This window comes from Pseudomonas sp. D47 (genome assembly GCF_045447305.1).
Lineage (GTDB): Bacteria > Pseudomonadota > Gammaproteobacteria > Pseudomonadales > Pseudomonadaceae > Aquipseudomonas.
Genome location: NZ_JBJGXU010000020.1, coordinates 55,541 through 95,977, shown reverse-complemented (window position 1 = coordinate 95,977; position 40,437 = coordinate 55,541). Strand labels below are relative to the sequence as shown.

The 40,437-nt window shown below is 60.5% G+C and carries 47 protein-coding genes and 1 pseudogene (1 of these 48 running past the window's edge); 25 read left to right on the top strand and 23 right to left on the bottom strand.

All coding sequences use genetic code 11. The features are described from left to right. Nucleotides 1-70: 70 nt before the first annotated feature. The 3 genes from ACI77I_RS15800 to ACI77I_RS15790 form a co-directional block, all read right to left on the bottom strand. On the bottom strand, nucleotides 71-373 hold the full coding sequence (locus ACI77I_RS15800; protein WP_406997929.1) for a DUF6124 family protein: 303 nt from the start codon (nucleotides 371-373) through the stop codon (nucleotides 71-73). A 474-nt stretch (nucleotides 374-847) separates the two neighbouring features. Continuing rightward, nucleotides 848-1,735 (bottom strand): YghX family hydrolase, encoded by an 888-nt coding sequence (gene yghX / locus ACI77I_RS15795; RefSeq protein ID WP_263273182.1) that lies wholly within the window; start codon nucleotides 1,733-1,735, stop codon nucleotides 848-850. 44 nt (nucleotides 1,736-1,779) lie between these two features. Continuing rightward, entirely contained in the window at nucleotides 1,780-2,274 is a 495-nt protein-coding gene (locus ACI77I_RS15790; RefSeq protein ID WP_406997928.1) for a PaaI family thioesterase, read from the bottom strand. Between the two features lie 135 nt (nucleotides 2,275-2,409). On the opposite strand from ACI77I_RS15790, the gene ACI77I_RS15785 reads away from it, so the two are divergent. Then, nucleotides 2,410-2,964: a YceI family protein gene (locus ACI77I_RS15785; RefSeq protein WP_406997927.1), complete on the top strand. Its 555-nt coding sequence runs from the start codon at nucleotides 2,410-2,412 to the stop codon at nucleotides 2,962-2,964. Here the strand turns inward: ACI77I_RS15785 and ACI77I_RS15780 are convergent. Beyond that, nucleotides 2,961-3,851 (bottom strand): DMT family transporter, encoded by an 891-nt coding sequence (locus ACI77I_RS15780; protein ID WP_406997926.1) that lies wholly within the window; start codon nucleotides 3,849-3,851, stop codon nucleotides 2,961-2,963. The genes ACI77I_RS15785 and ACI77I_RS15780 overlap by 4 nt on opposite strands. 89 nt (nucleotides 3,852-3,940) lie before the next feature. Here ACI77I_RS15780 and ACI77I_RS15775 point away from each other — a divergent pair, with 89 nt between their 5' ends. Continuing rightward, the gene (locus tag ACI77I_RS15775) at nucleotides 3,941-5,275 is read left to right on the top strand and encodes a PLP-dependent aminotransferase family protein (RefSeq protein ID WP_406997925.1); all 1,335 of its coding nucleotides are present in this window, start codon (nucleotides 3,941-3,943) and stop codon (nucleotides 5,273-5,275) included. Nucleotides 5,276-5,291: 16 nt separating this feature from the next. On the opposite strand, the gene ACI77I_RS15770 is transcribed toward ACI77I_RS15775, so the two are convergent. Continuing rightward, nucleotides 5,292-5,723 carry a nuclear transport factor 2 family protein gene (locus ACI77I_RS15770; RefSeq protein WP_083358615.1) on the bottom strand — a complete coding sequence of 144 codons (432 nt, stop codon included), beginning with the start codon at nucleotides 5,721-5,723 and terminating at the stop codon, nucleotides 5,292-5,294. 256 nt (nucleotides 5,724-5,979) lie between these two features. Between ACI77I_RS15770 and ACI77I_RS15765 the strand changes: the two genes are divergently transcribed. Genes ACI77I_RS15765 through ACI77I_RS15755 form a run of 3 tightly spaced genes read left to right on the top strand, consistent with a single transcriptional unit; the run spans nucleotide 5,980 to nucleotide 7,410 of the window. Next, on the top strand, nucleotides 5,980-6,198 hold the full coding sequence (locus ACI77I_RS15765) for a DUF6434 domain-containing protein (protein ID WP_094953564.1): 219 nt from the start codon (nucleotides 5,980-5,982) through the stop codon (nucleotides 6,196-6,198). Then, entirely contained in the window at nucleotides 6,195-6,665 is a 471-nt protein-coding gene (locus ACI77I_RS15760; protein ID WP_094953565.1) for a RidA family protein, read from the top strand. Before ACI77I_RS15765 ends, ACI77I_RS15760 begins: the two co-directional genes overlap by 4 nt. 7 nt (nucleotides 6,666-6,672) lie before the next feature. After that, nucleotides 6,673-7,410, top strand: coding sequence for a CPBP family intramembrane glutamic endopeptidase (locus tag ACI77I_RS15755; protein WP_406997924.1), 738 nt, complete (start codon nucleotides 6,673-6,675; stop codon nucleotides 7,408-7,410). A 279-nt stretch (nucleotides 7,411-7,689) separates the two neighbouring features. On the opposite strand, the gene ACI77I_RS15750 is transcribed toward ACI77I_RS15755, so the two are convergent. Beyond that, nucleotides 7,690-9,399, bottom strand: coding sequence for an amidase (locus tag ACI77I_RS15750; RefSeq protein WP_406997923.1), 1,710 nt, complete (start codon nucleotides 9,397-9,399; stop codon nucleotides 7,690-7,692). Between the two features lie 55 nt (nucleotides 9,400-9,454). Then, nucleotides 9,455-10,243, bottom strand: coding sequence for a helix-turn-helix domain-containing protein (locus tag ACI77I_RS15745; RefSeq protein ID WP_406997922.1), 789 nt, complete (start codon nucleotides 10,241-10,243; stop codon nucleotides 9,455-9,457). Between the two features lie 83 nt (nucleotides 10,244-10,326). On the opposite strand from ACI77I_RS15745, the gene ACI77I_RS15740 reads away from it, so the two are divergent. After that, complete coding sequence (locus ACI77I_RS15740) at nucleotides 10,327-10,632, top strand: DUF2834 domain-containing protein (protein WP_406997921.1); 306 nt, start codon at nucleotides 10,327-10,329, stop codon at nucleotides 10,630-10,632. Beyond that, nucleotides 10,625-11,047: an MAPEG family protein gene (locus ACI77I_RS15735; protein WP_094950156.1), complete on the top strand. Its 423-nt coding sequence runs from the start codon at nucleotides 10,625-10,627 to the stop codon at nucleotides 11,045-11,047. The genes ACI77I_RS15740 and ACI77I_RS15735 overlap by 8 nt, the downstream gene beginning before the upstream one ends. Nucleotides 11,048-11,171: 124 nt before the next feature. Here the strand turns inward: ACI77I_RS15735 and ACI77I_RS15730 are convergent, their stop codons facing one another. Continuing rightward, nucleotides 11,172-12,383: an MFS transporter gene (locus tag ACI77I_RS15730; protein WP_094950155.1), complete on the bottom strand. Its 1,212-nt coding sequence runs from the start codon at nucleotides 12,381-12,383 to the stop codon at nucleotides 11,172-11,174. A gap of 97 nt (nucleotides 12,384-12,480) precedes the next feature. Here ACI77I_RS15730 and ACI77I_RS15725 point away from each other — a divergent pair, with 97 nt between their 5' ends. The 4 genes and pseudogenes from ACI77I_RS15725 (at nucleotide 12,481) to ACI77I_RS15710 (ending at nucleotide 14,611) form a co-directional block, all read left to right on the top strand. Beyond that, nucleotides 12,481-13,302, top strand: a complete 822-nt coding sequence (locus tag ACI77I_RS15725) for an AraC family transcriptional regulator (RefSeq protein ID WP_406997920.1) — start codon at nucleotides 12,481-12,483, stop codon at nucleotides 13,300-13,302. A 152-nt stretch (nucleotides 13,303-13,454) separates the two neighbouring features. After that, nucleotides 13,455-13,820: a hypothetical protein gene (locus ACI77I_RS15720; RefSeq protein ID WP_094950153.1), complete on the top strand. Its 366-nt coding sequence runs from the start codon at nucleotides 13,455-13,457 to the stop codon at nucleotides 13,818-13,820. A 53-nt stretch (nucleotides 13,821-13,873) separates the two neighbouring features. Further along, a pseudogene (locus tag ACI77I_RS15715) lies at nucleotides 13,874-14,083 on the top strand (helix-turn-helix domain-containing protein); the annotation flags it as partial. Between the two features lie 159 nt (nucleotides 14,084-14,242). After that, nucleotides 14,243-14,611 (top strand): hypothetical protein, encoded by a 369-nt coding sequence (locus ACI77I_RS15710; protein WP_406997919.1) that lies wholly within the window; start codon nucleotides 14,243-14,245, stop codon nucleotides 14,609-14,611. 188 nt (nucleotides 14,612-14,799) lie between these two features. Here the strand turns inward: ACI77I_RS15710 and ACI77I_RS15705 are convergent, their stop codons facing one another. Further along, complete coding sequence (locus tag ACI77I_RS15705; protein WP_406997918.1) at nucleotides 14,800-15,306, bottom strand: GAF domain-containing protein; 507 nt, start codon at nucleotides 15,304-15,306, stop codon at nucleotides 14,800-14,802. Between the two features lie 52 nt (nucleotides 15,307-15,358). After that, nucleotides 15,359-16,861, bottom strand: a complete 1,503-nt coding sequence (gene proP / locus ACI77I_RS15700; protein WP_094950150.1) for a glycine betaine/L-proline transporter ProP — start codon at nucleotides 16,859-16,861, stop codon at nucleotides 15,359-15,361. 153 nt (nucleotides 16,862-17,014) lie between these two features. On the opposite strand from proP, the gene ACI77I_RS15695 reads away from it, so the two are divergent. Then, nucleotides 17,015-17,545 (top strand): GNAT family N-acetyltransferase, encoded by a 531-nt coding sequence (locus ACI77I_RS15695; protein WP_406997917.1) that lies wholly within the window; start codon nucleotides 17,015-17,017, stop codon nucleotides 17,543-17,545. A gap of 143 nt (nucleotides 17,546-17,688) precedes the next feature. Next, nucleotides 17,689-19,092, top strand: a complete 1,404-nt coding sequence (locus tag ACI77I_RS15690; protein ID WP_263273165.1) for an MFS transporter — start codon at nucleotides 17,689-17,691, stop codon at nucleotides 19,090-19,092. A 178-nt stretch (nucleotides 19,093-19,270) separates the two neighbouring features. Here ACI77I_RS15690 and ACI77I_RS15685 read toward each other — a convergent pair whose 3' ends face one another. Together ACI77I_RS15685 and ACI77I_RS15680 are read right to left on the bottom strand one after the other, a co-directional pair. After that, complete coding sequence (locus tag ACI77I_RS15685; protein WP_406997930.1) at nucleotides 19,271-20,146, bottom strand: alpha/beta fold hydrolase; 876 nt, start codon at nucleotides 20,144-20,146, stop codon at nucleotides 19,271-19,273. Beyond that, nucleotides 20,103-21,125 (bottom strand): EamA family transporter, encoded by a 1,023-nt coding sequence (locus ACI77I_RS15680; protein ID WP_263273164.1) that lies wholly within the window; start codon nucleotides 21,123-21,125, stop codon nucleotides 20,103-20,105. The genes ACI77I_RS15685 and ACI77I_RS15680 overlap by 44 nt, the downstream gene beginning before the upstream one ends. A 92-nt stretch (nucleotides 21,126-21,217) precedes the next feature. Between ACI77I_RS15680 and ACI77I_RS15675 the strand changes: the two genes are divergently transcribed. Continuing rightward, the gene (locus tag ACI77I_RS15675; RefSeq protein WP_406997916.1) at nucleotides 21,218-22,126 is read left to right on the top strand and encodes a LysR substrate-binding domain-containing protein; all 909 of its coding nucleotides are present in this window, start codon (nucleotides 21,218-21,220) and stop codon (nucleotides 22,124-22,126) included. 31 nt (nucleotides 22,127-22,157) lie between these two features. Here the strand turns inward: ACI77I_RS15675 and ACI77I_RS15670 are convergent, their stop codons facing one another. Together ACI77I_RS15670 and ACI77I_RS15665 are read right to left on the bottom strand one after the other, a co-directional pair. Next, complete coding sequence (locus ACI77I_RS15670; RefSeq protein ID WP_242150108.1) at nucleotides 22,158-23,450, bottom strand: sorbosone dehydrogenase family protein; 1,293 nt, start codon at nucleotides 23,448-23,450, stop codon at nucleotides 22,158-22,160. Next, a complete protein-coding gene (locus ACI77I_RS15665; RefSeq protein ID WP_094950144.1) occupies nucleotides 23,447-23,872 on the bottom strand; it encodes a DUF2231 domain-containing protein in 426 nt (141 codons plus the stop codon). The genes ACI77I_RS15670 and ACI77I_RS15665 overlap by 4 nt, the downstream gene beginning before the upstream one ends. Nucleotides 23,873-24,104: 232 nt before the next feature. On the opposite strand from ACI77I_RS15665, the gene uvsE reads away from it, so the two are divergent. The 3 genes from uvsE (at nucleotide 24,105) to ACI77I_RS15650 (ending at nucleotide 26,588) form a co-directional block, all read left to right on the top strand. Beyond that, the gene (gene uvsE, locus ACI77I_RS15660; protein ID WP_406997915.1) at nucleotides 24,105-25,133 is read left to right on the top strand and encodes a UV DNA damage repair endonuclease UvsE; all 1,029 of its coding nucleotides are present in this window, start codon (nucleotides 24,105-24,107) and stop codon (nucleotides 25,131-25,133) included. 208 nt (nucleotides 25,134-25,341) lie between these two features. Further along, on the top strand, nucleotides 25,342-25,821 hold the full coding sequence (locus tag ACI77I_RS15655) for an ATP-binding protein (RefSeq protein WP_083358595.1): 480 nt from the start codon (nucleotides 25,342-25,344) through the stop codon (nucleotides 25,819-25,821). After that, complete coding sequence (locus tag ACI77I_RS15650; protein WP_406997914.1) at nucleotides 25,818-26,588, top strand: nucleotidyltransferase domain-containing protein; 771 nt, start codon at nucleotides 25,818-25,820, stop codon at nucleotides 26,586-26,588. Before ACI77I_RS15655 ends, ACI77I_RS15650 begins: the two co-directional genes overlap by 4 nt. Nucleotides 26,589-26,681: 93 nt before the next feature. Here ACI77I_RS15650 and ACI77I_RS15645 read toward each other — a convergent pair whose 3' ends face one another. Then, complete coding sequence (locus tag ACI77I_RS15645; RefSeq protein WP_176462917.1) at nucleotides 26,682-26,837, bottom strand: hypothetical protein; 156 nt, start codon at nucleotides 26,835-26,837, stop codon at nucleotides 26,682-26,684. Between the two features lie 73 nt (nucleotides 26,838-26,910). On the opposite strand from ACI77I_RS15645, the gene ACI77I_RS15640 reads away from it, so the two are divergent. The 4 genes from ACI77I_RS15640 to ACI77I_RS15625 all read left to right on the top strand — a co-directional run bounded on the left by ACI77I_RS15640 (nucleotide 26,911) and on the right by ACI77I_RS15625 (nucleotide 28,541). Beyond that, nucleotides 26,911-27,060, top strand: coding sequence for an FAD-dependent monooxygenase (locus ACI77I_RS15640; protein ID WP_406997913.1), 150 nt, complete (start codon nucleotides 26,911-26,913; stop codon nucleotides 27,058-27,060). A 116-nt stretch (nucleotides 27,061-27,176) separates the two neighbouring features. Continuing rightward, nucleotides 27,177-27,608, top strand: coding sequence for an HIT family protein (locus ACI77I_RS15635; protein ID WP_406997912.1), 432 nt, complete (start codon nucleotides 27,177-27,179; stop codon nucleotides 27,606-27,608). Between the two features lie 20 nt (nucleotides 27,609-27,628). Then, a complete protein-coding gene (locus tag ACI77I_RS15630) occupies nucleotides 27,629-28,084 on the top strand; it encodes a bleomycin resistance protein (RefSeq protein ID WP_406997911.1) in 456 nt (151 codons plus the stop codon). Further along, nucleotides 28,077-28,541: an NUDIX hydrolase gene (locus ACI77I_RS15625; RefSeq protein WP_406997910.1), complete on the top strand. Its 465-nt coding sequence runs from the start codon at nucleotides 28,077-28,079 to the stop codon at nucleotides 28,539-28,541. The genes ACI77I_RS15630 and ACI77I_RS15625 overlap by 8 nt, the downstream gene beginning before the upstream one ends. Here ACI77I_RS15625 and ACI77I_RS15620 read toward each other — a convergent pair. Continuing rightward, nucleotides 28,496-29,593, bottom strand: coding sequence for an NAD(P)/FAD-dependent oxidoreductase (locus tag ACI77I_RS15620; RefSeq protein WP_406997909.1), 1,098 nt, complete (start codon nucleotides 29,591-29,593; stop codon nucleotides 28,496-28,498). The two genes, ACI77I_RS15625 and ACI77I_RS15620, sit on opposite strands and share 46 nt — an antisense overlap. Before the next feature lies 1 nt (nucleotide 29,594). Further along, a complete protein-coding gene (locus tag ACI77I_RS15615; RefSeq protein WP_406997908.1) occupies nucleotides 29,595-30,158 on the bottom strand; it encodes a cysteine hydrolase family protein in 564 nt (187 codons plus the stop codon). A 156-nt stretch (nucleotides 30,159-30,314) separates the two neighbouring features. On the opposite strand from ACI77I_RS15615, the gene ACI77I_RS15610 reads away from it, so the two are divergent. Next, nucleotides 30,315-30,752: a hypothetical protein gene (locus ACI77I_RS15610; RefSeq protein ID WP_263273145.1), complete on the top strand. Its 438-nt coding sequence runs from the start codon at nucleotides 30,315-30,317 to the stop codon at nucleotides 30,750-30,752. 30 nt (nucleotides 30,753-30,782) lie between these two features. Then, nucleotides 30,783-31,289, top strand: coding sequence for a GNAT family N-acetyltransferase (locus tag ACI77I_RS15605; protein ID WP_406997907.1), 507 nt, complete (start codon nucleotides 30,783-30,785; stop codon nucleotides 31,287-31,289). A 7-nt stretch (nucleotides 31,290-31,296) separates the two neighbouring features. Here the strand turns inward: ACI77I_RS15605 and ACI77I_RS15600 are convergent, their stop codons facing one another. The 3 genes from ACI77I_RS15600 to ACI77I_RS15590 all read right to left on the bottom strand — a co-directional run bounded on the left by ACI77I_RS15600 (nucleotide 31,297) and on the right by ACI77I_RS15590 (nucleotide 34,384). Beyond that, the gene (locus ACI77I_RS15600; protein WP_094950133.1) at nucleotides 31,297-32,610 is read right to left on the bottom strand and encodes an FAD-binding oxidoreductase; all 1,314 of its coding nucleotides are present in this window, start codon (nucleotides 32,608-32,610) and stop codon (nucleotides 31,297-31,299) included. Between the two features lie 306 nt (nucleotides 32,611-32,916). Beyond that, the gene (locus ACI77I_RS15595; protein ID WP_406997906.1) at nucleotides 32,917-33,723 is read right to left on the bottom strand and encodes a suppressor of fused domain protein; all 807 of its coding nucleotides are present in this window, start codon (nucleotides 33,721-33,723) and stop codon (nucleotides 32,917-32,919) included. 28 nt (nucleotides 33,724-33,751) lie between these two features. Next, nucleotides 33,752-34,384: a TetR family transcriptional regulator gene (locus tag ACI77I_RS15590; protein WP_094950131.1), complete on the bottom strand. Its 633-nt coding sequence runs from the start codon at nucleotides 34,382-34,384 to the stop codon at nucleotides 33,752-33,754. Nucleotides 34,385-34,510: 126 nt separating this feature from the next. On the opposite strand from ACI77I_RS15590, the gene ACI77I_RS15585 reads away from it, so the two are divergent. Continuing rightward, nucleotides 34,511-35,167 (top strand): O-methyltransferase, encoded by a 657-nt coding sequence (locus tag ACI77I_RS15585; protein ID WP_406997905.1) that lies wholly within the window; start codon nucleotides 34,511-34,513, stop codon nucleotides 35,165-35,167. A gap of 3 nt (nucleotides 35,168-35,170) precedes the next feature. Here ACI77I_RS15585 and ACI77I_RS15580 read toward each other — a convergent pair whose 3' ends face one another. Next, entirely contained in the window at nucleotides 35,171-35,791 is a 621-nt protein-coding gene (locus ACI77I_RS15580) for a LysE family translocator (RefSeq protein WP_094950129.1), read from the bottom strand. A 133-nt stretch (nucleotides 35,792-35,924) separates the two neighbouring features. On the opposite strand from ACI77I_RS15580, the gene ACI77I_RS15575 reads away from it, so the two are divergent. Further along, nucleotides 35,925-38,123, top strand: coding sequence for an OsmC domain/YcaO domain-containing protein (locus ACI77I_RS15575; RefSeq protein ID WP_242150070.1), 2,199 nt, complete (start codon nucleotides 35,925-35,927; stop codon nucleotides 38,121-38,123). A 153-nt stretch (nucleotides 38,124-38,276) separates the two neighbouring features. Here ACI77I_RS15575 and ACI77I_RS15570 read toward each other — a convergent pair whose 3' ends face one another. Next, nucleotides 38,277-39,443, bottom strand: a complete 1,167-nt coding sequence (locus ACI77I_RS15570; RefSeq protein ID WP_406997904.1) for a cystathionine gamma-synthase — start codon at nucleotides 39,441-39,443, stop codon at nucleotides 38,277-38,279. Beyond that, on the bottom strand, nucleotides 39,440-40,437 hold the 3' portion of the coding sequence (locus tag ACI77I_RS15565; protein ID WP_406997903.1) for a pyridoxal-phosphate dependent enzyme. Its footprint extends 379 nt past the window's final position; 998 of the gene's 1,377 nt are visible here — the last part of the coding sequence; the start codon falls outside the window, past its right edge; the stop codon is at nucleotides 39,440-39,442. Before ACI77I_RS15565 ends, ACI77I_RS15570 begins: the two co-directional genes overlap by 4 nt.

The following is a 40,437-nucleotide window of genomic DNA, read 5'->3' as shown; positions in this document are numbered from 1 at the left end:
GGCGGTTACCCCGCGCCCGCGCGCACGCCCGCTCCCACATTTTGGGTGGTGTTGTGTCAGGGGTAGTGGCTTATGCCTTGGGTTGCAGGCAATCCAGTGCGCGGTCGGCCAGTGTGCGGGCCATGTCGATCAGGTGTTCGGTGGCGCCGGCCAGGTGGCGTTGATCGCCGGTCAGGCCTTGGAGGGTGTCGGCGGCGGTGGCTGCAGCACAGCGCAGCAGGTCGCAGATTTGGGCGAGGGCGTCTTCGAAGCTGAGGTCTTGGTGCACGGTAAAGGACGGTGGTGAGGCGGGTTGCAGGGAGTGACTCAGGGCGCGCTCGAAGACTTCGCGGTCCGGGATGGCGTGGGGCGGGTCCGGGACAATTTTGCTCATGCATAAGCTTCTACTGAAAAGGGGAGCCATCCTGATGTCGTTTCCACACGACAAAGGGTGGCAGCTGTACGCAGGGTGGAAAACCAGGCAGTAGGACCCGGTCAGACCGAAGTCTGCCCACGAACAGCCGCCATATAGCTTTCTGAAGGCGAAAAGAAAACGCCGACATCGGTCTGATGGTGCTGGCGCTTTGCGCCTACTGATTCCCAGGTTTCCACACCCGATCGCTGATGTGCAGCGACAGAGCGAAGGCTAGCCAGTGGCGTGAGCAGGCGCAAGGCCGAAGGATTGTCTAGAAAACTTCCTGCAAATTAAAGGGATATGGATTGCTGGCCTTTAACAATGCATGTCGATCAACCAACACCGATCATATGTGGGAGCTGGCTTGCCTGCGATAGCGCCGGGCCGGCCAGCATATTTGTCACTGCAAGACCGCCATCGCAGGCAAGCCAGCTCCCACAGTTTAGATGGGGGCTAGGCCAGGTATTTGTGAAACCAGCCGAGGGTTCTTTCCCACGCCAGATTCGCCGCCGCCTCGTCATATCTCGGCGTCGAATCATTATGAAACCCATGGTTGGCGCCCTTGTAGATAAACGCCTCATAGGTCGTACCCGCCGCCTTCAACGCCTTTTCATAAGCAGGCCAGCCTTCATTGATCCGCGTATCCAACTCGCCGTAGTGCAGCATGATGGGCGCCTTGATGCGTGGCACGTCCTTGGCCTCCGGTTGACGCCCGTAGAACGACACCGCCGCGCCCAATTCGGGGTAGGCCACCGCTGCCGCATTGGTCACGCCGCCGCCGTAGCAGAAGCCGGTAATCCCGACTTTGCCGGTGCTGCTGTCGTGGTGCATCAGCCATTCGATGGCGGCGAAGAAGTCGTTCATGAGTTTTTCGGGGTCGACTTTCTGTTGCAGTTCCACGCCTTTTTCATCGTTGCCGGGGTAGCCGCCCACGGAGGTCAGGCCGTCCGGCGCCAGGGCGATGAAGCCGGCTTTGGCCAGGCGCCTTGCCACGTCTTCGATGTAGGGGTTCAGGCCACGGTTTTCGTGGACCACCACCACGGCCGGCAGTTTGCCGCTGGCTTTGGCCGGGCGCACCAGGTAGCCGCGCACTGTGCCGTTGCCTTTGGGCGAGGGGTAGGTGATGTAGTCGGCGATGATGTCGGGGTCGGTGAATTTGACTTGTTCGGCCAGCGCGTAGTTGGGGCTCAGGGCCGCCAGCAGCGCGGAGGCGGTGAGGCCGCCGAAGGTGAACAGCGCTGCGCGGTCTAGAAATTCGCGGCGGTTGAGCTTGCCGTGGGCGTAGCCGTCGTAGAGTTCCAGCAGTTCGGGGGCAAAGTCTTTCGCGGTGAGACGAGTCATCGGTGCATTCCTCGATTAGCGGTGCCAGTCAATGTAGACCAGGATCAGCGCACGCGGCCATGGGCGGAATCTGACAGTTGCCGGGTGTCGACGCGCACGAACACCGAGTCGCCGATGGCGGTGAGCACGTCTCCGGCGTACACCTCGCAGACCACGCGGCTTTTACGCCCCACTTCGCCCTCGACCCGCGCGCGCAGGCTCAGCGTTACGCCCATGGGCGTGGGTTTGATGAATTTGATGCCCAGGTTGCCGGTGACGCAGTCGATGCGCGGCAGGCTGCCGGGTTCGCGCTGCTCGGCGCGATAGTGGTAGGCCATGGCGGTCCAGTTGGAGTGGCAGTCCACCAGCATGGCGATCAGGCCGCCGTAGACCAGCTCGGGCCAGCCGCTGTATTTGGCCTCGGGCTGATGCTCGGCGATGACATGGACGCCATCGGCATCCCAGCGGCTCTTGATATGCAGGCCATGCGGGTTGCTGCCGCCGCAGCCGTAGCAAATGCCTTCGGGGGCGGTGGTGTCCTGCAGGGAAGGGGTGTGCATGCAAAGTCCTTATTGTTTCTTTTGGCGACTACTCTGTTTAGCAGGGCACGCACCGAAAGGGAATAAATCCATACCGTGGCGTGTTAGCTCAGCACGTTTGTCCTTTGTTTTGCGGCGTGTTCCATGAAGTGTCGAATGTCCCTGGTCGTCCTGCTGGCCCTCGTCTCTGGTTGGTTTGCCAGCGCCCAGGCGGTGGAATACAAAGACGTTAACCGTACGGCCAGCCAGATCAACTTTACCTTTCAGCAATTCGGGCAGCGGGTGTACGGCACCTTCAGCGACTTTGAGGGCACCCTGAGCTTCGATACGCAAAAGCCCGAAGCGGCGCGTGCGTTGCTCAAGATCCAGCTCGCCAGCATCGATGCCGGCAGCCAGGACGCCAATACCCAGTTGCAACAGGCCGCGTGGTTCGATACCGCGACCTATCCGGTCGGTGTGTATGAATCCAGCGGCGCCACGGCGCTGGGGGATAACCGCTACAAGATCACCGGCAACCTGACGATCAAGGGCATTACGCGGCCGGTGGATATCACGGTGTTGCTCAAGGAGCAAAGCGGCATCGGTGTGTTCGACGGTGAGTTCGTGCTCAAGCGCGCCGACTTCAAGATCGGCGAGGGCGAGTGGGCGGGCAACAGCGTTGTGTCCAACGACATCAACATCAAGTTCAAGATGGTCGCGCCGCAACGCTAGCGTGCGAACCTTTTTGCCCCGGCCACGCAGCCGATCACCGCAACGGTTACCAGCAGCATGCCCAGGCTGACCTGCTCATGCAGCAGGCCCGCCGCCAGCGCCAGGCCAAAGAACGGCTGCAGCAGTTGCAACTGGCCGACGGCGGCGATGCCACCCTGGGCCAGGCCGCGGTACCAGAACACAAAACCGATCAGCATGCTGAACAACGACACATAACCCAGGCTCAGCCAGGCTGGCAGGCTGATGCCGGTCAAGGTCGCGGGCGCCAGGATCACGCTCAACGGCGCCACCACCGGCAACGACACCACCAGCGCCCAGCAGATCACCTGCCAACCACCCAGGCTGCGCGACAACTTGGCGCCCTCGGCATACCCCAAACCGCACACCAGCACCGCCAATAACATCAGCACGTCACCGGCGGGCGCGGCGCTCAAGCCTTGGGCAACGGCATAGCCCATCACCAGCAGGCTGCCGAGGATTGAAAACAACCAGAACACCGGGCGCGGCCGCTCGCCGCCACGCAGCACGCCAAACACCGCCGTGGCCAGCGGCAGCAGGCCGATAAACACGATGGAGTGGGCAGACGTCACGTATTGCAGCGCCAGCGCTGTGAGCAATGGGAAGCCGATGACCACGCCGAACGCGACGATTGCCAGCGGCGCCCATTGGCCGCGCGCGGGGCGTTTCTCCCGGAATAGCCACAGCAGGCACAGCCCCAGCGCAGCGGCGAGGGTGGCGCGGATCATGGTCAGGAACAACGGGTTGAATTCCATCACCGCCAAACGTGTGGCCGGCAGCGAGCCGCTGAAAATCACCACGCCGATAAAGCCGTTGATCCAACCTTGGGTGCTGCTGTCGAGGGTGTTGAGGCGTGAGGTGCGTTCCATGAGGGCGTGCTCGAAAAGGATAAGTTGCGTTTGGCCATCCTAGGATTGAAGATTAAGACAATCAAAAAATTGTCATGGATACATCACCGATGCCACGCGCCCGCTACAAGTCGTTGGTCGACACCTACGCCGAGGACATCCGCAGCGGCGCACTGGCGCCCGGCACACGCTTGCCCACCCACCGGCAATTGGCCGCCGACCACGGCCTGGCGCTGGTCACCGCCAGCCGGGTGTACACCGAGCTTGAGGCCATGGGCCTGGTCAGTGGTGAAACCGGGCGGGGCACTTTTGTGCGTGAGATTTCGTTACCGCCGGGGCAGGGCAGTGGGCAGATGAGCGTCGCAACCGGCATGCTCGACCTCAACTTCAACTACCCGTCGTTGCCGGGCCAGGCCGATATGTTGCGCACGGCTTTGCGCCAACTGGCGCTGTCGGGCGACCTCGACGCCTTGCTGCGTTACCAGCCCCACGCTGGCCGCCTGCACGAGCGCGCGGTGGTGGCGCGGCACCTGTTGAGCCGGGGCCTGAGTGTTGAGGCCGAGCAGGTGCTGGTGGTCAGCGGCGCGCAGCATGGGCTGGCGGTGACCATGATGGCGTTGCTCAAGCCTGGGGATGTGGTCGCCGTCGATGCATTGACCTATTCAGGCTTCAAGGTGCTGGCCGAAACCCTGCACCTGGAAATCGTCGCCATCCCGGTCACTGCCGGCGGCCCGGACCTGGACGCACTGCAACGCCTGTGCAGCAAGCGCCCGGTGCGCGCGGTGCGCGCGGTGTACAGCATTCCGACCTTGCACAACCCGTTGGGCTGGGTGATGAGCCTGGCGCAGCGCGAGCAACTGGTCAGCATTGCCCGTCAGCACCACCTGATAATCATCGAGGACGCGGCCTACGCGTTTCTGGCCGCAGAGGCACCGCCGCCACTGGCGACCTTGGCGCCTGAGTGCACGGTGTACGTCGGCGGGTTTTCCAAGAGCGTCGCCACCGGCTTGCGCGTGGGGTTTGTTGCAGCGCCGGCGCCGTGGGTAAAGAAGCTGGAACGCACCATCATGGCCACCACTTGGAACGTGCCCGGGGTGATGAGCGCGCTGGCCGTGGCCTGGATCGAGGACGGCACCGTCGCGCAGTTGGAAGCGCAAAAACGCCAGGATGCCCAGGCGCGGCAGGCCTTGGCGGCGCAGGTGCTCAAAGGCGTGGAGTACATCAGCCACCCGTCATCGTATTTTCTGTGGTTGCCGCTGGGGGAGGACGCGCGGGCTGATCAGGTCGCCATGGTGTTGCAGCGCGAGGGTATTTGCGTGTCCACCGCCGAGCCGTTTACGGTGTCGGCGATCGTGCCGCATGCGTTGCGGTTGGCGCTGGGCTCGGTGGACATGGCGGCGCTGCGCGAGGCGCTGGTGACGGTGCGCGAAGTGGTGCGGTGGTGAGCCGCACCGATGGCGATCAGTACTTGTAAGCCTGGCGCCCGATCAGCAGCCATTGGCCTTTTTGCTTCTGCCAGACCTGGAAGTTGTCGATGTCGGTGGGCGTGTCTACGCCGCTGTTCACCGCCAGCGCGTGAAAGTGGTTGCGCACCAGGGCGGTGTCGCCGTCCAGGGTGATGGTCTGGTTCTGCATTTCGAGGGTCTTGAAGGCGCTGGTGTGGGTTTCAAGGTCCGCGATAAATTGCGCTTTGTTCTGCACCTTGCCGCTGGAGTGGCCGTAGGTGAGTTTGTCGGAGGTCAAGGCGTGCAGCTGCTTGAGGTCCAGGTGCAGCATGGCTTGGGTCAGTTGGTCGACCGCTTGGGCCACATCCTTCTCGGCGGGGGCAGGCGCAGCTGCGACGTAGCCGGTAAACAGGCACAGAAAACCGATCAGCACTTTGACGTTTGGCATGGGTGCTTCCTTATTGTTGTTAGGGGCGAACACGACAATTTAAGTTGTCGTACAACCATGCAATATTTCGAGCGGTGAAGGAAAGTGAAAATTTGAAATATTTGAAAGTGATGGGCTAAAAGGCATTTTAAGAGCCTGTTGCCCTTGTACGATATCCCAACACATTGGGTGGGTTTCAAGGACTGATCTTGCCGCTTCCTGCCCAAGTAGCACATCGCTATGCTACTGCCGAAACAACAATCGCCCGGTGAACACTATGGATTTTGACTGGCACAGCGACCCCATCACCCGCGCTACGCCCGTGACGCCACACTACAAAAATACCCAGAACGTACGCCGCTTCATGCTTTTACACTGTGGCCCCGCGTTCAAGTTCGACCGGCCATTCATGGCCTGGATTCGCAACGACATTCCCAAGACCCTGGGCGATGTGGTGGTTGAGTGGCAACGTCGAAACGAGGACTCACGCCCATGACACGCGACGAAAAATACCAGGCCGCTCAACAGCGCATTGGCTATCAGCTCAACGAATTCAAAATCGGCGGCAACTACACGCCGTGGGTGCGCGAGGGCAACCACTTGTACATCAGCGGCCAGATTCCCCGTGTGGGAGACACCATCGTGCTGCCGGGCAAAGTCGGCGACAGCCTGACCCTGGCCCAGGCGCAAATCGCCGCCGGTATCAGCGCGTTGCGTTGCCTGGGCTTGCTCAAGCAGGCGCTGGGTTCGCTGGACCAGATCAAGGCCATCCCGCGCATCAACGTGTATGTGCGCAGCGCTGAAGATTTTGATCAGCAAAGTGAAGTGGCCAACGGTGCCTCGGACCTGTTGCACGAGATTCTCGGCAGCGCCGGGGTACATACGCGTACGTCGCTGGGGGTGATGCAGTTGCCGAAGTCGGCGGCGGTGGAGATCGACATGATTGCCGTGGCTCACGGTTGACTCGCACATGATCACTCAGGGCTTGGTGGTACTGATCAACTACGCCACCTACGTAGCGCCTGGGCTGGTGTTGTTTGGCGTGTGGTTTGCGCTGACGCCCAGGGTGCTGACTGCGATGCGCATCCTGATCTTGTTGGCGGCGTTCGTGTTGATGCGTGATGCAATGACGCCGCTGGGCCTGTGGGCGCTCAGCCGCGAGGTGCAGATTGCATTCAGCGCCAATGCGTTCGTGCTGGCGGCACTGGGCGGGCTGTCGGTGTTGCTGATTATGCTGTTGGCACGCATCGCGCCGGAGTTGTGGCGGCTGGTGCGCTGGACCATCGGCAACCCGGTTGTTGGCCTGGGTGCAGGGCTGATAGTTGGCTGTTTGATCGGTGTGCCGCTGCGGGTTTACCAAGGCATCGAGGCCAGCGAGATCCATGGCTACTGGGTCTGGCTGCCGGGCATGGTGGTCTTGGCCTATGGCGCTAATGCATTGGAAGAGGTGCTGTTTCGCGGGTTCTTGCAGGGTTACCTGGAGCAACAACTGACACCATTGCGTGCGGCATTGATCAGCGGCGTAGCCTTTGCGGCCTGCCATGCATTCCTGGCACTGAGCGTGACCCAACTCGGCTGGCCGGTGTTGCTGTTCACCCTGATCGAAGGGTTGGCCTGCGCGCTGGTGCGCCTGCGCTATGGCGTACTGGCGGCGACCGCCACCCACGGCACGGCAATCTTGCTGATTGCCGTGCCGTGGGTGGCTTGAGTTGAAACACAGCAAAATCTGTGGGAGCTGGCTTGCCTGCGATAGCTGTCTTTCAGTGACAAATAGGCCAACTGATCCACCGCTATCGCAGGCAAGCCAGCTCCCACATTTGGACCGCGTTTAGCCTGCTACTGATCGCCGTGCCCTGCATCACTTGATTTGAAACACAGGCCAATGTGGGAGCGGGCTTGCTCGCGAAGGCGGTGTGTCAGCCAATACATCCGGTGACTGACCCAGCGCTTTCGCGAGCAAGCCAGCTCCCACATTTTTTGCCAGCGTCTATTCTGCTGCCAACGGCGGCGTGCGCGGTGGGATCTGGCGTTTGCTGCCGGTGGCTTCATACGCGCACGCAAACCGCAGCAGCGCCGAGTCGTCATAGGCACGCCCGGCGAAGGTCAGCCCCACCGGCATGCCGATGTCTGCCATCACGCCCATCGGCACGGTGACGGTGGGCACGCCCAGGTGGCGAATCGCGAGGTTGCCGTTGGCCACCCAGACGCCGTTGCTCCAGGCAATGTCGGCGCTGGCTTCGTTAACATCGGCATCCGCCGGGCCAACGTCGGCCACGGTGGGGAACAGCACCGCGTCCAGCCCCAGCGTGTCCATCCAGTCTTCCAGGTCGATGCGCCGGGTTTGCTCCAGGCCACGCAGGCCATCCGGCACGGTGCTGATCTCGTTCCACGGCGTGATGCCGCGCTCGGCCATGCGCACGTATTCGTCCATGCCGGCGGCCAGGTCGTCTTCACGGTTGGGCAGGGTGCCGGGGTCGTGTGGGAAGATTTTCGGCCCGTCCACGTCAGCCAGGCGGTTCAGGTGCGGGTCGTCGTTGGCGCGCAGGAAGTCATCGAACGCCCAGGCCGACAGCTCCCACAATTCGTCGTGCAGAAATTCCTTAGAGACCAGGCCGCGGGTAAATACGGTCGGCGCGCCAGGGCGGTCGCCTTCGCAGTTGGACACCAGCGGGAAATCCACCTCGATCACTTCAGCCCCAGCGGCTTCCAGCGCCTGGCGCGCGTCCTGCCACAGGTCGATGACGCTGGCGCGGGTGTTGATCTTTTGCCCAGTCGGCCCGCCGATCCCAGGCTTTTCGCTGGTGCCGGCGTCGGGGTCGGCGTTGATGTACATGCGCGGCACGCCGAAACGTTTGCCAGCGAGGGATTCACTGCTCACCGCCAGCTCCGCATAAGACGCCGGGCGCACCGAAGCCACGCTGGGGATTGGCACCCAGGGTTGCAGGCGCCACAGGTCGCCACGGGTGTCGGGGTCGTCGGCGACCACCACGTCGAGTACTTCGAGCAAGTCGGCCATGGTGCGCGCATACGGCACCACCACGTCCATGGTTGGCGTCAACGGCCAGTTACCGCGCACCGAAATCACCCCGCGCGACGGCGTGTAGGCACACAAGCCATTGTTGGACGCCGGGCCGCGCCCGCTTGACCAGGTTTCTTCGGCCAGGCCGAAGGCGGCGAAGCTGGCAGCCGTTGCCGTGCCCGCGCCGTTGGAGGAACCGGAGGCAAACGGTGCGGTGAGGTAGTCGGCGTTATACGGGCTTTCTGCGCGGCCATACACGCCGCGCTGCATCCCGCCGTTGGCCATCGGCGGCATATTGGTCTTGCCCAGGCAGATGGCGCCGCCGGCGCGCAGGCGTTCAATGGTGAAGGCGTCACGCTGCGCCACCAGTTTGGCGAAGGCCGGGCTGCCGGAAGCTGCCGTCAGGCCCTTGACCAAATAGCTGTCTTTGGCGGTGTAGGGAATACCGTCCAATGGCCCCAAGGTTTCGCCTTTGGCCCGACGTGCATCGCACGCCTGGGCTTCTTTGAGCGCCTCGGGATTGCGCACCACCACGGCATTCAAGGCGGTGGCGGTCTGCGCGCCGTCATAGGCCTCGATCCGCGCCAGGTAAGCCTGGACCAGTTCTACGGCAGTGGTCTGGCCGCTTTCAAGTGCCGCGCGCAGTTGGGCAATGGAAACTTCAGTAACTTGCATCACGTGTTTTTCGCCGCCTTCAAGTGGGAGGTATGGCGGCAGTCTACGTACAGATATTTCACAAAACCAGCGCGGCATAATCCGCATAGCCAGCGCGCATCACTTGCCACGTGGGCTCGTCAGCCGGAATCAGATGTTCGATACGCAGCGAGGTGAGCGTGATGTCCTGGGGCATGCCGAACGTGGTGAAGGTCGACAGGAAGTTCAGCTCGCCCCGGCTTGAGCGGATACGCGTCAACACCAGTGGCGGCATGTCGATGGGCAGTTCGGTACGGGGCGGCGCCGGCAAACTCGTCAGCAACGCCGCCAGTGCCGGGTTGCCCAGAGCCTCGCGCGTGGCGCGTTGCCAGGCGACGGTGCGGATCTCTTCGGCGTTGATCAGGTGATCACCCAGGCCGCCGGTTTGCAGCAGGGTTGTCAGCAGGTTTAGCTCGTTGGCCGCATTCGCTTTGATCCCCACCAGCTCAAATAAAACGCAGGTACTGGCATTGGTGGCGAGGACTTCCCACTGGCTGCCCAGCAGAATCGCCGGGGCGGGGTTGTTGGCGTGCAACACGTGGCTGACCGCTTCACGAATGGCGGCCATGGCCGGTGACGCGAGCGGTGTAGCGGTGTAGCGCGGCGCATAACCGGCGGCGAGGAACACGCGGTTGCATTGCTCCAGCGGGGCGTCCAGGGCCGTGAGCAACGCATGCAACGTGCCCGGGCTCGGCTTGGCGCGGCCGGTTTCGATGCAGCTGAGATGGCGCTGGGAAACACCCGTGATCAAGGCCAGGTCCAACTGGCTCAGCTGGGCGTGTCGGCGCAATTGGCGCAGGTGTTGGCCGGCAGTTGAAGGGTTATCCATGGCCAGATTATGACCTCCGAGGTCATTGCGAGAGGCGCAACCTTATCACTATGTTGAGCCTCGATCATTTCAAGGACGGCACCATGCACAGACCCTATTTCGCCTTGGCCGGTTTGCTGGGATTTTCGCTGTACACCCTGGTCACGATGCTCACGGCCGAGCAATCGCTGCTGGCGTTCGGGCGGGAACTGATGTCTCGGCCGGACACCGCGCAGGTGGTGATCGACCTGTATCTGATGGCGCTGCTGGCGTGTGTGTGGATGTACCGGGATGCGCGCGGGCGAGGGCGCTCGGTTGCCTGCCTGGTGCCGTATTTTTTGCTGACGGCAGTGTTTGTTTCGGTCGGGCCGTTGCTTTACATCGTCGTGAATGGGTACCGAGATGAATGAACTGCTGCCTATCTACGCAGGGTGCGTGCTAGTGCTGTGCCTGAAGATGTTTGCGATTTCTTGCTACCAGGGTTTCTTCCGAATTCGGGGGCTGGCGTTTACCAACCTTGAGGATGCAGCTTTTTTCAGCCGCTCAGCGCAACCGGAAGAACTGCCACACGTCAGCAGAGCGAAAAAGGCCTGGGCGAATGATCTGGAGAACATTCCGCTGTTTTTTGTGTTGGGCGGGTTGTGCGTGGCAGTGGGGAGTTCCAGTGTCGTCACGGTCTGGTTGTTCGGCGGGTTTACAGCGGCTCGTCTGGTACACACGGTGACGTATCTGGCAGGGCAGCAACCCTGGCGTACAGTAGCTTACGTTGTAGGTGTGATGTGCCTCTTCGGTCTCGGCGCCATGGTGGTTTCCAGGCTGATATAAAAAGCGCCATCGTTCGCATTCGATGTGGCGATTCGGGCAAGCCCGCTCGCCACAGGAAGCCCGCTTGCCACAATTAGCTGGGCGAGCCGGCCCCGGTGCGGTAACAGCGTCGGGGTTCGGCCGGTCAGACGCCTTTGGTCGAGGGCAGCAAAATCGTCAGGATGCCCGCCAACGGCAGGAACGAGCAGATTTTATAGACGTACTCGATGCCGTGGTTGTCGGCCAGCAAGCCGAGCAACGCGGCGCCAATGCCGCTGAAGCCAAACATCAGGCCGAAGAAGATACCCGCGATCATCCCCACATTGCCCGGCACCAGTTCCTGGGCAAAGACCACGATGGCCGAAAAGGCCGAGGCGATGATGAAGCCGATCACCACGCTGAGCACGGCGGTCCAGAACAGGTCAACGTAGGGCAGGGCCAGGGTGAAGGGCGCAGCGCCCAGGATCGAGAACCAGATGACTTTCTTGCGCCCGATCTTGTCGCCAATCGGGCCACCGGCAAAGGTGCCGACGGCCACCGCGCCGAGGAACAGGAACAGGTACATCTGCGAGCTGGCCACCGACAGGTGGAACTTCTCGATCAGGTAAAAGGTGAAGTAGCTGGTGAGGCTGGTCATGTAGAAGTATTTGGAGAACACCAGCAGCGCCAATACCACCAAGGCAAAGGTCACGCGGCCTTTTGACAAACCGTGGGTGGCCTTGCCGCCTTGCTTGAGTTTGAACAGGTTGAGGTGGTGGCGGTACCAACGGCTCAAGCCGTACAGCACCATGATCGCGAACACGGCGAACAGCCCGAACCAGGCGATATGAGTTTGGCCGTACGGAATGATGATCGCCGCCGCCAGCAATGGGCCGAAGGCGCTGCCGGTGTTGCCGCCGACCTGGAAGGTCGATTGTGCCAGGCCATAACGCCCGCCCGAGGCCAGGCGCGCCACGCGTGAGGTTTCCGGGTGGAAGGTCGACGAGCCGACACCGACCAGCGCCGCCGCCAACAGGATCAACGGGAAGGTGCCGACAAACGCCAGCAGCAGGATGCCGACCAACGTGCACACCATGCCCGCCGGCAACAGCCAGGGCTTGGGGTGGCGGTCGGTGTGGTAACCGATCCAGGGTTGCAGCAAGGACGCGGTCAGCTGGAAGGTGAGGGTGATCAGGCCGACTTGGGTAAAGCTCAGCCCGTAGTTGGCCTTGAGCATCGGGTAGATCGATGGCAACACGGCCTGGATCAGGTCATTGATCATGTGCGCCAGGGCGCAGGCGCCAAGGACGCGCATGACCAAGGGGCTTATTTGCGGCGTAGTGGTTGCTGTGGCGGGTGGCGCGGTCAGGCTCGACATGCAGGCATTCCATACAAGGCAGCGAACAGGGGCAGTGCGTACTTTAGCGCGCTGCCCGTTTCTAAATGTTGCGGCGTTTATGCTAGATTCGCAGAAAATGCCTGTCTCGCGTAATTCGGGCGCTAACCATCGCAAAAAGGGCGAAATCATCAAATCACTGGATGTATTTCTGCGGGAGATCGACGAAGGCGACTGGGCTGTGATCAGTTCCGCCACCGATTACCCCGAAAACTGGGTGATCCCCGAGCATAGCCACGAGAAGCATCAACTGCTCTACGCCGTCGAAGGCGTGATGGTGGTGTATTCGGCGCTGAACCAATGGACGGTGCCGCCCAATCGCGGCTTCTGGATGCCCTGCGGGCAAGTCCATTCACTGCGCTGCGTGGGCACCCTGAAGATGCGCAGCGTGTTTGTGCGCCCGGACCGCTTTCCCAATTTGCCCAGCGAACCCAAGACCGTGAGTGTGTCGCCATTGCTGAGCGAACTGATCAAGGCCTCGGTCAGCTTGAAGCCGCCGTACGCCGAGGATTCGCGCGACGCCCGAATCATGCACCTGATCCTCGACGAACTCGCCATCCTGCCGGCCTTGCCGCTGTCGCTGCCGCAGCCAGTCGACCTGCGCATCAATCGTATTTGCCAGGCGCTGCAACAGGAGCCGGGCGATGCCTCGACGGTGGCGGATTGGAGCGAGCGACTGGACCTGGATCAGAAAACCATCCAGCGCTTGTTTCGCAAGGAAACCGGCCTGACCTTCGGCCAATGGCGCCAACAAGCACGCTTGCTGCTGGCGCTGGAGCGCATTGCGGTAGGGGAGAAGATCATCGAGGTGGCCATCGAGTTGGGCTATGAAAGCCCAAGTGCCTTTACCAGCATGTTCAAGAAGCAGTTTGGCAAGACGCCGAGTCAGTTTTTTAAATAGTGCATCACGTGACGCTTTGTTATTGCGAATGCCTCTAAAGAACTGTGAATGTTGACAGTTGGCAATCGCGCAGTGAAAAAGTAATTTTGTCAGGCTCAAGCAAAATAGTGGGTGAGCGGCATTAAAGGATAATTCACAGTGAGGTGGCAGTGATGGCTGAAGATGATGAAATTAGTTTGGAAATTACATTAAATACAACCGAGCCTATGGAGATCTTTTACTCCCCCCGTGCGGGAAAAGAGGTGTCCATTAGAAAAATCAAAGCGGCCACGGTTGACTATAAAATTTCACCTAAAATAGGAATCTGCGTATCCCTGTGCGTCCGTGCGCTGGATGGTAGCGGCCTGAAGGAAAAGACGACATTCAGCGTTAAAAATGAAAGTCTATCTAAGATTGACATAGACGCGGGCGGGATGACTACGTTAAATCACGGTGAAAGCATGCAATTAACCTTCGGTCCTGATAAGTCGAGTTATTACGTAGGCCTTACCCCTCCCTACGATGACAGTCCTCATTGAATAATGCTGCGTTAAGAATAGAGCACGTCAACCCGCGGTTTGACGTGCCGCTCAAACCTAATCAGCGCTGGTTCCGCAAGGAAACCGGCCTGACGTTCGGCCAATGGTGCCAACAAGCACGCTTGCTGTTGGCGCTGCAGCGCATTGCGGTAGGGGAGAAGATCATCGAGGTGGCCATCGAGTTGGGCGATGAAAGCCCAAGCGCCTTTACCCGCATGTTCAAGAAGCAGTTTGGCAAGACGCCGAGTCAGGTGCTCGGGTAATTTGGAGCGCTTAAATACGCACTTTATTATTGCGAATGCTTATAAGGAACTGTAAGCATTGACAGTTGGCAATTGCGTCTTACATCCCCATCCTCGACCTTGTTGAAACACATCATTGTGTGAGCGATTTTCATTAAACTGCTAAATAGGGTGGCTGCGATGTTTAAGAATCAAGTCAAGTTAAAATTCACATTGACGACGGCGGGGTCTATACAGCTCTCTTGTGTGAACCTGTATGACAAAACCGAAGTGTTCGAAAGAAAGGTAAGGGGGGCGGTTTCCGATTACACGGTGACGGCTGAATTGGACGGTGCAGTGATCTTTAACGTTCGGGCAATAGACGGGAGTGATTTGAGTGTCAGCGAGACCATAGGGCTCACAAATGAAAGTGATTTTGAGCTTTTTATCACTTCCGAGGCGGAAGTGGAAACTGATTTGAAAAGTCGGCAAAAAGTGGATTTGGTGTTTGGTTCTGGTAGTGAGGGTTATGAAATCGTTATGCCGGAAGAATATAATAACTATCTATAGTCGGCTGAACTATACAGAGTTAATTAAGAAGAGCCTGCGTTGTCCACGCATCATGTTTGACTCTTCTTAATTGGATTTTCTTCACCGTGCATTTTTTCTGCGTGATCACGCCAATAAGCGTTTGCTGCGCGGAATGCAGGCAGATGGGGCAGACAACCAACTTCCGCCACAACTTTCGAACTCAGGTATCACTGATCAGCCGCCGTCAAATTAGCGTAGAAAATACAACCGATCAGCCGCGCAAACAGGCTCAGGGTTTCCGGCAGATTAGGGTCGTCAAACAGCATCGCCCGCGAATCCAGGGCGCACAGCGCGCCGAACAGGCGGCCATCGGGCAAGAAGATCGGCGCGCCGGCATAGCTTTCGATGGCGTATTGCTGGACCACCGGGCGTGCGGCAAACCGGCCGTTCTGGCTGATTTGCGGGATGAACAATGTTTGAGGGTCGATGCAGAACTCACTGCACAGCGTGGTTTCCAGGTCGAGTACGTCGTTGACATGAATGCCCATTTGCAGCGGGTCATAGGCCGAGCACACCACCCATTCCTGGTCGGTGAATTTGGCGATACCGGCAAAGCGCATGCCGGTCAGGCGGGTAACCAATTGCAGGACGCTGGTGGTGGCTTCGATTTCGGCGATGGCAGCGCGCTCATCGGCGCTGAGTAACGCGTGTGCTGCGGTGACGCTTGGAACCATGCTTAAGCACTCCAATGGCGTGGCGGCGCGGGCCGCCACGCAGGGGCAGGGGTTAATTAATCCGTGGATGCTGCTGCACCAGGTTCTGGCGCTTGGCTTCCAGCTCGGCAATTTGAGTGTCGATGTCTTCGATCTTCTGCTCGATATTGTCGTGGTGCTCTTGCAGGATTTCCTTGGCTTCGGCCATGTCCGAGGCCGCCGGTGCCGCGCCGCGCAGGGGCTTGTTGGCGGTTTCCTTCATGGTCAGGCCGGTGATCAGGCCGACCACCGCAAACACCATCAGGTAGTAGGCGGGCATGAACAAGTTGTTGGTGCTTTCCACCAGCCACGCCACGGCGGTTGGGGTGATACCGGCGATCAATACCGAGACGTTGAACGCACTGGCCAACGCGCTGTAACGCAAATGCGTGGGGAACATTGCGGGCAGGGTCGAGGCCATCACGCCGATGAAGAAGTTCAAGATCACCGCGAGGATCAGCAGGCCTGCGAAGATCAGGCCGATCTTGCCGCTGGTGATCAGCATGAACGCCGGAATCGACAGGAACAGCAAGCCGACACTGCCGGCGATGATGAAGGGCTTGCGGCCGATCTTGTCGCTGATAAAACCAATGAACGGCTGCACGAACAGCATGCCGACCATGATCGCGATGATGATCAGCACGCCGCTGTTTTCTTTGTAGTGCAGGTTGTGCGACAGGTAGCTGGGCATGTAGGTCAGCAGCATGTAGTACGTCACGTTAGTGGCCGCGACGATCCCGATGCAGGTCAGCAGGCTGCGCCAGTGTTGGGTGGCGACCTCTTTGAACGACACTTTGGGGCCGTGGGTCAGGCCTTGGAGGTCGCCTTGCTCGAGTTTGTCCATGTGCTGCTGGAAGGCTGGGGTTTCTTCCAGCGCGTGGCGCAGGTACAGGCCGATGAGGCCCAGGGGCAGGGCGAGGAAGAACGGCAGGCGCCAGCCCCAGGCTTCGAAGTCGGCTTCACCCAGGATGGTGGAAATCAGTACCACCACACCGGCGCCAAGCACGAAACCGGCGATGGAGCCGAAGTCCAACCAACTGCCAAGGAACCCGCGTTTACGGTCCGGCGCGTATTCGGCGACGAAGATCGAGGCGCCGGTGTACTCACCGCCTACCGAGAACCCTTGGGCCATTTTGCACAGCAGCAGCAGGATCGGTGCCCAGATGCCAATCGAGGCATACCCGGGAATCAGGCCGATGGCGAAGGTGCTCAAGGACATGATGACGATGGTGGCGGCGAGGACTTTCTGCCGCCCGTATTTGTCACCCAGGGCGCCGAAGAACAGGCCACCCAATGGGCGAATCAGGAACGGCACAGAGAAGGTGCCCAAGGCGGCGATCATTTGTACGCTGGGCGAGGCGTCGGGGAAGAACACTTTGCCAAGTACGTAGGCGACAAAGCCATAGACGCCAAAGTCGAACCATTCCATGGCGTTACCCAGTGCGGCGGCGGTGATTGCCTTGCGCACCTTGGCGTCGTCGACGATGGTGATGTCTTTCAATCCGATGGGTTTGACGCTTTTCTTACGTAATTTCATGCGAGCCACTCTAAAACTGAACAGGGGAGGTGCCATCGTTGCGATGGCACCGCTCTGTCAGTTCAGATACAACCAGACATGAAATAATTCACCTCTATTTGCTTTTTTTTGCAAATGAATTGAACTTCATGGCTTCAACAGGGAATTATCCGAATGCCTGTCACCGCCTCACGCCTGACCTACCGTAAGCCCGAACCCAGCGACGTGCAGCGATTGTTCGCGATCTTCGCCGACCCGCAGACCAACCTGTTCAATCCTGCGGGCCCGATGGCCAGCCTGGCCGACGCTCAACGCCTGCTCAATCACTGGTGCGAGCAGTGGGCCACCCAAGGCTACGGCTGGTGGGCGATTGCGCGCCGCGAGGCACCGGAGCACATCATTGGCTTTGGCGGCGTGGCACCCCTCAATTACCTGACCGAGCGGCGCATCAACCTGGGTTATCGCTTCGCCGTCGAGGCCTGGGGGCAGGGCTACGCCACTGAGCTGGGGCGTGATGCATTGGCGATGGCGTTCCAAACCCTCGGCTTGCCTGAGGTATTCGGGCTGGTGCGGCCTGATCACGCCGCCTCGATTCGTGTGTTGGAGAAGCTTGGCATGCAGCCCTTTGGCGCGCTCGACGATGTGCCGGGCCAGGCGCCGAGCCTGGTTTTTCGCCTGCGTCATCCTACAACCTCTGCTAGCTGAGTATTTTAGTACCCGCCTGACACCTAGATAAACCGCAATCTTTCAGATTGACAGCGTTCTGGGAGCTCGCTATAAAAGTCACGGTTGTACGACGACATATGACGTTGCGTATGTCCTATCTAACAAAAATAAAAAGTGATGCCATGAATTTGAATGAGCCCCTCAACGCCCATCGCGTCGGCACGGCCGTCGGCAACTATCGCTGGACTATCTGCGCGATGTTGTTCTTCGCCACCACCGTCAATTACCTCGACCGCCAGGTCCTCAGCCTTTTAGCGCCGCAGCTGTCGACACAATTTGGCTGGAGCAATACGGACTACGCCAACATTGCGGCGGTGTTCCAGTTTGTCTATGCGATTTCCATGCTGTTTGCCGGGCGGTTTGTCGACAAGATCGGCACCAAGGCCGCCTATGTGGTGGCGATCTGTATCTGGTCCACCGGCGCGATCATGCATGCGTTCTCGGTGCCGATGGGTGAGGGCATCGCTGCCGTGAGCGGTGCCATCGGCCTGGCGGTGATCCCGGTGTCGATTGCCGGCTTCATGCTGTCACGCGCGGTGCTGGCGATTGGCGAGGCGGGTAACTTCCCCATCGCGATCAAGGCCACCGCCGAATACTTCCCGAAAAAAGAACGCTCATTTGCCACCGGTATCTTTAACTCCGGGGCTAACGTGGGAGCGATCCTGGCGCCGATCTGTGTGCCCTTGATTGCCGGAATGTGGGGCTGGGAAGCGGCCTTTATGGTCATTGGCATGTTGGGCTTTGTGTGGGTCGCGGTGTGGGCAATGGTTTACGAAAAACCGGAGCAGCAAAAACGCCTGTCGGCCGCAGAACTGGCCTATATCCGCAGCGATCAGACGGTGCAACCGTTCACGCCTGAACCCGCCGGTACAATCCCGAAAAAAGTCTCGTGGTTCAAGCTACTGACCTATCGCCAGACCTGGGCGTTTGCCTTCGGCAAGTTCATGACCGACGGCGTGTGGTGGTTCTTCCTGTTCTGGCTGCCGACTTACCTGTCGGCGCAATACGGCATGAAAGGCGCCGATATCGTGATGCCGCTGGCGGTGCTGTACAGCATGACCATGGTCGGCAGTATCGGCGGCGGCTGGTTCCCCAGCTACTTCATGGCCCGTGGCGATGCACCCTATGACGGCCGCATGAAAGCCATGCTGGTCATCGCACTGTTCCCGCTGGTGGTGTTGCTGGCGCAGCCGTTCGGCTACCTGAGCTTCTGGGTGCCGGTGCTGCTGATCGGCGTGGGTGCCTCGGCACACCAAGCGTGGTCGTGCAACATCTTCACCACCGTGTCCGACATGTTCCCGCAGAAAACCGTGGCCTCGGTGGTCGGCATCGGCGGCATGGCCGGTGGGCTGGGCGGTGTGGTGATGACCAAGATTGGCGGTTGGGTGTTCGACTACTACAAGTCCATCAACGACATTCATACCGGCTACATGATCATGTTCGCGATCTGTGCGCTGGCGTACCTGGTGGCGTGGAGCGTGATGAAGGCGCTGGTGCCACGCCATAAAGAAATCACTGATTTGTGAGCTGCGCATGCCCGCGCTGGTGGCAGCGTGGGCGTGCACTGTAGCTTCTCGGTTTGTCTTGTTGGGCTGCGTAGCAGTTCCATTTTGGGGTCGCTTCGCAACCCAACGCGGGGCAAGCCCGCTCGCCATGGTGAGCCAGATTGCTACAGTTGCAGTGTTTGCCCTTAACTGACGGGCGTTAGTCAAATAGGGCTGGTTTTTTCAACGATGTTGAAAGGGCTGGCTCTAAAAAATGGACCAGATGAGCTGCGATGGCTTCTGGCGCGTCCTCTTGTACGAGATGCCCCGCTAGCGGGATGCGCAGGTAGGTGACGTCGGTTATCCTGCTGTGGAGCACGTCGCCCTGAGCGGCCGGGATCCAAGCGTCTTCTTCACCCCATAGCAGCAACACCGGGCAGCGGATTTCGCCGAGTCGGTGCTCGATCTCGTCGGTGTAGCGTTGATCCATCTGCGCAATCTGTCGGTAAAAAGCCGCTTGGCCTTGCTCGCCGGTCCACGGCGTGACATAGGCTTGCAGCACCTCGCCAGGCAACGGCGCGTAGGCGGCGCCCTGGAGATAGGCGCACACAATCGCTTCGTGAATGTAAGGCGGCGCTTCGCTGAATGCGTGTTCGTGACGGCGCACATGCTGGATCAGGTCAGAGCCCCAGGGGGCAATCGCCACGGGATCGATCAGGCTTAGGCTGGCGTACTCGCAGCCATTTAACAGGTGCGCGCGTAACGCGGTGGCGCCGCCAAAGTCATGGGCGAGCACGTGCGGGCGCTCCAGACGCCAATGCTCAAGCAGCGCTGCCAGCACGGTGTTTTGCGCACCCAGGGACACATCCTGGCCCGGTTTTTTTGCCGACAGCCCATAGCCCGGCAGGTCGTAATAGAACACGCGATAACGCTGCGAAAACAACGGCGCAATACGCCGCCATACATGGGACGAGAAGGGCGTGCCATGCACCATTACTAACGCGGGCCCGGCTGTGCCGATTTGCCCCCAGCGGATAGCCTGGCCTTGAAAATCAAAGGTTTCGGGCAGTGCAAGTGAGTCGCGGGTGCAGGTCATCATTGGGTCTCCCATCAGTGTTCAACGTTAAGACGGGCTTTGCGCCTGTCAGGATAATACGCACCGCCAAGACCACGCCGACCAGCACCGCCGCCAGCCCCGTGGCTTCCATGACAGAAGGGCCACGACCGTGGAACCACAGGCCGAGCAGGGTGGCGAACAGTGATTCCAGGGCGATCAATTGGCCGCTGAGCACCATCGGCAGCCGCCGGGTGGCTGCGTTCCAGGCCCAGGCACCGGCCACGGTGGACATCACTGCGATGATCAGGCTCCAGGCATACAGCGCACCTGCCTGAGGGAGGCCAAATCCCAGGGTTGGCAGCTGGAGCAGGTCGAATGCATAGAGCACCGGCAACAGGCAGGCGGCAGTGCCGCCGGCGCCCACCAACATCAACGCGGTCCAGAGGCCGGTGGCTTGGGCAGGAAGGGTTGTCAGGTGTTTTTGGTTAACCACGCTGAACCCCAGCCACAAGGCAACTGCGCTCAACGAAAAAAACAGGCCGGCCAGCCACGAAACTGCACTTAACGCCGGTTGGTGCAGGCTGCTGATGTTCGAAAGCAAGAGCCCCACGGTCAGGCACAATAACGGCGCCGCCAGCCGACGCCAGGGCACTGTCTTGTTGCGGGCGTTACCGACCAGAGCCAGTAACACCGGCACCATGCCGACACAGGCAGGCGTCAATACCGGGCCACCAAACATAACGCCTGCGGCGATGCACACGCCGTACGCCAGGCAACCGGATGCGCCAAGCGCTGCGGCGAGCCAGCATTGCCCTGGGCTGAGCAATCGCAGTTGAGCGCGGCACAGGATCATCCCGCAAACGCCCAGCACACCGACCAGCAGAAACCGTACGGTCATCAGGTCATACAGGCTGTAGTCACCGGTGACGTAGGGGGCGATGAAGTTCAGCGCCCAGCCCAGTGTGGCAACACTGGCCAGTAGCACACCGGTGAAAACAGAGGTTCGCGTTGAGGTCATCAGAGGTATCCATGAGGTAATGGATTAATGGTGCACACCCACAGGGTTGTGCTACAAACGAGTTCTCGACCCAGGATGCATAACCTCAGCTTATGAATACGCTTGGCAAAAACTTGCCGCCCCTCGCCAGCTTGCTACCGTTTGAAGCGGCGGCCCGCCTGGAAAGTTTCTCCAAGGCGGCGGATGAGTTGCACATCACCCAGGCCGCTGTCAGCCGGCAAATTCGCGGGCTGGAAGATAATCTGGGGGTGAAGCTGTTTTATCGGCGCAATCGCGCGGTCTTCCTCACCCAGGAAGGGCGTGAACTGGGGCAGGTGGTCAGCCATGCGCTGCACAGCATCAGTGACGGCGCTGCGGGTTTGCGCGCGTCCACTGACCACCGTCGTGTGGTCCTGCTCTGCCAGCTGTGCGAGGCGTTTTATTGGTTGATGCCGCGCCTGTCGACGTTTCACCAGCAATACCCGCACATCGAAATCCAGGTGGTGACCTCCACCCGGCCGCTCACTGAGTTCAATGACCACTTCGACGTTGCCCTGCAAAGTACCCGGCGTGCCAGTGGCGCTCACCCCTTGATGTTCACCGCTTCTGACGAGGTGTTTCCGGTCTGCAGCCCTGCGTATCTCAGCGCCGAACAACCCCTGCCGCTCAGCGCATTGCGCACCCACACATTTTTGCACCACAGCGCCGCGCCACCGCACTTGATGGAGTGGGGTGAATGGCTGCAGGTGTTTGGTCAGGTATTGGCCGTGGATGCGCGCAGTGCCACTTTCGACAGCTACCCGCTGATGCTGCAAGCCGCTGTGGAGGGGCACGGTGTCGCCATGGGCTGGCGTCGCACCGCCAGCCGCTTGATTGAAAGTGGGGCGTTGGTAAGGCCCTGCGCCGAGAGTGTGCATTTGCCCGAGGCGATTTCGGTCTACAGGCAGCAAGGCACAGGCCCGCGCAGCGAGGTTGTGGCGCTGCTGACCTGGCTTGAAGCGCAATTGCAGGGTGATGGCTGACAGGGGCGCGACCGCCCCTGTGCTGCAAGGGCTATGGGTTACGTGTCACGCGCCAAATGGTATTGGCCAGGTCGTCGGCGATGATCAGCGCACCTTTAGGGTCCACCGTCACACCCACCGGGCGCCCACGGGTCTTGCCGTCATCCCCACGAAAGCCGGTGGCGAAGTCGATCGGCTCACCCGCCGGTTTACCATTGCTGAAGGGCACGAAGATCACTTTGTAGCCCACCGGGTTGTCGCGGTTCCAACTGCCGTGCTCGCCGACAAACACGCCGTCGGCGAATTTCTCACCCAGGGCAGGGATGGAGAAGTCCACGCCCAACGCTGCAACGTGGGAGCCTAGGCTGTAATCCGGCTTGATCGCACTGGCGACTTTCGCTGGGTTCTGCGGTTGCGCGCGCGGGTCGACGTTCTGGCCCCAGTAGCTGTAGGGCCAGCCATAGAAGGCGCCTTCGCGCACCGACGTCAGGTAGTCCGGCACCAGGTCGGGGCCGAGTTCATCGCGTTCGTTGGCTACCGCCCACACTTGGCCGGTGCCGGGTTGGATGGTCAGCGCGGTGGGGTTGCGAATGCCGGTGGCGTAGGGTTTGTGCGCGCCGGTGGCGGCGTCGATCTGCCAGACCATCGCGCGGTCGATTTCCACTTCCATGCCACGCTCGGTGATGTTGCTGTTGGAGCCGATGCCCACGTAGAGCTGGCGCCCGTCCTCGCTCACCGCCAGGGACTTGGTCCAGTGGTGGTTGATCTGCGCCGGCAGGTCGGTGACTTTGGTTGGCGGGCCGCTGGCTTTGGTCTGGCCATCGGTGTAGTCGAAGCGCACCAGCGCGTCTTGGTTGGCGACGTAGAGTTTGCCGTCAGCGAAGGCCAGGCCGTAGGGCGCGTTGAGGTTGTCGGCGAATACCGTTTTCAGTTCATACGTGCCGTCACCGTCGGCATCGCGCAACAGGGTCAGGCGGTTGCCACCCTTGACCTTGGTATTGCCCTCGGCCTTGATCAGGCTGGCGATCACGTCCTTGGGCTTGAGCTTGGCCGCGCTGCCGCCACGGCCTTCGGCGACGAGGATGTCGCCGTTGGGCAACACCAGTGTTTGGCGCGGGATGGCCAAGTCAGTGGCAATGGCGGTGACGCTGTAGCCGTCGGGTACCTTGGGTTTCTGCTTGCCCCACGGCGCCGGCTCGGCAATTTTCATGCTCGGCAGCAGGCTGCTTTGTTGCTCGGGTAATTTAGGGTCGGGGCCGCGGGCCTGGGTTTTGTCGCCTTCACCGCCACAAGCCGTGAGTAACAGGGCAGCGCTCAATACGCTTAGGGTATGAAGTGTTTTCACTTGGCAACTCCTGCGCGCAGGTTGGTCAGGCCGATCCAGGTGGCGGCGATTGCCAGCACCGTGACGATCACCGACAAGATCAGGCCGCCCGGCATCATGGCGTAAGCGTCCTTGGCATGCTGAAAGGCGTTGACCAGCCCGAGCACCCAAGCGGCCAACAGCAGTAGAAAATAAGCCGTGGGGCGCCCGGCCTTGTGGTCGGCACGCAGCAGGTTGACCAGCGCAAACAACAGCGCAAAGCCACTCAATACCAGGGCGCCGGCGATTAGCCAGGACGCAAAGTTGGCCCACTGGATCTGGTAGGTCTGGCCGTAGGCAATGTCACTGAGCAAGGCACCGAGAAACAACGGTACGCTGCCGGCCAGCAGCATTGAATGCAGCGGGCCTGGTCTGACGGTGGGGTAGGCGGGGAGGGTAGTCATGTCGGTGGCGGCTCCTTATCGTTCAGCACCCTGGAATCAGGGCACGATGACTTCGCATAGGAAAGGAGCCTGGTGTTTGTAAGAAAGTTCACTGAGGCTTCGTGTCGTGATGTTTGTTGTGGCGAGCGAGATTCAACTTGATTCGCGCGTTAAGGTGGTTAAGTGAACCCCTGGCAGCGCCGTGCGCCTAACTTCGTATATTCTTAACGATCGCTCATTTCCAGGCCTTTCCATGACCCACCCTCGCATCGGCTTTGCCTGCCAGTACAAACACCCTGAACGCCTGCCATCAGCCAGTGCGCTCAAGATGATCGAAGGCCCTTTCAACCCGCGCACCACGACGTTGCGCTGGATGGACAGCGTTGAACCCCAGGTCGCCCGCAGCAAATTGGTTGAGGTGGTGACACATAATTTGGCAGCGCAATTACGCCTGCTCGCCTATGTCGCCGAGCTGCCGGCGACGCTGCGCATGTTGCGCCTGAGCAGTGATTTGTTGCCGTTCTACAGCCACCCGAAAGTGGCGGATGTGTACAAGGACCCGGCCATTCAACGTCAGCTGATCGAGGGGTTCGCCGCGATTGGCGACCTGGCGCGCACCGCGGATATCCGGCTGTCATTCCACCCCGGCCAATATTGCGTGCTGGGCTCGGACAACCCCGGCGTGGTGGAAAACAGTGTGGCTGAGTTCGAATACCACGCCGACATGATTCGCATGATGGGCTACGGCCGACGCTTTCAGGACCTCAAGTGCAACCTGCACATCGCCGGCCGTTTGGGCGTTGAAGGCACGCGTGCGGTGTGGGCACGCTTGTCCGAGGTGGCGCGTAACTGCATCACTTTCGAAAACGACGAAAAGACCTACGGCCTGGACCACTGCCTGCAAGTGGCCGACCTGGCGCCAGTGGTGCTGGACATCCACCACTGCTGGATCAACGAAGACGAATACATCGACCCCGATTCGCCACGCGTCGCCCGCGTGATCGACAGCTGGCGCGGCGTGCGCCCCACGATGCATTACTCCCAGCCTCAGGAAAGCCTGCAAACACTGGGTTTTGACGCCGAGCAAAAATTGGAGATGGGCGCGCTGTTGCAGGTGGTTTCCAAGCGCGACTTATACGCCCACAGCGCGCAAATGTGGAACCGCTGGACCAATGATTACGCGCTGCAGTTTCTCGAGCGCTTCGACATCATGCTCGAAGCCAAAGACAAGAACGTCGCGGCCTTGGCATTTTATGAGTATTGGCAACATCGTTTGGCGTGAAAAAATGGCATGCTGGGTGGCTAATACCGGCCCGTTAAGGTTTAGCACTGTCACTGTGGCGAGGGAGCTTGCTTCCGTTGGACTGCGTTTTAGGGCCGCTTCGCGGCCCAACGGGAGCAAGCTCCCTCGCCACAGGTTAACGGCTGCCCACGCTATCGTTTAATTGACGGGCAATAACGCTTGATGGCCCGACATAAGGAACCGCTCCATGCCAACCCTGCATCTGCTGTGCGGCAAGATCGCCTCCGGCAAGTCCACACTGGCTAAAACCCTGGCCGCCGAGCACGCCGCCGTCGTGCTCAGCGAAGATCACTGGCTCGCGCAGCTCTATCCGGGTGAGATCCTGTCGGTTGCCGATTATCTGCGCTGCGCCCAGCGTGTTCGCGGGGTGTTGGGGCCGCTGGTGAGCAACCTGCTGCAATCGGGCGTCAACGTGGTGCTGGATTTTCCCGCTAACACACTGGCCAACCGCGAATGGCTGCTCGGTCTGGCGCAGACCGCTCAGGTGCCGCACCGCCTGCACTACCTCGAATTGGACGACGCCACGTGCCGCGCGCGCCTGCATGCGCGCAATGCCCTGGGCGAGCATGATTTTGCCGCAACCGATGCCGAGTTTGACCTGATCACCCGGCACTTCTGTGTGCCGAGTGAGGCCGAAGGTTTGGTGATTGAGGTGCATCGCCCATGAGCGCCGTTCAAGGTGTCGATGTGAATGGTTGCGTGCTGACGGTTGCCGATGCGCCCATCCAACCTGAATTCCAATCGTTGCTGGCCGATGTGCGCGCGTCTCTGTCACCCGCAGGGCTGGGGCTGCACAGCGTTTATCTCTACGGCAGTGTCGCCAGGGGCGATGCCAGCCCAGGCGAGTCCGACCTTGATCTCACGCTGGTACTGACTGACCCGCCGGACGCGCAAGTACTCGTGCAGTTGGAACAGCTGCGCCAGGCGCTGGAACAACGGCACGAAGGGGTGACGAAGATCGACTTCGATATCGGCCACCGCGCCGAAGTGCTGGCGCCCGAGAACCGCAATCGCTGGGGCTTCTGGCTCAAGCATCATTGCCGTTGCCTGTGGGGCGATGACCTCTCGCTGCGCTTCGAACCGTTCGCGCCCTCGCGTGACATCGCCTTGGCGCTCAATGGTGATTTTGAGCCGGTGTTGAACGGCTACCTCACGCGCATCGAACATGCCAGCAGCGCGCCCGAGCGGCTTCGCTTGCAGCGCGAAGCGGCACGCAAGTTGATTCGGTCAACGCACACGTTGCGCGCGGCCGATGCCTCAGGTTGGCCTCAAACCCTCGAAGAGCATGTTGCCTTGTTCGTGCAGCATTACCCGACCATGCGCATCCAGATCGCCTACTTCCTGTTTGAGGCGCGCAACCCGAGCGCCGAGCGCGAGGCGTTTTTCGCGCGGCTGCAGGCCTTTGTGAGCTGGATGGTTTCAGTGCAGGCATAGACAGGTATTAGATCGATTCCAACCCGTTGGCGATGTGGCAACAGATCGCGGCGTTGCAGCGCAGCACGCTTTAGGATGTGAAGCGCAGCACTGTCAGAGGGTGTCTTTCGTCGCCTGTACCGAGTCTGCCTTGATCTCCTCGGCGAACTTGCGCATCAGCCGCACCAGGTTGTCGAAATCGCCTTCGTCCCAGGTCGAGAAGATCGACACGCATATGCGCTCGCGAGCGTCATCCACGCGGTCGGTCATGGCCGTGCCTTTTTTTCGGTGATCACCGACTCGCGTACAAGCGCACGCTGTGTTCTGGGCCTAGGCCTACACCATGAATGCCTGGTTGGCCGATCACTACCGCGTCGGGCAGGTGTTTCTGGTGGGTGACGCTGCGCATATTCATCCGCCCACCGCGCGCCGAGTGCTTCAGCGGCGGCATCAAACACCGCTACGTTGCTGTGTGCCGTATGGAGGCAGGTGATTCGCATCGGTCAATGTCTCCTGGCTCAAGGGGTGAACTCAGTTAACCTGGCTTCGCTGGGCGAAACAACGTTATGTTTGTTTCCCTGAGTTGAACGTCATCATTAAGGACGAAGGATGTCATTGATTACGCAGCGCGTAGAACTGGCCCGCAACGGCGCCAACGATAAAGTCATTTGCCGCATGGCGTCAGGCTGGGCAGTGATGGGCGACGTGCAGTTTCTACCGGGTTACTGCCTGCTGCTGCCTGACCCTGTAGTCGCCAGCTTGAACGACCTGGACAGCGATGCCAGGGCAACCTACCTGCTCGACATGGCCCGCCTGGGCGACGCCGTGCTAGAGGCGACCGGCGCGCTGCGCATGAACTATGAGATTCTGGGCAACTCCGAGTCGGAGCTGCACTGCCACATTTTCCCTCGCTACGCCTCGGAACCGGCCGACAAACGCAAGATGCCCGTCTGGTTCTACGACTGGAAAACCGCTACACCCTACGCTGAAGAACAGCACGGCGACCTGCGTAAGAAAATCGCACAGTTGATCAGCCGTTAACCCGCAATGGAAGCAAGCGCATGATGCAACGAAATAAACTCGTCCCAGAGCTGATGGTTACGGACCTGAATAAGAGCCTGGAATTCTGGGTGGCGCTCTTGGGTTTCAAGGTTGCCTATCAACGCCTGGAGGACGGGTTCGCCTACCTCGATCTGGAGGGCGCGCAGGTGATGCTTGAGCAAGTCGACCCGCTCGCCAATCAATGGCAAACCGGCGCGCTGGAGCCGCCGTTTGGGCGCGGTATGAATCTGCAAATCGACGTTGCGGGCGTACTCGCGGTTATTCAGCGGCTTGGCGCTGCGGCGTATCCCTTGTTCAAGGCAAGCAAAGACGTGTGGTACAGGGCGGGCGAAATCGAGGTCGGCCAGCGCGAGTTCCTGGTGCAGGACCCGGATGGTTATCTGGTGCGGCTGGTTGAGCGGCTGGGTGAACGCGAGAGTAACGCTTTTCAAAAAGGAACAACGTCAAATGCGTGAACGAAAGGCTTCCCGATTACTGGTGATCAACCCCGCTGGCGACGTCCTGCTTTTCAGGTTCGTGCATAAGGACGGTGCATTGGCCGGCAAAAATTACTGGGCCACGCCGGGTGGCGGCGTCGAGGAGGGCGAAAGCTTTCACGCGGCGGCCCTACGTGAATTGCGCGAGGAGACCGGCATTGTGCTCAGCGCTGTTCAAGTCTCTGTGGCAGAGCGCAGTTTTCCGCTGATGCTGCCCAGTGGCGAAACCGTGTTGGCGATTGAGCAGTTCTTTGTCGTGCGGGCGCCCAATACCGAGCTTTCAAGAGACGAATGGACGCAGGAAGAGGCCTTGGTCATGGCCGATCACCATTGGTGGACCGCAGACCAATTGCGCTCAACCACCGATACGGTATGGCCGCAGGACCTGTCTCAAATACTGGTGGACGCGGGTGTGTTTGACGCTGCGGCGTCTTGAAAAAAGCGCGCTGGCCGGCAGGGCAGCAGTGAGGCATGTGCCTGGCTGTCGAGAATTTCTTCACTGGCCAGGCGCCCGACGATTGCCGCCAGCGCCACGCCGGGGTGCATCGAGCACACGTACACACCGCCGGCCGTGGGTAAGTAGCCGATCACAGGCAGCCCATCCACCGCGATGGGCCTGAGCCCGACACAGGCCATTTGCGGTTCAAGTGAACGCACGCCCCTGAGTTCGTTGCAGATCGCTTTGCCGGTGCGCCGTGCAATCGCTGACGGATGATCCTCCACGGCGTCGCCCCGGTAGTCTTCTGCAACCAGCAACGTGCCATCCGCCGTTTGGCGCACCTCCATTTCCGTGTTGGAGATAAGCGTATTCACGAGGCCAGGCTGTGCTGCGTAGCGGATGAACACCGACGGCGAGGCCTCAACTGCAAGCGGTGCGCCGAGCATGCCCGTCAGCGCCTTGATGCCGGTGCCGGCGGCGAGCACGATCACATCGGCCTCCAGTGTGCCCGTCGCGGTTTCGACGCCGGTTACCTGGCCATTCACCGTTCTGAAACCCAATACGCGCGTGTGCGTGAGCACTTTCGCCCCCAGCGCCTGGGCACCTGAGATCAACGCCTGCGTGGCTTGCACCGCGTCCAACGCACCCTCTTCGGCTTTGAACAAGGCATGTTCAGGCGGGTTCTTCAAGGTCGGCTCAAGCTCAAGAATCTGTGAGCGCGGCACCGGAGTGGCCGAAGATGCGTGATCCGTGGCCTGCAAGGCTGCATCGGTGCCTGCGCCGTAACACAAGGCCCCGGCCCAGCGTATCTGCAAGTCAGGCAGTTCGCGTTGCAGGCGGCGAAACTCGCCGATGGCTGCACCGCGCAAGGCGGCGATCGGGTCGGGCGCACTGTGCGAGGTGTTGATCCAGGCGAACGAAGTGGCGGTGACGCCCGAGGCGATTTCACCGGCTTCCACCACGGTGACCTGCGCGACTTTGCCTGCCAGGTGATAGGCCAGTGACGCACCCACTATGCCGGCGCCGATGACCACGATGTGTTGGCCCATCTCAATCTCCAACCGCCAACAGTTGCGCCGTGTCGACGACCCTGGCGTAGTCCATCGCCAGGTTACTCAGGGACAGCGCATGCACATCCTCGGCAGGCCAGAGCCGCCCCGACAAATCGGTTTGATCAAAGGTGTAGCAGGCGTCCCCGGCCACGATCACGTCAAAGCCCAAGTTGCCGCCGGAACGCGCCGTAGATTCCACGGAGTTGTTGGTGATCACCCCAACGATCACCAGTTGCTTGATCGAACGCATGTGCAGCCAGCGTTCCAGGCCGGTGGCGGTGAATGCATCCGGAACGTTTTTTTCCACCACGTGTTCATGCTTGAGCGGCGCCAGCGCCTGCTGGAATTCGCAGCCTGGCTGGCCCGGCCAAAATACCGAGCCGGGAGTGCGCGATATGTGCCGCACATGGATGACCGGGCGTTGAGCCTGCCGCCAGGCGTTCAGAAGCTGCTGGATGTGCCGTTCGGCATCCGGGTTGTTGCGACGCCCAAGCTTCGGGTCGTTCATGCCTTGCTGCATGTCGATGATCACCAGCGCTGCATTTGTCGCTAACGGTTCCATGGCATGTCCTTTTGCTGATCAGAGGCGAAACATATCAGCCCTTGCGTACACCCAAACAGGGATTTGTTCGAAAGCCGCTGCGGTTTGCCTTTAAACTGCTGCGCCGAATCTTAGTAAGCGCGCTTTTGCAGTGCTCTCCAGGGGAGTCGTACGTTGATGAACATCGATCTATTGAGCGAATCCATGCTTGGCCACTGGTGCGTACGACCCGGTGTCGCACAGTGCGAATTTCAGTTTGGTACGCGACTGATCTACGTCGAGCACCGTGAGAGTGAGCCGCTGCGCGTGCGGCTCGCGGCTGTGCAGGGCTTGGTTCAGGCGGCTTGGGATGATTTGCCTGCGGTATTGCGGTTCGCCGAGGCGCATTGTGAAACCTACATGGCCGAGTGGATGCAGGTGTGCCGGGTCCTGGCGTCGTCTGAGTCTGCGTTGTTCGTATTCTCGATTCATATTGACCTCGATAACCCTCATCCCAGCTACACCATCGGCAAGAATCCGGGCTTCGATTGGCACCTCATCCGCGGCGACGAAGGCGAGGATTTCTGGTTGCCTTTCAGTCGTTTGGGGTTTGAGCAATTTGAATGTGATCATTAAACTTTCTGCGCCAACCCGAGTTCATGCCTCATGCCTGCCCGCATTCGAATTGCTCTACCCGATGACGCGCCTCTATTGCCTCGTATCGAACTGAGCGCAGCTCAAGTATTCCGCGCGCTCGATGGCTTGAGCTGGCTGGCGGACACCGTCACGATGAGTGTCGAGCGTCACCGGCAGTTGATCGCGCTGTCAACCTGTTGGGTGGTCGTCGACGCTGACGCTCAGCCTCAAGGCTTCCTCAGCGCAGAGCGCCAGGGCGACGCACTGCATATTCATGAAGTATCGGTCGCGCAAGCAATGCAGGGCCAAGGCTGGGGACGCAAACTGGTCGAAACCGCGATGGAGTCTGCGCGCTCAACCCCGTTGCGTTCGGTGACCTTGACCACGTTCAAGCACGTGCCGTGGAATGCGCCGTTCTACAGTCGCTTAGGTTTTAAACCTGAAGTGGATCAGCGCCTGGCAGACATTCTGGCAGACGAATATACCCACGGCTTTGAACCGGATAGCCGGTGCGCCATGGCGTGGCGCACCGTTTGACTGCCCGTCAACGCAGCTTCTCGAGCATCTGGTAGTACCACATCCCCACGGCCAGCATCGGGTTGCCGAACACATCGCCCAGCGGCACCTTGATGTGTTTGCACCCGGCAAAAGTGTCGAACTTTTCCAGGGTGCCGGTCAGTGCCTCAGCCATGATTTCGCCCATGATGTGGCTGGTGGCGATGCCGTGCCCGGAGTAACCCTGGCAGTACCAGACGTTGTCCGACAGCTTGCCCAGCTGCGGGATGCGATTCATTACAATGCCCATCGCGCAGCTCCATTGGAACTCGATGTCCACGCCCTTCAGCGCCGGGAATGTGCGTTCGATGCACGGGCGCAACTCCGCTGCGATGTCGCGTGAATCGCGCCCGGAATAGTTGGCGCCGCCACCAAACAGCAAGCGTGCGTCGCCCGTCAGGCGGTAGTAATCGAGCACAAACCGGCAGTCGTACACCGCCAGGTCGTGCGGGTTGATCTGGCGTGCCAGTTCGCCCAGCGGCGCGGTGGTGACGATGCCGCCCATGGCCGGGAAAATCTTGCCCTTGAGCTGTTTGGCTTCGAGCTTGTGGTAAACGTCTCCGGCCAGCAGCACCTGGCGCGCATCGATGCGGCCCTGGGCGGTGATTACCGCAGGCCGGTCGCCATGCACGATGTCGAGCACTTCGCAGTTTTCGAAAATCAGCGCACCCAGGCTCTGCGCCGCGCGTGCTTCACCCAGGCACAGGTTGAGCGGGTGCAGGTGCAGGTTGCGCGTATTTTTTAGCGCGCCTAGGTACAGCGGGCTGTCCAGATGTTGGCGCACAGCGGCCTCATCGAGCAGGCTGACTTGATCGCCCATGCCACGCCGTTGCGCTTCATCGTGAAAGGCGCGCAGCTCGGTCATGTGCGAGGGTTTCATCGCGGTATGCAAGTGGCCGTGCTTGAGGTCGCAGTCAATCGCGTACTTGCTGACGCGTTGCTCGATGATGTCGTGGCCGCGCCAGCGCAGGTGCCAGATAAAATCGTCCACGTCATCGCCTAGGCGGCTGCGCATTTGCGCGCGCATGGCCTCGTCGCCCGACAGGCTGCCGGTGACTTGCCCGCCATTGCGCCCGCTGGCGCCCCAGCCGATACGGTTAGTCTCGACAATCGCGACCTTGAGCCCGCGTTCAGCCAACTCGACGGCGCTGGCAACGCCGGTAAAACCGCCACCGATAATCACCACGTCAACGCTGACCTGGCCTTGCAACGTTGGGTACTGGGTGGCGTCGTTGAGGCTGGCGGTGTAATACGAAGCGCTGCGCTGGGCAGCACCGATGACAGGGCGCATAGCGGCGGTCATGGGATGATCCTTCTGATAAATGAATGCCGGGCAGGCAATTTCGACTTGATCAGAAGCGCGCATCGGGCGGGCGCGCATGACGGCAATGCCACAGCGCCCAGAAGGCCAGGATGATATTGAACAGAGGATTTTCGCAGGAACGCGCCTGCACCTTCGCGAAGGAGGGAAGCAGGTGACGACGGATCAAGCATGGGCGCGAAATCATGGTCGCCGATGCTCCCATCGTGCGCAGGTGCGTTCAATCGCCGTTTGTGAACCTTCAGTTATGGCTTTGTTAAACAATCAACGCGTCGACACAACGACCGTTCACACCACGCTTGCGCGATACAGGCTGCTGGTATGGCCCACACCTGCGGCCTTCAACCGCTCCACCAGATCTTCCCGCGCCGCACGCCCACCGGAACGCACGTACTCGAGCTCCGACGCGGTGATCAACACCACCGGTACCAGGCGCACGGGCGACAGCGGCATGTCTTCCAGGCGGGTCGGGAAGTCGGGTTCCGGCCCGCCGAGCAGCACGCCGGCGGCATCGTCGTCGGTGACGAACAACTTAGGCACTTGCTCGCTCATCTGGTGCGACAGGCTGAACCCCGGCAGTTCCAGGGACAGTACGCCATGGTTGTCCAGCTGATGCGTGATGCCGCCTGCATTAGCCACGGTTTTGGCCACGTGTTCGATCAGTTCGAACGCCCAGCTACGGCGTAAAGGGTCGACATCACCCAGCTCGCCACGCGCGTCGTTGGGGATGTCTGCGGTTTCCAGGAACAGTTCCATTTCGAACCCATTGCCGAGCCCTTCGGCATCGTCGAAGGGGTCAGACAGGCCCTCGGTGGCGAGAATGATGGCGCCGTCACGGCGCACCACGCGGTAGGCCTGGCGGGTGGACGGCCAGTGAGGGCCGCCGGTGAAGCTTGGGCTGATCATGTATGTCAGCACGTCACGCTCCACAGTGCCCACGGCCTGCCAATGCCGGTCCAGGCATGCTTCGCTGGCAATTCGGGCGGCCGTATTGGCGGCATCCGCTGGGGTTTCAACCGGGTCAACCGGCGTCGGCAAGGCCGCTTCGGCTTCGGACTTTTTGGCTGCGCCGAACAGCTTTTTGAAGAAGTTCATGTGCATTCCTTTGCTGGAGATGAGTGCTTTACAGGTGATTGAGCGCGTTCACGTAGGCGCGAAACATATCAGCCATTCCGTCGGCGTAAATAGCTATTTCTGCGGCGGTACGCGGGCTGCCGGAAAAATCCTTACCCACCGAACTGAGCGTGGTCAGGATCAAGTCACAGGCCAGCGCGCGGGTTGGCTCAGGCACTTGCGGCAGCAATTCCAGCATGAAGGTCTCAAAGGCCTGCTGGCCCGCCGCGCGGACTTCCACGGCTTCGGGCGCATCCCGGTACAACGGCGCGGCGTCGTTCAGCGCCACGCGCATCTGCGCTTCTTCGCATTCGGAATGGATAAACGCATGCACCAGGGTGCGCAGGCGCTGCAGCGGCGGTACGTCGGTTTTATCCAGAATGTTACGCAGCATCTGCGTGGTCTGCTGCCACTCATCGCTCTGCAAACGAAACAGGATCGCGGCCTTGTTGGGGAAGTATTGATACACCGAACCCACACTCACGCCGGCCTTTTCCGCCACCCGCGCGGTGGTGAACCGGGTGGCGCCTTCCTTGGCCAAAACCTGAATAGCCGCTTGCAGGATCGCGGCCACCAGCTCAGTGGAACGCGCCTGCTGTGGTTGCTTGCGTGAGGAAATACGGACGGTCTGCCGGGTTGTCATCAGGAGCTCCAGCGGCGGGGCTAACGCGAATAGCGAATGCGAGGAATCACTCGCATACTTTTAATGCGACGAATTAGTCGCATCCTAGCCCCAGCCAGCTTAGCCTCAACCTGACGGAAATCAATCATGGCAACCCTGACCTCTGCGCCACTGGCGCCCTTGATCGAACGCCTTTACGCACAAGCCGGCGCGGCGACCAGCCCGCTCATCAACAGCGTGTCGCGTGAAGAACGCGAGCGGATGATGCACAGCAAAACCGACTACCTTGAGCTCTACACGATGCTCAAAGACCTGTGGCTGCCGGTCTCCCGCGACACCGGCCACTTGCTCTACATGCTGGCGCGCAGCAGTAAGGCGCGGGCGATTGTCGAGTTTGGCACCTCGTTCGGTCTGTCCACGTTGTTCCTGGCCGCCGCGCTGCGCGACAACGGCGGCGGCGTGTTGATTGGCAGTGAGTTCGAGCCCTCGAAGATCGCACTGGCGCGCAAGCATTTCATTGAAGGCGGCGTGAACGACCTGATCGACATTCGTGAAGGCGATGCACTGGTCACCCTGGCCACAGACATGCCGGAAGCGGTCGACTTGCTGCTGCTGGACGGCGCCAAGGCCCTGTATGGCGATGTGCTGAACCTGATGGAAAAACACCTGCGCCCCGGCGCACTGGTGGTGGCTGACAACACCGACTACTGCCCGCAATACCTGGCGCGCGTGCGTGATCCTGCGAATGGCTATTTGTCGGTGGCGTTTGCCGATGACATCGAACTCTCCATTCGCCTGCGCTAAGGCTTAGCGTTTGCTGAACGCCAAGCGCGCGGCAAACAACACAAAGATCAAGCCGGTGGTGCGGTCCATCCACCGGATGACCTTTTCCTTGCGCAGAAATCCGGACAGGGGCCGGGTGGCGCCAATCAGCACCAGCGACCACGCCAGGCCCAGTACCACATGAATGCTCACTAGGCCGAAGGTCCAGGCAACCAACGAATGGCCTTGGGGAATGAATTGCGGCAAAAACGACACGTAGAAAATCCCCACCTTGGGGTTCAGCACATTGCCGAGCATGCCCTTGAGGAACCAGTTGCCACTGGGCTTGTTTTCGGCCTCAACCGTTGACAGTGAGTGGCGCGGGCGCAGCAGCATGTTCAGTCCCAGCCACGCCAGGTACGCGGCGCCGCAGTACTTGAGCAGGTTGTACGCCAACTCCGACACCGCGATCAGCGCGCCCAGGCCAAAGGCCACGGCCGCGCCCCACAACAGGCAACCGGCGTTGATGCCCAGGGTGGCCTGCAGCGCCTGGCGCTTGCCTTCTACCGTGGCGGTTCGCAACACCAGCGCGGTGTCGAGCCCGGGCGTGAGCGTGAGCAGGGTGGCGGCGAAGGTGAAGGCGAGGAGGTTATCGGTGATGGACATGGGCGCATGACTTCAACATGAGGTGGACGAAACGTTAGCACCGATCGGCAGGCAATTCGGAAAACCCTGAGACTTCCCGGCGAAAATCTTCATAATGGCGGCCAATTTGTTTAGCTCGTTCTGGTGTGCCCGCATGGAAATTAAGGTCAACTTTCTCGACAACCTTCGGCTTGAAGCCAAGTTCGATGACTTCACGGTGATTGCCGACCAACCGATTCGCTACAAAGGCGACGGTTCGGCCCCGGGTCCGTTCGATTACTTCCTGGCTTCGTCGGCGTTGTGTGCGGCGTACTTTGTGAAGCTGTATTGCCAAACGCGCAACATCCCTACGGACAATATTCGCCTGTCGCAGAACAACATCGTTGATCCGGAAAACCGCTACAACCAGATCTTCAAGATCCAGGTCGAGTTGCCGGCGGACATTTCCGACAAGGACCGACAGGGCATCCTGCGTTCCATCGACCGCTGCACGGTGAAGAAAGTCGTGCAGGCCGGGCCGGAGTTTGTCATTGAGGAAGTCGAAAACCTCGACGCCGATGCTCAGGCGCTGTTGATGCCAAGTTCCACGTCAGAAGCCGGCACCTACATTGCGGGCAAGGACCTGCCGCTGGAGCAGACCATCGCCAACATGTCGGGCATTCTCGCCGGCCTGGGCATGAAGATTGAAATCGCTTCGTGGCGCAATATCGTGCCTAACGTGTGGTCGCTGCATATCCGCGATGCACACTCGCCGATGTGCTTTACCAATGGCAAGGGCGCGACCAAGGAGGGCGCACTGGCGTCGGCATTGGGCGAGTTTATCGAGCGGCTCAACTGCAACTTCTTCTACAACGATCAGTTCTGGGGTGAGGAGCTGGCCAACGCGCCGTTCGTGCATTACCCGGATGAGCGCTGGTTCCAGCCGGGGCGCAAAGACGAGCTGCCGACTGAAATTCTCGACGCCTACTGCCTGAAAATCTACAACCGCGATGGCGAACTGCGTGGCTCGCACCTGTACGACACCAACTCGGGCAATGAAGCGCGCGGTATTGTTTCGCTGCCGTTCGTGCGCCAGTCCGACGGCGAAGTGGTGTACTTCCCGTCCAACCTGATCGAAAACCTCTACCTCAGCAACGGCATGAGCGCGGGCAATACCCTGGCCGAAGCCCAGGTGCAGTGCCTGTCGGAGATTTTTGAGCGTGCGGTCAAGCGCGAGATCATCGAAGGCGAGTTCGCACTGCCCGACGTACCCGTTGAAGTGCTGGCCAAATACCCGGGGATTCTCGCCGGTATCCAGGGCCTGGAAGCCCAGGGCTTCCCGGTGTTGGTCAAGGACGCGTCCTTGGGTGGTGAATTCCCGGTGATGTGCGTGACCTTGATGAACCCCCGCACCGGCGGCGTGTTTGCCTCGTTCGGCGCCCACCCAAGCCTGGAAGTGGCGCTGGAACGCAGCCTCACCGAATTGCTCCAGGGCCGTAGCTTCGAGGGCTTGAACGACTTACCGCAGCCGACCTTTGAAGGCCACGCGGTGACCGAGCCGAACAACTTCGTCGAGCACTTTATCGACTCCAGCGGCGTGGTCTCGTGGCGTTTCTTCAGCGCCCAATCGGATTACGAATTCGTCGAGTGGGACTTTTCGGGCCAGGGTGAAGACTCCAACGCCCAGGAAGCCGCGACCTTGTTCGGTATTCTGGAAGGCATGGGCAAAGAGTCCTACATGGCGGTGTACGAACACCTCGGCGCCACCGCGTGCCGCATCCTTGTGCCGGACTACTCGGAAATCTACCCGGTGGATGATCTGATCTGGGACAACACCAACAAGGCACTGTTTTTCCGCGCCGACATCCTCAACCTGCACAGCCTCAGCGATGACGAGCTGAAGGCCTTGGCTGAGCGTCTGGTGGAAAGCGAGCTGGACGATTACACCGACATCACCACCTTGATCGGCATCGAGTTCGACGACAACACCGCGTGGGGCCAACTGACCATCCTTGAGTTGAAGCTGCTGATTTATCTGGCCTTGCAGCAATACGAAGACGCCAAGGAGTTGGTGGAAATGTTCCTGCAGTACAACGACAACACCGTTGAGCGCGGGCTGTTCTACCAGGCGGTGAATGCGGTGTTGGAGATGCACCTGGACGAGGACTTGGCGCTTGAGGATTATGAGGCCAACTTCCGCCGCATGTTTGGCAACGAGCGGATGGATGCGGTGATTGGTTCGGTGAACGGCACGGTGCGCTTCTATGGCTTGACGCCGACCAGCCTGAAGCTGGAAGGGCTGGACCGGCATTTGCGCTTGATCGAGAGCTACAAAAAGCTGCACTCGGCACGCGCCGACATCACTTCAGCCTGACGCTAAACCCCTGTGGGAGCAGGCTCCCACATTTGATCATTCCCACGCTCTGCGTGGGAATGCATCCCGTGACGCTCTGCGTCACCCTTTCCAGGCAGGACGCGGAGCGTCCCAGGCGGCATTCCCACGCGGAGCGTGGGAACGATCAATGGGTTAGATCAGCGCCAACGCCTGGGCCAAATCGGCCCTCAGGTCTTCCACATCCTCAACGCCCACCGACAACCGCACCAACCCATCGCCAATGCCCAGCTGCGCCCGCGTCGCCGCTGGAATGCTGGCATGGGTCATGATCGCCGGGTGTTCGATCAGGCTTTCCACGCCGCCGAGGCTCTCGGCCAGGGCGAAGATCTTGACGTTTTCCAGGAAGCGCGTAGCGCCGGCCAGGTCGCTGTTCAAATCCACCGAAATCATCCCGCCAAACCCACGCATTTGTCGACGTGCCAGCTCATGCTGCGGATGTGAGGCCAGGCCTGGGTAGTAAACGCGCGACACTTGCGGCTGCTTTTCCAGCCAAGTGGCCAAATCCAGAGCATTGCTGCAATGGCGCTCCATGCGCAGCGCCAGGGTTTTTACCCCGCGCAGGGTCAGGAACGCATCGAAAGGCCCGGCAATCGCGCCGACTGAGTTTTGCAGGAAGCCCAGGCGCTCGGCGAGTTCCGGGTTATGGCCGACGATGGCGACGCCGCCGATTACGTCAGAGTGGCCGTTGAGGTATTTGGTGGTGGAGTGCACCACGATGTCGAAACCCAGCTCCAGCGGGCGCTGGATCCATGGGCTGGCGAACGTGTTGTCGGCCACGCAGATAATGCCGCGGTCACGGCAGATGCGTGCGATGGCGCTCAGGTCGGTGAGGCTCAGCAGCGGGTTGCTCGGGGTCTCGACCCAAACCATGCGCGTGTCGTCTTGCAATGACGCTTCAAACGCCGACAGGTCGCTCAGGTCGACAAAGCTGAAACGGTGCCCGGCGCTGCGTTGGCGCACTTTATCGAACAGGCGGAAGGTGCCGCCGTACAGGTCGTTGCCGGAGACGATATGCGCGCCGGCATCGAGCAGTTCCAGCACGGTGGAAATCGCCGCCAGCCCCGAGGCAAAGGCAAACGCCTGGCTACCGCCTTCAAGGTCGGCCACGCAACGTTCCAGGGCAAACCGCGTGGGGTTGTGGGAGCGGCCATAGTCAAAGCCCTTGTGCACGCCGGGGCTGTCTTGCAAATAGGTGGAGTTGGCATAGATCGGCGGCATCAGCGCGCCCGTGGTCGGGTCGGGTGATTGCCCAGCGTGGATCACGCGGGTGGCAAACGCACTTTTATCGGGCTGACTCATGCGAGGGATCTCCGTAGGTGATTAAGCAGGTCGACGCGAGTAATCAGGCCGTGGAAGCCTGAGGCGTCGGCGATGATGGCGACCAGGCCGCGATCCAGTTCCGCCTGCAGTTCAGTCAGGCTGGCACTCGGAGCCAGGGTTTGCAAGGTGTCGGACATGGCGCTGGCGACAAGCATGGAAAAATCCGCGGCGTCGTGATGCAGCCCCAGCAGGATGTCGGATTCATCGATTACGCCCACCAGTCTCTGGCCATCGACCAGCACCGGCAGTTGCGAGACGTCGGCCAGGCGCATGCGCTGGAAGGCGGTGAGCAGCGTATCGTCGGGGCTCACGCTGATCACGCGGCCGTCTTCGAAGCGGCGCGCGATCAGGTCGCGCAGGTCGCCGTAGTGTTTGTATTGCAACAGGCCCGCGTCGTTCATCCACTGGTCGTTGTAGACCTTGGACAGGTAGCGCGTGCCGGTGTCGCAGACGAAGGTGACCACGCGTTTCGGGACGGTTTGCTCGCGGCAATACCGCAGCGCAGCGGCGAGCAGGGTGCCGGTGGAGGAGCCGCCCAGAATGCCTTCAGCCTTGAGCAGTTGGCGGGCGTGGTCGAAGCTTTCTTCATCGCTGATCGAATAGGCGTGCCGCACGCTGGAAAGGTCGGCAATTGAGGGGATAAAGTCTTCGCCGATGCCTTCCACGGCCCACGACCCTGGGGTTTGCATCTTGCCGCTGCGGCTGTATTCGGCCATCACCGAACCCACCGGGTCGGCCAGTACCATGGCCAGCTCCGGCTGTACCCGTTTGAAAAAGCGGGTCAGGCCGGTGAGGGTGCCGGCCGAGCCGACGCCCACCACAATTGCGTCCACGTCATGTTGGGTTTGCGCCCAGATTTCCGGCGCAGTGCTGGTTTCGTGGGCCAGCGGGTTGGCCGGGTTGTTGAATTGGTCGGCGAAAAACGAATCGGGAATGTCCTTGGCCAGGCGCGCGGCCATATCCTGGTAATACT

Coding starts and splice junctions, on each gene's coding strand:
- proP (WP_094950150.1), bottom strand. CDS start 16,861: ATGAAATTACGTAAGAAAAGCGTCAAACCCATCGGATTGAAAGACATC.
- ACI77I_RS15620 (WP_406997909.1), bottom strand. CDS start 29,593: ATGGGCCAACACATCGTGGTCATCGGCGCCGGCATAGTGGGTGCGTCA.
- ACI77I_RS15625 (WP_406997910.1), top strand. CDS start 28,077: ATGCGTGAACGAAAGGCTTCCCGATTACTGGTGATCAACCCCGCTGGC.
- ACI77I_RS15650 (WP_406997914.1), top strand. CDS start 25,818: ATGAGCGCCGTTCAAGGTGTCGATGTGAATGGTTGCGTGCTGACGGTT.
- yghX (WP_263273182.1), bottom strand. CDS start 1,735: ATGACTCGTCTCACCGCGAAAGACTTTGCCCCCGAACTGCTGGAACTC.
- ACI77I_RS15705 (WP_406997918.1), bottom strand. CDS start 15,306: ATGGTTCCAAGCGTCACCGCAGCACACGCGTTACTCAGCGCCGATGAG.
- ACI77I_RS15665 (WP_094950144.1), bottom strand. CDS start 23,872: ATGACTACCCTCCCCGCCTACCCCACCGTCAGACCAGGCCCGCTGCAT.
- ACI77I_RS15585 (WP_406997905.1), top strand. CDS start 34,511: ATGGCAACCCTGACCTCTGCGCCACTGGCGCCCTTGATCGAACGCCTT.
- ACI77I_RS15610 (WP_263273145.1), top strand. CDS start 30,315: ATGAACATCGATCTATTGAGCGAATCCATGCTTGGCCACTGGTGCGTA.
- ACI77I_RS15780 (WP_406997926.1), bottom strand. CDS start 3,851: ATGGAACGCACCTCACGCCTCAACACCCTCGACAGCAGCACCCAAGGT.
- ACI77I_RS15590 (WP_094950131.1), bottom strand. CDS start 34,384: ATGACAACCCGGCAGACCGTCCGTATTTCCTCACGCAAGCAACCACAG.
- ACI77I_RS15740 (WP_406997921.1), top strand. CDS start 10,327: ATGCACAGACCCTATTTCGCCTTGGCCGGTTTGCTGGGATTTTCGCTG.
- ACI77I_RS15735 (WP_094950156.1), top strand. CDS start 10,625: ATGAATGAACTGCTGCCTATCTACGCAGGGTGCGTGCTAGTGCTGTGC.
- ACI77I_RS15725 (WP_406997920.1), top strand. CDS start 12,481: ATGCCTGTCTCGCGTAATTCGGGCGCTAACCATCGCAAAAAGGGCGAA.
- ACI77I_RS15775 (WP_406997925.1), top strand. CDS start 3,941: ATGCCACGCGCCCGCTACAAGTCGTTGGTCGACACCTACGCCGAGGAC.
- ACI77I_RS15720 (WP_094950153.1), top strand. CDS start 13,455: ATGGCTGAAGATGATGAAATTAGTTTGGAAATTACATTAAATACAACC.
- ACI77I_RS15695 (WP_406997917.1), top strand. CDS start 17,015: ATGCCTGTCACCGCCTCACGCCTGACCTACCGTAAGCCCGAACCCAGC.
- uvsE (WP_406997915.1), top strand. CDS start 24,105: ATGACCCACCCTCGCATCGGCTTTGCCTGCCAGTACAAACACCCTGAA.
- ACI77I_RS15635 (WP_406997912.1), top strand. CDS start 27,177: ATGTCATTGATTACGCAGCGCGTAGAACTGGCCCGCAACGGCGCCAAC.
- ACI77I_RS15730 (WP_094950155.1), bottom strand. CDS start 12,383: ATGTCGAGCCTGACCGCGCCACCCGCCACAGCAACCACTACGCCGCAA.
- ACI77I_RS15615 (WP_406997908.1), bottom strand. CDS start 30,158: ATGGAACCGTTAGCGACAAATGCAGCGCTGGTGATCATCGACATGCAG.
- ACI77I_RS15605 (WP_406997907.1), top strand. CDS start 30,783: ATGCCTGCCCGCATTCGAATTGCTCTACCCGATGACGCGCCTCTATTG.
- ACI77I_RS15570 (WP_406997904.1), bottom strand. CDS start 39,443: ATGAGTCAGCCCGATAAAAGTGCGTTTGCCACCCGCGTGATCCACGCT.
- ACI77I_RS15640 (WP_406997913.1), top strand. CDS start 26,911: ATGAATGCCTGGTTGGCCGATCACTACCGCGTCGGGCAGGTGTTTCTG.
- ACI77I_RS15630 (WP_406997911.1), top strand. CDS start 27,629: ATGATGCAACGAAATAAACTCGTCCCAGAGCTGATGGTTACGGACCTG.
- ACI77I_RS15575 (WP_242150070.1), top strand. CDS start 35,925: ATGGAAATTAAGGTCAACTTTCTCGACAACCTTCGGCTTGAAGCCAAG.
- ACI77I_RS15675 (WP_406997916.1), top strand. CDS start 21,218: ATGAATACGCTTGGCAAAAACTTGCCGCCCCTCGCCAGCTTGCTACCG.
- ACI77I_RS15710 (WP_406997919.1), top strand. CDS start 14,243: ATGTTTAAGAATCAAGTCAAGTTAAAATTCACATTGACGACGGCGGGG.
- ACI77I_RS15645 (WP_176462917.1), bottom strand. CDS start 26,837: ATGACCGACCGCGTGGATGACGCTCGCGAGCGCATATGCGTGTCGATC.
- ACI77I_RS15785 (WP_406997927.1), top strand. CDS start 2,410: ATGTCCCTGGTCGTCCTGCTGGCCCTCGTCTCTGGTTGGTTTGCCAGC.
- ACI77I_RS15800 (WP_406997929.1), bottom strand. CDS start 373: ATGAGCAAAATTGTCCCGGACCCGCCCCACGCCATCCCGGACCGCGAA.
- ACI77I_RS15690 (WP_263273165.1), top strand. CDS start 17,689: ATGAATTTGAATGAGCCCCTCAACGCCCATCGCGTCGGCACGGCCGTC.
- ACI77I_RS15760 (WP_094953565.1), top strand. CDS start 6,195: ATGACACGCGACGAAAAATACCAGGCCGCTCAACAGCGCATTGGCTAT.
- ACI77I_RS15595 (WP_406997906.1), bottom strand. CDS start 33,723: ATGAACTTCTTCAAAAAGCTGTTCGGCGCAGCCAAAAAGTCCGAAGCC.
- ACI77I_RS15685 (WP_406997930.1), bottom strand. CDS start 20,146: ATGACCTGCACCCGCGACTCACTTGCACTGCCCGAAACCTTTGATTTT.
- ACI77I_RS15770 (WP_083358615.1), bottom strand. CDS start 5,723: ATGCCAAACGTCAAAGTGCTGATCGGTTTTCTGTGCCTGTTTACCGGC.
- ACI77I_RS15655 (WP_083358595.1), top strand. CDS start 25,342: ATGCCAACCCTGCATCTGCTGTGCGGCAAGATCGCCTCCGGCAAGTCC.
- ACI77I_RS15600 (WP_094950133.1), bottom strand. CDS start 32,610: ATGACCGCCGCTATGCGCCCTGTCATCGGTGCTGCCCAGCGCAGCGCT.
- ACI77I_RS15755 (WP_406997924.1), top strand. CDS start 6,673: ATGATCACTCAGGGCTTGGTGGTACTGATCAACTACGCCACCTACGTA.
- ACI77I_RS15765 (WP_094953564.1), top strand. CDS start 5,980: ATGGATTTTGACTGGCACAGCGACCCCATCACCCGCGCTACGCCCGTG.
- ACI77I_RS15680 (WP_263273164.1), bottom strand. CDS start 21,125: ATGACCTCAACGCGAACCTCTGTTTTCACCGGTGTGCTACTGGCCAGT.
- ACI77I_RS15790 (WP_406997928.1), bottom strand. CDS start 2,274: ATGCACACCCCTTCCCTGCAGGACACCACCGCCCCCGAAGGCATTTGC.
- ACI77I_RS15745 (WP_406997922.1), bottom strand. CDS start 10,243: ATGGATAACCCTTCAACTGCCGGCCAACACCTGCGCCAATTGCGCCGA.
- ACI77I_RS15580 (WP_094950129.1), bottom strand. CDS start 35,791: ATGTCCATCACCGATAACCTCCTCGCCTTCACCTTCGCCGCCACCCTG.